A 57,671-nucleotide genomic window follows, 5' to 3' on the forward strand; every position below is an offset into this window, starting at 1 on the left:
GGAACACCTTGTCTGGGTAGCTGAGCGTAGTGACCTCGGCGGCGTAGCCTTCCTTGATCTTGGCGATATCCGACTCAAACACATTGGCCATAACCCAGATCTCGTTCATGCTGGAAATGGTGAAGATGTTGGTATCATGGTCTGAGCGGATCTGCATGTCGGCGTTGATGTTTTTCTCCACCACAAACCCCGCCGAGGGGGCTTTCACCACGTATTCTGAACCTTTCCCGATGCTATAGATGCCGTAAATCTGCTTCAGGCGCTGAACCTCCGCATCCGCGTTCTTTTTCTCCTGTTGTGCGGCCAGCAGTTCCTTTTCAGAAATAAGCCCGGCGGCGAGCATGTCCTTGGCCACGTCCAGGTTTTTCTGCGCCACCTGTTGCCCCGATTGCGCGGCAATACGCTGCTGCTCAAACTCCGCGATTTCACCACTCCGGATCACCGCCAGGGTCTGGCCTTTCTGCACGTAATCGCCCAGTTCCACCTTTACGGCTTGCACGTGCCCGCCCACCAGGGGAAACACCTGAAACACTTTCTTCTCATCCAGGGCAATTCTGCCAGCCAGTTGTAATTGGTTTGTCACTTTCTGCAGCCGAGCAGTGTCCATTTTGACCAGATTGGAGAGCGTATCGGTCAGGCATAGTTCATGGGGGGCGAGGGGAGAGGCGGCAAAGGGTTTCTTTTCTTCAGAGCAGGAAGTGAAGAGGGCTGCTCCACTAAAAACGGCCAGAAGCGGAAGTACTGCTATTCTTTTCATATGAGTTCAAGTAATGGCGAGAGGATAGGTTAATAAGAGATGACCGGTTTGCCCACCGTGAAATTAATTTCCTCCAGGGTGCGCAGGCGGTTGGTGCTGAGTTCCAGCAGTTGGGTGATGCTGTCGGTGTAGGTTTCGTAGTAATCCAGGAACTCGATGAGGCTGATGTTGCGGCGCACAAAGCTGGAGGTGACGCCTTCCAGGAGACGGTCGAAGTCTTGCCGAAAGTTGGGATCAAAGGAGGCGTAGAACTTCTGGGCTTCCTGCGCCTTTAGGTAGGCCTGCATCACTTCGTTTTCCACCACCCGTTGCTGCTGGGTTAAGAGTTGCTGGCTGCGTTCCACCTCGTGCTGGGCCATTTTGATGTTGCCTTGGTTGCGGTTCCAGAGTGGGAGCGGCACGGAGAGGTTCAACCCCACATAATCCCGGATGAAATTGCTTTGCCGGTCATAATTCGCCCCAACGGTAAGATCAGGTACTGCCAGCGCTTTCTGTAACTTCAGGTTGGCTTGCTGCAACTGCACGTCCGTCTCCGCCGATTTCAGGTCGAAGCGGTTTTCCTGGGCGGTTTCCAGTAACTGGGTAAAATTGAGTTGGTTTCCGGTGATGGGCTGCAGGGCAGTTTCCTCCACCAGCGGGACAAGGGTGGTGGTGGCAGGCGTACCGGTAAGCAGCCGAAGTTCCGCTTGTTCTTCCTGGATCTCGTTCAGCAAACTCAGCTGCTGGTTGCCTAACTGGAAGAGGAGCGCTTTTAGCCGGGTGATTTCCTTTAAAGGGATGTTTCCTTTCTTGTACTGCTGGTCTAAGGCGGTGACCAGCCGTTGCACCGCCTGGGTTCTTTCCTGCAGCACCTGGTAGCCTTGCATTTTGTAGTGCAGTTCTATAAAGCTGGTGCGCAGGGCAAACCGCAGGGTGCGCAGCAAATCAAAGTAGGCCTGCTCAGTGAGTTGGGTGTTCAGTTGCTCTACTTGTACCCGTTTGTTGCGTTTCCCGGCCAGGTAAAAAAGCTGGTCTACCTGCACGTACGTCTGCCCTTGTTTGGAAAGGTCAAAGTAGCGGCTGTTGGTGGGGTTATAGACGCCCTGGTCTACACTGAGTACAGGGTTCTCGAATAATCTGGCTTGGATGACAGCTGCCCGCGAGGCTTCAATGGCGGTTTTCTGGGCCAGCAACGGAAGATTCCGCTCCTGAAAGAGCTGTTCGGCCTCTAAAAGGGTGACCCGAAGCGAGTCTGAAGGCGCTGGAACGAAAGGAGAAGAAGTGGCGGTAAACTGTGCTAAAACCGGCTGAAGGGTAAAGACCAGCAGGAAATGCAGAAAGATCAATCTGGGTTTCAACATGGGCATTCTGTTTGAGAATGTCCAAAAGTAGAGTACCCGTATTATAGGCTGATTAGAGCCAGATTAGAAAGTGATGAGAGCCGGTGCAAAGGGCGGGAAGACGCGCTAAAGTACTGTTTTCCCGAAATAAAAAGGCGCACCTGCGGAAATTTTAGCCTTGCAGCGCTTGATACCGGAAAGCCATTGCATCGTTTTCCCGAAATCGAAATCACTTGGGCAGTCTGAAAGTGAAACCCGCGCTCAGGAAATAATCGGGGGCATCTTTGGTGAGCCCGATGCCGGAAGACACGTCCAGCTGAAGGTTGTTGCGGGGCGAGAAGGTGAAGCCTCCGTCGGCGGAATGGTGCCAATGTCCTTTCTCCGGCTTGTCACCAAACACCTCCAAATAGGTTCCCCAGTGATGCGGGAGAGCTGCCCCCACAGATAAGGTGTAAATACCCGTTCCTTCCGGTGAGTCGCCGTCCCATTCATAGCCCACGTTATAGCCCAGGTCAAACGTATTGGAAAGGGTATGGGAAAGCGCTAACCGAACCTCAGGAGCAACATGGGCGGGCCGAAATGCGGAAGAACCGGAGGGGATCACCAGATTTCCGAGGAAGGCAATCTCGGGGAGTAGCCCTTTCTCCTCGGTCACGTTGATTTTTGTTCCGATGGTGAAGGCATCCAAGCCTTTCGTCTGGTGCGGACCGCTTTCGTCTTTTAGCTCGTTTTTGTGAAATTCGTCCTGAAAACGCAGTTCCATTCGCTCCAGAATCCCCAGCCGGATGAGGGTGATGGGGTAGAAGACATCCATCGTTCTAACGCCGTCTATCCGATCTACCTGCCTGAACCAGCCGCTCTCCACCTGTAACGTGCCAAAGGGAACCACACTGGAGGCCTCCGTCTGGTTGGGGCGGTCGGTGTTGATGGGCGTTTGGGATAAGGAATCCCGTTGGGCCTGGGCATGACATACCAAAGGCAGGGAAGCCAGCAAGTAGAGTAACCACTGTTTCATAGGAACCTGAACGAACACGAATGCTCCTCTTACAGGCAAAGCAAACGGGAAGTTTAGGTGGAGCTGCAATTTTGTGCATCGCTGCTCCATTCTCCTTTTGTTTGCTTCTTACTTATCCGCTTGTTCTCCCTACCAACACCTTCTTTAGGCTAGGGTTAGCAGCGCAGGGAATACCCCCCGGCGCTGACGATTTTGGAACCGTTTTGCGGAAATCGGCAGAAAAACGCAAAAATAGTATGCATGCAAACTATTTTTTAATCATCTTCGTAATCTAAACCCATCATCTTGTTGTAGGCCTGCTGCAACTCAGAGAAGGCGTGGAGTTGGCCCGACTGCCGGGCGACCTGCATGCCTTTCTGGTACGCCTGTTTGGCGAGTTCCGGCTCCTCTAGCTGCAGATAGAGGCTGGCGGCGTGATAGTAAGTGCCTACGTACTCGGGATGTTCGGCTAATAATTTTTCATAGAAAAAGCGGGCCTTCTGGGCATCATTGGGGCGGTATTCCATCGCGATTGCATAGAGTGTGAACGGATCGTTCGGATCTTCCTCGTAGAAGCCCAGGAGTTGCGTCAATCTGCTGTTAGTCGTTTCCATTTGATGAATTATTCTTTAAATTGCCCACAAAATTAACTTAATTAAGCTAACCCTAAGTTAAATGAAGATCTTAGTTTGCATTAGCAACGTGCCTGATACCACCACCAAAATAACCTTTTCCGCTGACGGTAAAGCGTTTAACACGGCTGGTGTACAGTTTGTCATTAACCCTTACGATGAATATGCCTTGACCCGTGCCATTGAGCTGAAAGAAGCCCAGGGCGGATCGGTGACGGTATTGAACGTGGGCGAGGCTGATACGGAACCTAACATCCGGAAAGCGCTGGCCATTGGGGCGGATGACGCCATCAGAGTTAATTTGAAACCCACCGATGCTTTCCTGGTGTCCCAGCAGATTGCCCACTACGCCCAAGAAGGCGGCTATGACCTCATCCTGATGGGCCGTGAGTCTATTGACTACAACGGTTTCCAGGTGCACGGCATGGTAGGCGAGCTGTTAGGCATCCCTACCATCGCGCCCGCCATTAAACTGGACGTGAACGGCTCTACCGCTACCCTGGAGCGCGAGATTGAAGGCGGAAAAGAGATCATTGAGGCGTCGCTTCCGTTGGTGGTAAGTGCCCAGCAGCCCATGGCCGAGCCCCGTATCCCCAACATGCGCGGCATCATGACGGCCCGCACCAAGCCCCTGAAAGTAGTGGAGCCCGTAGGTCAGGAAGCAAAGACCAGCGTCCAGAACTATGAGTTGCCGCCTGCCAAGTCTGGCGTGAAGATGATTCCCGCCGAGAGCGCCGGTGACTTGATTAAATTATTACGCAACGAAGCTAAAGTTCTATAAGCATGTCAGTATTAGTAGTGATTGAATGCGCGAACGGCGAAGTGAAGAAGTCTTCCCTGGAAGCAGCTTCGTACGGGAGCAAAGTAGCCGCCTCGCTGGGTACCTCGGCCACCGCCGTAGCCATCGGTGATGTGCAGGCCGATGCCTTGACCCGTTTAGGCGAGCAGGGTATTTCCAAAGTATTGTTAGACAATGACAGCCGCCTGCATGATTTCGTGGCCGCCGCGTACGTGAAAGTGATTGCCAAAGCCGCCGAGTCTGAGAACTCCACGGTGATTGTGCTTTCCAACTCCAACATAGGCGCTGCCATCGGGTCGCGCCTGGCGGTGAAACTGGGTGCTTCTCTGGCGACCAACGTAGTGTCTCTGCCCCAGATCAACGGTTCTTCGTTCACGGTGCGCCGCGGAGTTTTCTCCGGAAAGGCGTTTTCAGACGTGGAATTGTCTTCTGATAAAAAAATAATTGCCGTTAAGAAAAATGCGGTTGACATTGAAACTACCGATGGCGGAACTGCCACGGTAGAGAATTTCTCCGCAGATTTGTCTGACGCAGACTTCGCCACGGCTCCCAAAGAAACCATCCGCCAGTCCGGCGATATCCTGTTGACCGAGGCGGATCTGGTGGTTTCGGGCGGTAGAGGCTTGAAAGGGCCGGAAAACTGGCATTTGATTGAGGACCTGGCTAAAACGCTGGGTGCGGCTACTGCCTGTTCCAAGCCCGTGGCCGACGTGGGTTGGAGACCGCATCATGAGCACGTGGGCCAGACCGGGATCACCGTCAGCCCTAATTTGTACATAGCTGTGGGTATCTCCGGAGCCATCCAACACCTGGCAGGGGTTAACTCTTCTAAAGTAATTGTCGTTATCAATAAAGATCCGGAGGCACCCTTCTTCAAAGCCGCAGATTACGGCATTGTGGGAGACGCGACGGAGATTGTTCCAAAATTGATAGAAGCCGCCAAAGCTTTAGACAAATAGAAGAGATACTGTGAAGAAAATTGAGCTAGAGATTCTTGGTTTGTCCTCAAGCCAGTCGCAATCTGGATCATTCGCCCTGGTTTTGGGCGAAAAGGAAGGAAGCCGCCGTTTGCCTATCATCATAGGCATGTTTGAGGCGCAGTCCATTGCCATCCAGATTGAAAAGATTAACCCTACGCGCCCGCTGACCCATGACTTGTTTAAGTCGTTTGCCCAGCAAATGGAGGTGAGCGTACAGGAGATTATGATTTCGGATTTAAAGGAAGGGGTTTTCTTCTCCAAAATCGTCTGCACAGACGGGGAGAAGGAGTTTGAATTGGATGCCCGTCCGTCAGACGCCATCGCCATTGGCCTGCGGTTTGGGGTTCCTATTTACACGGTAGAGTCTGTCTTGTCAGAAGCCGGTATCATCTTAAGTGATATGGAAGAAGACGAGGACGAAGAGGAAACCGACGAAATCCCGACCACCACCTCGGCCAGTTCCACCGGCTCGGGCAGCGGTAGCAAAGGCAACCTCAAGGAAGTGTCTGTAGAGGAGCTGAACACCATGCTGAACGATGCCCTGGAGAAAGAAGACTACGAACGGGCCGCCAAAATCCGCGACGAATTGAACAAACGGAATTAAGCTTTTTCACACCCAGAAGCAGAAAGTCTTAGGCCACGCCTAAGACTTTTTCTTTTTCATCAGAATTTGGTTTAATTTTGATGATATTTCTCTTCTATGTTATCTGTGTTCCAGGGCCTCATCGGCTATTTCATCCTTATAGGAATTGCGATTCTCTTCTCTACTAACCGAAAAGCCATTAGCTGGAAATTGGTAGGAGTAGGGGTACTTCTTCAGATTATCTTCGGGGTGCTGGTGACGGAGATTGAGGTGGTGAAAAGAGGCTTTGAGGTGGTGAGTGAGGGATTTGTGAAGTTGCTGAGCTTCGCCGATGCCGGAGCCGAGTTTCTTTTTGGCGAGTTGGCCAAGCCTAATTCGCCCGCCGGAACAGGTTACATCTTTGCTTTCAAAGTGTTACCTACCATCATCTTCTTCTCTACTGTAACGGCTGGTTTGTATTACCTGGGGGTTCTGCAAAAAATAGTGTACGGCATTGCCTGGATTATGTCTAAAGGAATGCGTTTATCTGGTGCTGAAAGTCTTTCAGCGGCGGGTAATATCTTCCTGGGGCAGACCGAGGCCCCGCTGTTGGTGCGGCCTTTCATCCAGAACATGACCCGCTCTGAGTTGATGTGTTTGATGACGGGCGGGATGGCTACTTTGGCGGGCGGAGTACTGGCTGCCTACGTGGCCTTCTTAGGAGGCGACGATCCAGCGCAACAGGCCGTATTTGCGGCCCACCTGCTCACGGCCTCTATCATGAACGCGCCAGCGGGTATTGTAATGGCCAAGATTCTGGTTCCCGAAACGGAGGGCGACAAAATCAATACCACTCTGGAGGTAAGTAAAGAATCTCTGGGGGTGAACGTGATTGACGCCATGTCTACCGGGGCCGCCGATGGTTTAAAATTAGCGTTGAACGTAGGCGGGATGCTTTTGGCCTTCATTGCGGTGATCGCCTTGTTGAACTCCATCCTGTTATGGCTGGGTTCTTTCTCCGGTTTGAACGACATCATCGTGAGCAATACAGGTGGCCGCTTTGAAGGGCTCAATTTCCAGTACATCCTGGGGCAGATTTTCAGGGTGTTTGCCTTCTTGATGGGAAGCCCTTGGCAAGATACGCTGCAGGTAGGTAGCCTTTTAGGCCAGAAAACCGCCGTAAACGAGTTTGTGGCCTACATGGACTTGGCAAAAATGAAGGAAGCTGGTACGTTGTCGCAGAAATCAATTATTCTGGCGACGTATGCGCTGTGCGGGTTCTCCAACTTCAGTTCCATCGCCATCCAGATTGGCGGCATTGGCGGGATGGCTCCTGGCCAGCAAGGAAATCTGTCTAAGCTTGGTTTACGCGCGTTATTAGGGGCTTCTATTGCCTGCATGATGACTGCCACTATTGCCGGTATTCTGTTTGAGCTGTAGTAAATAACGAATCAGAAAGCCCGTGTTTTAGGCCTGTTTTAAAGAAAACAGGCCTAAAACACGGGCTTTTTCTTTGGTCCTACTCAAGTATAGAATTCATTAGCCTAAAGGGTAGTCAAACTGAAGGTCAACGCATACAAATCCTTTGGGTAAGCGCCTGAAACCTCAAACCCGTTTTGGGCCTTCTTTTGAAGAAGTACTCCCAAAACGGGTTTTATGATAGGGAGATGATAGAACCAGGAGACGTTGGACTACCGGTCGCTGCGGTTTTGTTCTTCTTCGTGGCGTTCTTCCTCTTGTCTTTCCTCTTCCTCAATCTGCTCCACTTTCTTGGCATCGCGCATCAAGCGGTTCGAGAAGATGAAGTCATTCAGTTCTTTCACGTTGGTATCCATGATGGTGCTGCTGTGCCCTTCCCAAAGCTTTTTGCCTTTGTAGAGGAACATCACATTGTCGCCGTATTCCAGCACCGAGTTCATGTCGTGGGTGACTACAATGGTGGTGATATCATACTCCAAGGTGATTTCCTTGATGAGTTCATCAATGGTGATGGCGGTTAACGGGTCAAGGCCCGAGTTGGGTTCGTCGCAGAACAGGTAGGTGCAGTGCGGGGCAATGGCGCGGGCAATACCCACGCGTTTCTTCATCCCGCCGCTCAACTCAGAGGGCATCTTGTTGCCCGCGTTCTCCAGCCCAACCCGTTTGAGACAGAACTGCACCCGGTCCAGGCGGTCGGTCCGGTTCATGTCAGAAAGCATCCGCAAGGGGAATTCCACGTTCTCACTCACGGTCATGGAGTCAAAAAGCGCGCTGCCCTGGAAAAGCATCCCAATCTTGCGTCTGATTTCCTGTTTAATGTCCAGCTTGTTGTTGGCGAAGATGCGGCCGTCATAGGTGATGCTGCCCAGATCCGGCTTCACCAGTCCCACAATGCACTTCAGCAGAACGCTTTTCCCGGTACCGCTGGCGCCCAGCAGCATGTTCATCTTGCCAGACTCAAAGTTTCCGCTGATGCCGTCCAGTACCTTGGTGCCGTTGAACGTTTTATGGATGTTATGGATTTCTATCATGCAAATTCAACCATTTCTGGCTGCCGATAATCAATAAGAATTTAGAGCAACAACTGCGCGCAAACAAAGTCTGCAATCAGAATGGCAATTACGCTGTTGGTAACGGCTTTGGTACTGGCTCGTCCTACTTCTAAAGCACCGCCTTCGGTGAAATAACCCTGGTAAGAAGAAATGGCCGCTACCAGAAAGGCGAACACCAGCGATTTGATCAAAGCGAAGGTGATGTTCCAGGAAATGAAATCTGAGCGGAGGCCCGTGATGTACTCTTGCCCCGACAAGGCGCCGGACAAACTGCCGGCCAGGTAACCGCCCATGATGGAAAGAAACATGGCCGTGATCACCAGCATGGGGAATACCAAGAAAGCGGCCAAGATCTTAGGCAACACCAGGTAAGAAGCCGAATTGATTCCCATTACTTCCAGGGCATCCACCTGTTCGGTGATGCGCATGGTGCCCAGACCGCCCGCAATGCTGGAGCCTACCTTTCCGGCCAGCACAATGGACGTGATGGTGGGCGCTAATTCCAGAATGGTCATTTCCCGTACCATGAACCCGATGGTGGACCGCGGGATCAAGGCGTTGGTGAGGTTGTAGGAAATCTGCACGCAGGTTACCGCCCCAATGAACGTGGAGACCACCGCCACAATGAAAACAGAGTCAATGCCAATCAGGATGGCTTCATCTATGGTTCGGTTGAATAAGATTCTGGGAGACTCGCCTCGCTTGAGAAGGCTGGACAGAAAAAGTAAAAATGCACCAAAGGTTTTCATGCAATAGGTTGAAAGAGTCTTTTGCGGAGCCGCCGCAATGCGCGGTGTTTACGTCAATCTTGGTTTCAAATGCCTATATTACGTTGAAAAAAGAAAAAACATCATTCCTATGCAAAAATATATAGTGGTGACAGGCGGGACCAAAGGCATTGGGCGGGCTATTATTGACCAATTCGCCGCCGAAGGTTTTCACATCATCACCTGTTCCCGTCACCAGCAGGACCTGCAAGCCCTCAAGCTGGATATTGAGCAGAAATACACCTTCTCCAAGGTCTTCTTCCTGGCCGCCGATGTCAGTCAGGAGGGCGAGGTGCAGCGGTTCGTGGACTACATTCGGTCGTTGAAGGTGAAGGTAGATGTGCTGGTGAACAACGCCGGGTTCTTCATTCCGGGCACCATTCACCAGGAAAGCGAGACCGTGCTGCGCGAGATGATCAACACCAATCTGTACAGTGCCTATGACCTCACCAAAGGGCTGGTGGGCGACATGATCAAGCGCCGTGACGGGCATATCTTCACCATCTGCTCCACGGCCAGTATCACCGCGTACACCAACGGCGGCTCTTACTGCATCGCCAAGCATGCGCTCTACGGCATGACCCGCGTACTGCGCGAGGAGCTGAAAGAATACAACATCCGGGTGACGGCCGTGCTGCCGGGGGCCACCTATACCGCCAGTTGGGAAGGCGTGGACCTGCCCAAGGAACGCTTCATGAAACCCGAGGATGTGGCCAAGGCCCTATGGGGTGCCTACTGCCTCTCTAAACAGACCGTGATTGAAGAACTGCTGCTGCGGCCTCAGTTAGGCGATATTTAAGGACCAAATCAACGCAAGACCATATGGAAACAAACAACAATCAACCGGACTGGGAGGTGTATTTCTGTCACATAGAAGATAAACCAGCCTTCATCGGGCTGGATCTGAACCTCCGGGTGCTTGCTCCCATAGAAAGCCAGTCGAACGTGATAGAAGTCACCATTCCGCTGGCCTCGGCCGGAGAGGACGGTTTTCCCTCCGAGGCAGAATGGGAGCCGCTGGGTGACCTGGAAGAAGCCCTGGGAGATTCGTTGGAAGCGGCGCTGGGCGCGGTCTTCGTGGGCAAAACCCTGAACGCCGGCCTCCGGAAATTCTATTTCTATGCCGAGGAGGTGTTACTTGCAGAGCATTACGTAAGCCAGGCCATGGAGCCCTTCCCCGATTATCGGTTTGAGGTAGACACCTGGGAAGACGCGGCCTGGGAAGTGTATTTCGAATTCCTTTTCCCCGAACCGGTAGATTTGCAGAAAATCCAGAACGTGAAAGTGCTTCGGCACCTGGAGGAAAACGGCGATAAACCAGCCATCTCGCGGCAGATAGACCACTGGATCTATTTCAAGGATGAAGCTTCCCGGAGCAAGTACTGGCAGGAAATAGCGTCCAAAGGATACCAGAAAGTAGAGGAGAGTTTTGAGCCCGAAATTGAGGAAACCCCCTATAAACTGCAGGTGTCCATTACCTCCACCACCCAGGAAGACGCCATTCATGACGTGGTGGTGTACCTCTGGAACCTGGCGCAGGACCACGGCGCCGATTATGACGGCTGGGAAACTTCCATTGAAACTGGGCAAGACGCTACGTTATAAGGCTGTTTTCAGAAAATCGGCCCCAAAACGGTGGATCGGGAAAACCCGACCTGATAGTAGTAATAAGTAAGGCGAAAGGATAGAAGAAAGCGTTTTTACAATTTCTGTCTCCCTGCTGAAATCGGCGGGCGAAAAAAGAACTATTCAGCTACCGTAACTCTCTTTTGATTAAATTTGAGCAAATTCTAAGATATGGAACTAGAAGGAAAAGTAGTTGTGATCACCGGTGCCAGCAGCGGGATTGGTCTGGCTGCCGCCAAACTGTTGCTGGAGCAAGGAGCCACGGTAGTAAGCTGGAGCCGCACGCGGCCCAAAATCTCGCACCCAGATTTCTATTTCTTTGAGTGCGACGTGCGCTTTGAACACTCGGTGCTCACCGCGTATGAGCAGACGGTGGAGCGCCTTCGGCAGAACATTTCCGTGTTGATCAACAACGCCGGGCTGGGCATTCAGGGCGCTATTGACGCTATGAGCCCGCGTGACTGGCAAACCATGATGGACACCAACGTGAACGGTACTTTCTACTGCACGCGTCTGGTGTTGCCGCAGATGAAAAAACAAAAGGAAGGCCATATCATCAACATCGCCTCTATTGCCGGCTTAATGGGCAGCGAGAACCTGACGGGTTACTGCGCCTCTAAGTTTGCCGTGCGAGGTTTGTCAGAGGCCCTGTACAAAGAAGTGCGGAATTTCGGGGTGAAAGTGACGTGCATTTATCCCGGCTCTACAGACACCAGCTTCTTTGACAACTTTGAAGGCATCACCAACAAAGAGAACATGATGCAGCCCGAGGACATTGCCTCTACCATTGTGCACGCCTTGCAGTCGCCGCCCAATTACCACCAGGTGAACATTGAGGTGCGACCCCTCATGCCCAAAGGGCCAATGCCTTCCAAAAAAGCCTAACCCGCACGCATGGGAATTGAAATAAAAGACCTCACCAAACTGTACGGACCTCAGGCCGCCGTGGACCATGTCTCTTTCACGGTGGGCAGCGGCGAGATTGTCGGTTTTCTGGGTCCCAACGGGGCAGGCAAATCCACCACCATGAAAATCGCCACCTGTTACCTGCCGCCCAGCAGCGGTACGGTACTGGTGAACGGCCACGATGTGCTGGAAGAACCCAAGGAGGTGCGTCGCCAGGTAGGATATCTGCCTGAGCACAACCCGTTGTACCTGGACATGTACGTGCGTGAGTACCTGCACTTCGTGGGGAAACTCCACGGCCTGGGTAGCACCCAGGTGAAGGCCCGCACCGAGGAGATGATCAACCTGTGTGGCCTCACCCGCGAACGCCACAAGAAAATAGGCGCTTTGTCTAAGGGCTACCGGCAGCGCGTGGGTTTGGCGCAGGCGCTTATCCATGATCCGCAGGTCTTGATCCTGGACGAGCCCACCACCGGCCTTGACCCTAACCAGATCGTGGAAATCAGGCAGCTGATTAAAGAAGTAGGACAGGCGAAGACAGTTTTGTTCTCCACCCACATTATGCAGGAGGTAAGCGCCCTCTGCGACCGCGTGCTCATCATCAACCAGGGTCAACTGGTGGCAGACAGCCCCGTGGCCGATCTCCGGAACATGGGACGCAAGGAAACCAGGATCCTGGCCGAGTTTGAATCTGAGGTAGACACTGCGCCGCTTTTGTCTTTACCAGGAGTAGAGCGTGTTGAGCCCGCCGGACCATTAAGATACCGCGTCATTGCCGCCTCCAACATTGATCTCCGCTCTTCCATTTTCCGTTTGGCAGGGGAGAGAGGCTGGCCGTTGGTTGGACTTCAGCAGGAAGAAAACTCCCTGGAGAAACTGTTCCAAGACTTGACCAAAAACGGCAAATAGAATTGGCTGTTTTTAGCTTGTTTTTATGAAATGAGGCTGAAAACGGAAAGAGCACTAAGTTGTTGGTGATAACACCAACAACGGAGCCAAATAGGTCAAGCCGTTTAAGGAGTGTTTTTCTAAAAATGTGTTTAAACCAATTTCTCATACTATTGCCTGATAAATTTGAGATTTAAAGACATACAAGCATTTCTTGAAAACCATTCCAGCCTTTTTGGTTTGGTAAGCCTGGCCGAAGAAAGTTGTAGAAAGCTATTAAGTGAAAAAACTAAGAACGGTCATAGCGAATGGTATGAATATGAGTTCAATGATTTAGTTGTAAGATTGATTGAGCAAGAATTAGTCTTTAACCATACTCTAAGGCAGACACCACACATCAGAACAAGAATCGGGATTTACATTGAAGACCCGGATAACATTTATTTCATGGGCTTAGAGCCTTTAGGTTTTTACCAACTCGATACCACTGACAACGGAGAAATCATAGATGATTGGCTTGTCTTTGATAAGCAAACAAAATTGGATTGAATTCTATACTTCAGGTTAATTTATCGTTTATACCAGAACGTTAAACAACAATAACTTCAAATCACATTATATAACTAGATACCGGTGTTTAGGTCCCGATATCTCGCAAAATATGTTCGCAATACTTTCTAAAGAGTTTAACTCCTACCTCAACTCACTCATCGGCTACATAGTCATTGGGGTGTTTTTGGTAGCCACAGGCTTGTTCATGTGGGTCTTTCCAGACAGCAGCGTGCTGGATTACGGCTACGCCGATCTGCAAAGTGTGTTCCTGCTGGCACCCTGGCTGTTCCTGTTCCTGATTCCGGCCATCACCATGCGCGCCTTCGCTGAGGAACGGAAAGGCGGCACCATGGAACTGCTGCTCACCAAACCACTTTCTGACACGCAATTGCTGCTGGGCAAGTACTTTGCCTGCCTGCTGCTGGCGTTGTTCGCGCTGCTGCCTTCGCTGCTCTATTACGTGAGCGTGTACCAGTTGGGCGACCCGGTGGGCAACATTGATTCGGCGGCCGTGGCCGGTTCTTACCTGGGGCTGGTGTTTCTGGCCGCGGTGTTCGTGGCGATGGGGATCTTTGCCTCATCTCTTACTGAGAACCAGATTGTGGCCTTTATTCTGGCGGTGTTCCTGTGTTACCTGGTGTACACCGGCTTTGATCTGCTGGCTTCCATTGATGCCTGGGGCACGGCCTCGTACTACATCGCGCAGCTGGGAATTTCCTATCACTATAACTCCATCAGCAAAGGCTTGATTGACTCGCGCGATGTGCTGTATTTTCTGAGTGTGATCACCATCATGCTTTTGGGGACTAAACTGGTATTGGAGAGCAGGAAATGGTAGAGCAAACAACCCCTGAAACGCAAAAAATAAAGGTGGAAAGCCGCCGGGGCCAGGATTGGACCTTCTTTCTGGTGGCCGTGGGGCTGCTGCTCGTGCTCAACTTCGTGGCCAGCCGCTACTTCTTCCGGATAGACCTCACGGAGGATAAGCGGTACTCCATCTCTGACCAGACCAAAAATCTGCTGGGTGCTCTGAAGGAGCCGGTTCAGGTCACAGTGTACCTGGAGGGCGAGTTTCCGGCGGGCTTCCGGAGACTGCAGAACAGCACCCGCGAGATTCTGGAGGAGTTCCGGTTGTACTCAGACGGCAACGTGCAGTACCAGTTCATCGACCCCAACACCAATACGAATGAGCAGGCGCGTAACCAGTTTTATAGTCAACTGGCGCAGAAAGGCCTGCAGCCCACCAACCTGTTTGCGCAGGAAGGCGACAAGAAAGTAGAGAAGATCGTATTTCCGGGTGCCTTGGTTTCGGCGGGGAACAAAGAAACTGCCGCTATTCTGTTGCGCGGGAGCCAGGCCGCTCCGCCCGAGGAACGCCTGAACCAATCCATTGAAGGGCTGGAGTACGAACTGGCCTCGGCCATCAAGAAAGTGGCTTCCACCAGCGCCGGTCGGGTGGGGGTGTTGCAGGGACACGGCGAATTGTGGCTTCCGCAGGCCGCCGACTTTTTAGGCACACTTTCAGAATATTATACCGTAAACCGCGTGGACCTCACGCAAGTCCCGGACCTGAACAACTTCAATCTGGTGGTGCTCATGAAACCCACCAAGCCGTTCTCTGAGCTGGACAAATACAAACTGGACCAGTTCCTGATCAGGGGCGGAAAGATGCTCTTCATGCTGGATGGCGTGCGGGCTTCGCTGGATAACGTTAGGGAGGAGGGCTTTCTGGCGTTTCCTTATGACCTGAACCTGCAGGATTTACTTTTCCGCTACGGCGTGCGGGTGAACCCAGATCTGGTGCAGGACTTGAACGCCAGCTTCATCCCGATGGTGACGGGCTACATGGGCAATCAACCGCAGACGCAGCTGGTGCCGTGGCGCTACTATCCTTTGATCAGCAACTTCTCCCAACTGCCGCTCACCCGCCACCTGGATGCGGTGCAAACCAAGTTTGTCAGTTCCCTGGACACGGTGAAAGCCCCGGGCATCAAAAAATCGCCACTGCTCTGGACCTCACAGTACTCCCGAAAGCGGGATTCGCCGGTTTCTATTTCCCTGAATGACCCGCGCGTTGACCGTGACCCGAGGCTGTTCAGCCAAAGCGCCATCCCGATCGGGTATTTGCTGGAGGGCAAGTTTCAGTCGGTGTTCAAGAACCGTCCGGTACCGGAAGGCACCAATATTCCGTTTCAGGCCGAAGGGAAAGCGTCTCAGCTGGTGGTGTTCTCAGACGGCGACTTAGCCGCCAACGAAGTAGATCCGCGCTCCGGCCGGCCGCTGGAGTTGGGCTTTGACCGGTTCACCCGTTCCCGCTTTGCCAACAAAGAACTCCTGAAAAATGTAGCCGATTACCTGCTGGATGAAAAAGGCCTGATTGAGCTGCGCGGGAAAGAAATCAAGCTGCGCCCCTTAGACAAAGCGAAGCTACGGGAAGAGCGCACCAAATGGCAAGCCATCAACCTGGGGCTTCCGCTGGCCCTGTTGTTGCTGTTTGGCGTGACGAAGTTCTGGCTCCGGAAACGGAAATATGCCCGGTAACCAGCCGATCAGACAAATCACGGCGGAGCAAACCTGGCCCATTCGGCAGCTGGTGATGTGGCCGGATAAGCCGCTGAAATTTGTTCAGCTTCCCAACGATGGCGAAGGCGTTCACTTCGGGTATTTTGTAGACGAGGAACTGGTTTCGGTACTCTCCTTATTTATAGAGCAGGACCAGGCCCAGTTCCGGAAGTTCGCCACGTTGCCTTCTTTTCAAGGCCAGGGCATTGGACGGAGCCTGTTGGCACATGTATTTACTTATGCGCAAGCGCACCACATCCACCGGATTTGGTGCCATGCCCGCACCTCAGCCACTGGTTTTTACCGGAAGTCCGGAATGCAGGAGCAAGGGGAAATCTTCGAGAAAGATGGATTGGCCTACGTGAAAATGGAAAAGCGCGTCAGTCCCTAAATCGATCTTCCTTCTTGAGGGAACAATCCTTTTGGTTGATGGAAAGATCTAGACGGTGAACCGGTTTAGTAAAGCCAACCTGAACTAGCATCGCTCTTGCTGCGTGTTTTCACCAGGAAGCGTAAAGACGCATACGACATGATGGCTAGCCCTTGGGAACACCAAGGGCAGCTGTATTATCAATTTTGCTACTTTACTAAACAGCATCAATTATATTATATGAGAACTCCTGGTTTTGGGCCTGTTTTCAGAAAACAGGCCCAAAACCAGGAGTTCTTTGTTCGTGAGCTTTCGTAAAGACAGTTATGACTGCGGTTTTCTAACGGAAGATTCTCTTACAATCAGCACGGGTTCCAGTACAATCTTCTTGGGGGCTTCCAAAATATCGACATCCGTAGAGCCGGCGGATTTCTGGGCCATCGCTTCCAAAAACAGGGTGAAAGCTTCTTCTCCCATCCGTGCGGGCTGCTGGTCAATGGTGGAGAGGCTAGGCGTCACATAAGGGCTGAACGACTCATTCCCGAATCCGATCATCCCAATCTGCTCCGGCATTTTTATCCCCGCTTCTTTCAGGTACTGCAAGGCACCCAGCGCCGTGAAATCTACCGCCGCGAAGATAGCATCCATGTCTTTGTTGCGGGCCAGCAGGCGCTCGGCACTCTGACGGCCAGATTCAATGGAGTTGCGGCCGTACTGAATCAAGTCATCGTCAACGGGCAGGTTGTTGGCTTTCAGGGCATCCACGTAGCCGCACAAACGGTCATTGAAGATCTTGACGTGCTGCGGTCCCGAGATGTGGGCAATACGCGAGTAACCTTGTTGGATCAGGTGCTCAGTGGCCATGTACGCACCTTTGTAGTCATCAATCACCACCGAAGGGGAGTTCAGTTCCTCTTTCACCCGGTCAAACAGAATCAAAGGCACCTTCCGCTTCTTAACGTCATAGAAGTGGTCCAGATTGGGGCTGTCTTTGGCAATGGAGACAATGATCCCGTCTACGCTGGTTTGCAGGAGCGTCTCAATTCCTTCCACTTCATACTCGCCGGTCTCGTGCGACTGGAACAGAAGCATGTTATAGCCATTGCTGCGGGCGAGCTTCTCAATGCCGTGCACCACCCCTCCAAAGAAACCGATATCGGAGCTCGGGATTACGATTCCAATAATATTCGTTCTCCCCGACCTAAGCGAAGAAGCCAGACGATTCTGCCGATAATTCAGATTCTGCGCTGCAGTCCTGATCAATTCTTTGGTGGCGGCACTGATGGAAGGGTGATCGTTGAGGGCTTTGGAGACAGTGGAAGGGCTGGTATTCAGTTCCTTGGCAATGTCATGTATGGTCGTTCTGCTCATAGAGTGCTATCGATTTCGTAATAAGGTGGAGGAAGCTTATGCTGATATACCCTGGTGATAAACCTGCGTCTACTGCAAAGCTAATTAAACATCTGTTAAAATGTCGCTGATAAAAATCTATATTTTAAATAAAGCTTCCTGAATTGTTCGTAATTTTGGCAAAACGTTAAAAAAATAAATTTTTTTGAAGCCCAAAAAGTTTGAAATGCCGTAAATAGTTGCTAAATCGGTAAGGAAATCGATTTCCAAACTCTTAAAATTTTCTTAATTTATTGAAAAGCAGGAAAGTACGATTTATTCATCTTTTTCTAATTGTTCCACAAACTACTTCATTTACCCTTAATCCTTCACATATGACAAACTTATCACCCAAAAAACAGTTGGCCTTTCAAAGCTGGCAAAGCCCATGGCAGAAAGGGAAGGTTTCTTCCTGGATTCTGCTGTTGGTGGCGTTCCTGTCTTTGAACATAGGACAAGCCGCCGCTCAGCAAAGAACCATTTCCGGTACGGTCACCGGAGACGGCACCGCTCCGCTTATCGGGGTGTCAGTTGTTCTGAAAGGCACCACTACGGCCACCGCCACTGATGTGAATGGCAAGTTCTCGCTTCCGGTGACCGGCAACACCGGCACGTTGGTGTTCTCTTACATCGGATATGTTTCCCAGGAAATTCCGGTAGGAGCCTCCTCTACGTATAATGTAAACCTTTTGACTGATGCTAGAGCGTTGGACGAGGTGGTCATAGTAGGATATGGTACCCAGAGAAAAACGGACTTAACCGGTTCTGTGGCGGCTGTTTCTGAAAGAGATTTTAACCCAGGCCAAAACACTACTCCAGATCAGCTGATTCAGGGAAAAGTGGCCGGGGTGCAAATTACCTCCAACGGTGGTGCTCCAGGTTCCGGATCTACTATCCGGATTAGAGGGGGCGCTTCTTTGAATGCGAACAATGATCCCTTGATCGTGATTGATGGCGTACCGGTAGATAACCAAGCGGTGTCTGGTGCTCCCAACCCATTGAGCTTGATCAACCCCAATGACATTGAGTCTTTCAACATTCTGAAAGATGCTTCGGCGACTGCCATTTACGGTTCCCGGGCTTCCAACGGGGTAATTATCATTACCACTAAAAAAGGAGCAAGCGGAGAGGCGTTCAGACTCAGCTTCAACACGGTAAACTCTTTGTCAAAGGTGAAGAACACCGTTGACGTGTTATCCGCTGATGAGTTCAGAGCTGCGGTAACAGAAGGTAGAGGTACCAATGGAGCAGCGGGTAACGCTAATTTGCTGGGAAGTAGCAATACCAACTGGCAGGATCAAATTTTCCAGGATGCTTTCACCACGGATAACAACCTGAGTGCTTCAGGATCTTATAAGAAACTTCCTTACCGCGTTTCTGTGGGTTACTTAGATCAGGAAGGGATTTTGAAGACCTCCAGCTTGAAAAGAACCTCCGTTGCCTTGAACTTGAATCCTTCATTCTTGGATGACCACTTAAAGGTAAACTTCAATGTCAAAGGTTCCATGACTAAAAGCAGATATGCTGATGAAGGAGCCATTGGTGCGGCAATTGCCTTTGATCCTACTCAGCCCGTGTACATGGACAATCAGCAATTTGGAGGATATTACGAATGGTTAGATGCGAGCGGAAAACCAAACACCTTAGCGCCAAGAAACCCGCTCAGCTTACTTGAGCAGCGCAAGGACAATGGGGAGGCGAAGAGAAGTATTGGAAATTTACAGTTAGACTACAAGTTCCACTTCCTGCCTGAGTTAAGAGCGAACTTGAATGTGGGGTATGATATCTCTAAAGGACAGGGCACGGTGTTCCGTCCAATTACCATGGCCTCTGTTTTCAACCAGGGTGGTAGCCGTTCAGAGTATGAGCAAACTAAAACTAATAAGTTAGCTGACTTCTACCTGAACTATGCGAAAGAGCTGACTGCTATTGACAGCCGGTTTGATGTGACAGCGGGTTATTCTTACCAGAACTTCCTGATCAAAACACCGGCTTTCCCTGTGCTTACTGAGGCAGGAACTGTGTTCGCTCAAGCAGGTATCCCGGGGCAGAATGAGAATACATTGATTGGTTTCTTTGGTAGAATCAACTATGCCTTGAAAGACAAGTATTTATTGACTGCCAATATCCGGAGAGACGGATCTTCAAGATTTGCAGAAGGAAACAAGTGGGGTACTTTCCCATCGTTGGCCTTGGCCTGGAGAATTAGTGAAGAATCTTTCCTGAAGAACTCTTCCCTGGTGAATGACTTGAAATTGCGTTTTGGATACGGGATTACCGGTCAGCAGGACATATCAAACGATTACTATCCTTTTCTGGCCCGCTATAGTTTCAGCGAAGGCACTGCCCTTTACCCATTCGGCGATCAGTATTATTCTACCCTACGTCCTGCCGGATATGACGTGAACATCAAGTGGGAAGAAACAACCCAGTACAATGCAGGTTTAGATTTTGGTTTCTTTGAAGGAAGAATATCAGGTACCATTGATGTTTACAAAAAGAAAACAAAAGATCTACTAGCCTATATCTTTCCAGCGGCGGGTACGAACTTAACTAATGGGTTAACTACTAACGTAGGTAGCCTTGAGTCAAAAGGTTTTGAAGCTGCTTTGAACTTCAGCGCGATCTCAAAAGAAAACCTTACTTGGGACTTTGGATTTAATGGTACAATCCAGGACGTTAAAATCTTAAGCCTCAGCAAAGTAAATGATCCTAATTCTCCTGGTACATTAGTAGGAGGAGTTTCAGGCGGAACAGGTACAACCGTTCAGATCAACTCTATTGGTTATACTCCTTATTCCTTCTACTTGTATAAACAAGTATATGATGAGAATGGATCTCCTTTAGAAGGTGTGTACGAAGATCTGAACCATGATGGTCAGATTAACGAGAAAGACCTGTACCGCTACAAGGCTCCCCAGCCAAAAGTATATTTAGGCTTTAACTCAAATCTAACCTACAAGCAGTGGAATTTGGCTTTAGTGATGAGAGCTAATCTAGGGAACTATGTTTACAATAATATCTATTCAAACATGGGAACCTACTCTAACATCTCAAACGCTACTTACCTGGTGAATATGTCATCCAATGTGCTTCAGACAAACTTCGTAAATCCGCGGTATGTATCTGACTACTATGTAGAAAATGCTTCCTTCCTGCGGATGGACAACATCACATTAGGTTACAACTTCGGCAAAGTGTACAGAGATAAAGTAAATCTGCGTCTTACTGCTAATGCCCAAAACGTGTTTGTCATTACAAACTACTCTGGCTTAGACCCAGAGGTGTCAAGTGGTATTGACAATAACTTCTATCCAAGACCGCGTGTGTTCGCTTTAGGCGCAAATCTTGAATTTTAATCATTCATCCAAGACAAAATGAATCGTAAAATAATAAGAAATATAATGGCGGCAGGCATCGTGGGGATATCCTTCACTACGGCCTGTACCGATGATTTGGATCTGACGCCAAAAAATGAATTAACGTCTGCCGATGCTTATAAAGACTTTGCCAACTATAAATCTGTATTGGCGAAGTTATATGCTGGCTTTGCTTTAACAGGCCAAACTGGTCCGTCTGGAAACGCCGATGTGGGAGGTTTCGATGAAGGAAAATCAAACTATATCCGGGCGTACTGGCAGTTGCAGGAACTCACTACTGATGAAGCGGTGATCTCCTGGAATGACGGAACCATCTTTGATTTACACGAGATGGACTGGTCCTCCAGCAATGAATACATCCGGATGATGTACGACCGCATTTTCTATGAAATTGCTCTTTGTAACGAGTTTATCCGGGAGACTACAGATGCTAAGTTAAGCGAGCGGGGGGTTACTGGTGCCAACTTAGAGGAAGCCAAGAAATTCAGAGCAGAGGCGCGCTTCCTGCGGGCTATGAGCTATTGGCATGCCCTGGATCTTTTTGGCAGTGTACCTTTCGTGACCGAAGAAGATGCCGTAGGGTTCTTCTTGCCAGAGCAGATCAGCAAAGCTGACTTGTTTAAGTATATAGAAGCCGAGTTGCTTGCTATTGAGCCAGAGTTAGTAGGAGCCAGACAAAATGAATATGCCCGTGCTGACAAAGCCGCGGCTTGGATGGTTTTATCTAAGTTGTATCTGAATGCTGAAGTGTACATTGGTCAGCAGAAGTATACAGAGGCGGTTACCTACAGCAAAAAAATCATTGATGCTGGTTTCTCTTTGGCACCAGAGTACCAGAGCTTGTTCCTGGCTGACAACCACAAAGTGCGAAGTGAAATAATTTTCCCGGTAGCCTATGATGGACAAAGAACCAAAACTTGGGGTGGAACTACCTTCCTGGTTCATGCACCAATAGGCGGTACAATGAGCGCGGCGGCTTTCGGGGTAAACGGAGGCTGGGCTGGACTCAGAACCACCAAGGAAATCATTGGTCTATTCAATAGCGCCGATGACCGTGCCCTGTACAACTCCGCTGGTCAAAAACTGGAGATTGATCAGATAGGCGTGTTCACAGACGGATATCCGTTGACAAAGTATAAGAACGTAACAACAGACGGAAAACCAGGTTCTGACCCAGCCGGTGACCATCCGGATACTGACTACCCCATGTTCCGGTTAGCTGATGCTTATTTGATCTATGCTGAAGCAGTTCTGAGAGGTGGATCCGGAGGGGACAGAGCGACGGCACTGAGCTATGTCAACCAATTAAGAACGAGAGCCTTTGGAGATAACTCAGGAAATATCACCGCTTCTGACTTGACCTTAGATTTTATTCTGGCCGAGAGAGCTCGTGAATTACACTGGGAAGGACATCGCCGGACAGATTTGATTCGCTTTGGAAGGTTTGCTTCTGACAGTTATGTATGGGCTTGGAAAGGTGGAGTGAAAACCGGTAGAGGAGTGGCTGATTTCCGCAGACTGTTCCCGATACCAACCTCTGATCTGTCCGCTAACCCTAATCTGGTGCAGAATCCGGGATATTAAGCATTCTTTTGAGACAAAGGCAGACTTGGTTTTGCCTTTGTCTCAATAAATAAAGTCAGGCTTTAAAAAACTCCATTTATGAAATTCTTATACTTAAAACAGTTGCTTGTGTTTGTCTTTTGCCTGGGCTTATTGTCCTGTGAAAAAGATGAAGACATGGTGGTGATCCAGCCGGGCACCAAATCTCTGCTCTCCGCCACTCAGTCGGCGCTGGTGTTGACGGATCAGGATGCAAACAAAGACGCCATTACTTTCAGCTGGACGGCTCCTGATTTTGGATATAGCGCGGCCGTGAATTACTCCCTGGAGTTTGGTGTCAAAGGGACAGATTTTGCCAATGCCGTTGTGAAAGACTATGGCACCAGCCTGGTGAAAACCCTCAAAGTTTCTGAACTCAACGCCATCGCCAATGAATTAAAAATGACTGGCTTCCAAAAAGGAGATATGGAAGTAAGAGTGAAAGCAGGAGTAGGTGGTAATTATGCTCCTACCTATTCTGATGTCACTGCGCTTCAGATAACTCCCTACCTATCTGAACCACCTTATGCTACTCTTTACCTGGTAGGAGCCGCTACAGAAGGTGCCTGGAATGAGAATGCCGCCACTCCTATGTTCAGAAGTGCCACAGATCCTTTTGTGTTTACTTACACGGGCTATTTAAAGGCCGATGATTTCAAACTCTTAGGGCAATTAGGCCAGTGGGCACCTTCCTGGGGAAGTGGCGAAACAGCCAATGGCGTGACCAAACTTGTTTTCCGTAGCTCTACGTCAGAAGCAGATGTCAATAACTTCAAATCTTTGATAAAAGAGGCAGGATACCATACGGTTACCGTTAATCTGCGGGACATGACCATTACAGTGGAACCCTATGACGCAACCGGAAAACCTACCTTCAATTCAATTGGTTTGGTTGGTGAATTTAACGGCTGGGCTGCTCCTGATGTGAAGTTAACCAAGACCACTGTGAACCCTCATATCTGGAGTGGATCAATCACATTGGCCAAAGCCTCAGAGTTGAAGTTCCGTGTGAATGAAGCCTGGGATACCAACTGGGGTTCCTCAACCGATGTTACTAAGCTTTATGGTAAAGGAGGAGCAGGTGCTTCCAATATTAAAATGGCCGCTGGCACTTATAAAGTGTTCTTCAATGACCTAACAGAGAACTATCTGTTTATTAAACAATAGGCAGCACTCTGGTTTTGTAGAAAGAGGTTATCTCACTTGTCACAAAGGAGATAACCTCTTCTCTTTTAAAGCGAGTATTACAACCTTCAATCCAAAAACAGCCGGTAAGGCACCATCCTGTTTTAAGCGTCTTTTTACAGAATAGCATCAAAAGCGCTAACAGAATTCACCCGTAAGCTTGACTCGCTTTTTATAGATGCTTCAGGAGTGTTTTCCAAAATTCACCCTTAAAACGGAATACCTAGTAGTGCTCCTTTGGTGCACTACTGGGTATAAAACAGATCACATTTTGATTACTAATTCCTGCTTACTTATGAAAAAACGGACCCTTTCCCAACTGACCGCCGCCGCTTTGAGCCTTTTTACTGCTTTTGGACCGGTGCAGGAAGTGCACGCGCAGCAAAGCAAAGCCAGCCAGTGGCCTCGGGGCATTACCTATGAGATCTTCGTGCAGTCTTTCGCTGATTCAAACGGCGACGGCATCGGTGACATCAAAGGAATGACTTCCAAGTTGGACTACCTGAAAGACCTGGGCGTGGAGGCCGTGTGGCTCATGCCCATGAACCCTTCGCCGTCTTACCACAAATACGATGTCACCGATTACTACGGCATCCACCCGGATTACGGCACCATGGCCGATTTCAAGGAGTTCATCAGCCAGGCGCACAAGCGCAACATCAAAGTAGTGATGGACATGGTCTTGAACCATTCTTCCAACCAACACCCCTGGTTTGTAGACGCGGTCAAAAACGAGAACAGCCCTTACCGCGATTACTACGTCTGGACCCACAAAAACGACCCGCAGACGCAAAAAGAAGGAAGACCCACCGGCGCCGACTCCGACAACACGCAGCACTGGCATAAGGTAGAAGGCAGTGATTACCTGTACTACGGCTACTTCTATGACGGCATGCCCGACCTGAACTTCGACAGCCCGAAACTGCGCGAGGAGGTCTTCAAGATTGGGCGTTTCTGGTTTACCGAGATCGGGGTGGATGGTTTCCGCCTGGATGCGGCCCGCCACATTTTCCCGGATGAGCGGCCTATAGATAATCATAACTGGTGGGTGTATTTCCGGAACGAGATGCTTAAAGCGAACAAAGACGTGTACCTGGTAGGCGAGGTGTGGGCACCGTCCGACATCGTGGCGCCTTATCTGAAGGGATTGCCCGCCTTGTTTAACTTCGAGATGAGCTGGAACATCCCCAAAGCAGTAAACGAAGGAAGAGGCGATTCACTGGCCATCAAACACGCCAAGATCACCAACTTCTACCAATCCGTAAACCCTGATTTCGTGGACGCCACCATCCTGAGCAACCATGATCAGAACCGGATCATGAGCACCTTGAACAACGATGTGAACAAAGCCAAGATGGCGGCTTCGTTGCTCTTAACCTTGCCGGGTTCTCCGTACCTGTATTACGGCGAGGAGATTGGCATGACCGGGAAGAAACCCGACGAGCAGATCAGGGAGCCTTTCCTTTGGGACACCAAAGCCAAGGACAAGAGCCGCACCAGCTGGATGAAACCCGTGAACACCACCGATGAAACCGTGAAATCTGTGGCGGCGCAGAAGAAAGACAAGAACTCCATCTACCACCACTACAAAACCCTGATCAGCCTCAGGAATGGCAGCAAAGCCCTCACGTACGGCTCCATTGAACCCGTTCAACTGGAAGAGAAAAGCATCAGCGCGTTTGTCAGAACCCAGGGAGACGAGTCGGTGCTGGCCTTGCATAACCTCTCCGCGAAGGAAGTCACCGTTGCGCTTCCGAATAACCTGAGCTCTTATACCAAAGCGCTCTACAAAGGGAAAGGAAGCCAGCAGAAAGGAGCCTCGGTTACCTTGCCGGCCTACACCAGTTTGGTGCTGAAGAAGTAAATCCAGCCAGCACGTTTCTAGCCTGTTTTTCTTAAAACAGCCTTAAAAAGGAAGAGCCCGGGACATTGTCCCGGGCTCTTCCTTTTTAAGTTTAAAGCTGATTACTGTTCATCCACGTCGCGCACCATCAAGGTCATGAAACCGGCCAGGATCATGGAGCAGCCGCCCACCACCAACACGTAAATAGACTCGCCGTGAAAGATGTTCTTGTTGATGAAATCCAGCAAAGAACCCGCCACAATCTGCGGGATCACAATGAAGAAGTTGAACACCCCCATGTAGTAGCCCATCCGTTTAGCCGGCAATGAACCCGCCAGAATGGCGTAAGGCATGGTGAGAATACTGGCCCAGGCAATGCCCACGCCAATCATGGACACCAACAGCATATTGGGGTTGCTGATGAAGAAGATAGAAATCAACCCCAGCCCGCCAATAAGCAGGCAGATGAGGTGCGTCACGCGGCGGTTGGTCTTTTTGGCGATAACGGGCAACACAAACGCGAAAATAGCCGAGATACCGTTGTACACCGCAAAGCAAATGCCCACCCAGTCGGCGCCTTCGTTGTAGAGTTTTGAGGTGGTGTCAGACGTGCCGTACACGTGGCTGGTAACGGCAGGAGTGGTGAAAATCCACATCGCGAAGAGGGCAAACCAGGTGAAGAACTGCACAAACGCCAGCTGCAGCATGGTCTTCGGCATTTTGAAGATGCCCAGGAAGGTCTCAGAAACGCCTTGCCAGAAGGTAGTTTCGCTGTTCTCGCGTTTGAACTCGTCTAAATCCTCCGGCGGATATTCTTTCGTTTTGATCACCGTCCAGAGCACCGCCAAGAAGAACACCACGCCGCCGCTGTAAAAAGCCCACTTCACCGACGGGGGAATCTCACCGGCCGGAGCTGTGTTCGGCAACCCGATCCAGTTGTTGAAGATCCAGGGCAGGGAAGAGGCGACCACCGCTCCCACGCCAATGAAGAAGGTCTGGGCCGCAAACCCCGAGGTCCGCTGATCAGAGGGGAGCAAATCGCCCACCAGCGCCCGGAACGGTTCCATGGAAATGTTGATGGAGGTATCCAGAATCCAGAGCATGCCTACCGCCATCCAGAGCACCGAGGCGTTGGGCATGATGAGCAACGACAACGAGGCCAAAATGGCTCCCACCAGGAAGAAAGGCTTGCGCCGTCCGAAGATCGGATTCCAGGTGCGGTCACTCAGGTACCCGATCACCGGCTGCACCAGTAACCCGGTCACCGGAGCGGCAAGCCAGTATAGGGCGATCTCCGTTCCGCCCAATGTCTCAAAAATCCGGCTCACGTTGGCGTTCTGCAACGCGAACCCAAATTGAATTCCCATAAACCCGAAACTCATGTTCCAGATCTGCCAGAAACTTAGGCGGGGCTTGGCTTGCGCCGGTAGTACTTGTGCCATGTTGGTGTAGTTGGGGTTCGTTCTTCTGTTGTAAAGTGCCGTTTTATATCTCTGTTTCTGCTATCTATTTCTTTCAAATCTTTGCTGACTAATTCAGCTGGCGCGAGACTACCGTCTCGTGACCTCAGATGCCGGGAGTCTCCAGACTCCCAACTATTGCAATTCAGCTCATGGTTTCCGGCGAGTCTGGAGACTCGCCTCATCCATCGGCACGAGACTGGAGTCTCGCGCCAGGTGGTTTTCTGCTTTGGGCCTGTTTATAGGAAAACAGGCCCAAAACAGAGAGTAGTAAGTCGTGTTTCCTCAGCCGAGGGTGATATGCTTTTAAACAGTCGCAATATCGGCCAGTCTCAATTCATTTAGACGCCTTGGGTGAACATCCACAGGTCAAACGCGATTTCCTCCTTCTTTACCTTTACAGATGTCTTGCAAAGGTTCTGAATTTTCACCGGCATTCTATTTACCATTCTCCGTTTTAAGGCCGATTTTCTGAAACGTTGCAAAAAGCCCGCCTCATGAAATTCCCTGTTCCCGATTACTTTTTCTGCAGCAGGAAAACATGTGCGCTCATGGGAGCCAGGGTGATGCTGGTTTTCACGGTCGGTTGGAAGAACAACGGCGGGGTGTCTGTCAATAAATCCTGAAGCAGAAATGTGCCTTTGTTGTCCAGGCCTAAGGCAGTCAAGGCGTTGGCAGGTAAGGTCAGGGCGTAATCAGCGTTCTGGCGGCTGAAGTTCACCAGCACCAGAATACGTTCCTCCGCCGTGTGGCGCAGATAGGCGTAGACGCCAGCGGGGGCGGTGCCTTCCTGAGCTGTCAGGGCGTAGAATTTTCCCTTCCGGATGGCTTCGCGGCCGGTGCTCAGGTTGAGCAGCTTGGTGTAGAATTCGCGGAGGCGTTGCTGATCTTGAGTGAGTTTTCCGCCGTCAAATTTGCCACCGTTCATCCAGGCTTGGTGCGCCGGAACGCCCCAGTAGTCAAAGATGGTGGTGCGGCCGTCCTCACCCTGGAAGCCTTCGTGGCCTTTGCCGGGCTCGCCTACTTCCTGCCCGAAATACACCAGCACTGGTCCGCTGCCCAGGGTGGCGCTCACGGTCATGGCCGGAATACCTGCCAAGGGAGTCCCCGCAAAATCAGGGGAGGCGATCCGCTGCTCATCGTGGTTTTCCAGGAAACGAAGCATGTGGCTGGAGATGCCGCGGCTTTCTTCCTGCCACACCTTTGTGATATCAGCGGTATTGCCCTGGCCTTTGTTCTCCATCAGGCGGCGCAAACCATCGTACAAACCTACTTTGTCATAGAGGTAGTCAAACTTGCCGGTACTGATGTAGTTGCGGTATTCTTTGGGATTGTAAATCTCCGCGATGAACGTAATACCGGGGTGTTGGGCTTTCACCTGCGGGATCACCCAGGCCCAGAATTCAACGGGCACCATCTCGGCCATGTCACAGCGGAAACCATCTACGCCTTTGCCGGCCCAGAAAAGCAGGATGTCGCGCATCTTGGTCCAGGTGTCCGGAATGGGGGCGAAGTGCTTCGTGCGGTTGTTCTGGTAATCAACACCATAGTTCAGTTTCACGGTTTCAAACCAGTCGTCTACCTTGGGCGATGCGCTGAACACGTCGTTGCCCGAGGCTTTGGCGGGGTTTTCCGCAAACTTGCCATTTTCCAGCGGTCCTTTCAGCGCCGGGCCCAACGGATTGTTGGACTCGGGAACTTGCAGAGCCTGCCCCGGAATGTAGTAGAAGTTGTTGTTGGGTTTGAAGGCCACGGTGTTGTCGTCCTTCGCCCCGAAATCTTCCACGCCAGCAGGTTTGGCATCTGACCGATACGTACGGGCTACGTGGTTGGGCACAAAGTCAATCAAGACCTTCAGGTTGTTGGCGTGCGTACGTTGCACCAGGGCTTCAAACTCCGTCATCCGTTTCCGGACATCCACGGCCAGATCGGGGTTCACGTCATAGTAATCCTTGATGGCGTACGGCGAGCCCGCGCGGCCTTTCACCACATCGGCATCGTCCAGCGGAATCCCGAACTTGGTGTAATCGGTCATGAAGGCATGCTCCAGCACGCCGGTGTACCACACGTGGGTAGCACCCAGTTGCTTGATCTCCTGCAGCGCTTTGTCTGAGATGTCATTGAACTTGCCCACGCCATTCTCCTGAGCCGTGCCGTAGGTTTTATTCACGGTTTTCTTGTTCCCGAACAGGCGCGTCATCATCTGGTAAATGACCAACTTATTGTCCGTCACCTCTTCCTCGGTGGTGTTCGGGTCTGTAGCTGGGGGAGGGGCTGGCATGGTACTGGCCTGTTCTTTGGTTTCAGAAGTGCTGGTTTGGGTAGGGGCCGTGGAAGTACAGGCTCCCGCCAGCGCCGCCATCAGCACATAGGAAATAAAAGGACGTTTGGTGTGTTTTTGTAGCATGTGGCACGTTTGATCGTGAAACAAGAATTTTGATAACTTGCGCGAGTCTCCAGACTCGTGACCTGGGGTGATGGTAGTCTCCAGACTCCCGGGTTCCGGCTGGTGGTTCCCGGTTCGTGGTTCCCGGCGAGTCTAGAGACTCGCTTCATCCTTTGTCACGAGACTTCAGTCTCGCGCCAGTTTTTTATATTTGGTTTTGAGCCTACTTTCAAGAAAATAGGCTCAAAACGCATTAGCGCAGCAGTTAGCTCCGGGCTGAATCCAGCAAGCCGGAATCTGATTACGCCAGTTGGTGCGCAATTTCTGCTTTGGCATTCGCCTTGATTTCAACGGCTTGCTCAAACACCTGCAGCGTGATGGCCTTCTCGCTTTGGTTTTCCAGCAAAACGCTTTCTTTGGTCACTTTGATGTTGAGCAAGTGGCCGCGGAACCGGATCTTGAAGGAATATGAAGTCCAGCCGGAGGGGATGAATGGGTTGAAATGCAGTTGATTATCGCGCACGCGCATGCCCCCGAAACCCTGTACCACGCTCATCCAGGTGCCGGCCATGGAGGTGATGTGGCAACCGTCTTCGGTGTCGTTGTTGTAGTCGTCCAGGTCCAGGCGGGCGGTACGGAGGTAGAACTCATAGGCGCGTTCCTCGTCGCCTAACTTGGCGGCCAGAATGGAGTGCACGCACGGCGAGAGTGACGATTCATGCACGGTACGCGGCTCGTAGAAGTCAAAGTTCCTCCGGATGGTATCCAGGTCATAACGGTCCTCGAAGAGGTAAATGCCTTGTAGTACATCGGCCTGTTTGATGAACACCGAGCGCAGAATGCGGTCCCAGGACCATTTCTGGTTCAACGGACGGTCAGCTGGATCAAGGTCTTTCACCAGCGTCTGCTCTTTGTCCAGGAAGCCGTCCTGCTGCAGGAACACGCCCAGGTCTTTGTCCTCGGCGTAGTACATGTGGTCAATCACGTGTTGCCACTTCTCGGTTTCCTGAGCCACGTCCAGGTTCATCTTCTGCACCAGTTCCGCGTAGCGGGTTGCGTCTGCGTTCTGCACCTGCTGCAGGGCCTTGAGGGTGTACTCCAGGGTCCAGGTGGCGATGGTGCTGGTGTACCAGTTGTTGTTGACGTTGTTCTCGTACTCGTTCGGGCCGGTCACGCCCAGCATCACGTACTGGTTTTTGGCGGTAGACCAGTTCACGCGCTGCGCCCAGAAGCGGGAAATGCCTACCAAAACTTCCAGACCATATTCAGCTAGGTAGCTCTCATCGCCGGTGTAGCGGATGTAGTCATGGATGGCGTGCGCGATGGCGCCGTTCCGGTGGATTTCCTCAAAGGTGATTTCCCACTCGTTGTGGCACTCCTCGCCGTTCATGGTCACCATGGGGTACAGGGCCGCACCGCCGGTGAAACCCAGTTTTTGGGCGTTCTCAATGGCTTTCTCCAGGTGCTTGTAGCGGTACACCAACAGGTTGCGGGCGATGTGCGGATCAGCGGTGGCCAGGTAGAAGGGCAGGCAGTACGCCTCGGTGTCCCAGTAGGTGGTTCCGCCGTATTTCTCGCCGGTAAAGCCTTTCGGGCCGATGTTCAGGCGCTCGTCTTCGCCGGTGTAGGTTTGGTTCAGCTGGAAGATGTTGAACCGGATGCCTTGTTGCGCGGTGGCATCGCCCTCAATCATGATGTCGCTTTCTTCCCACTTGGCCGCCCAGGCCGCGGCTTGTTCCTGCAGCATCTGCTCAAAGCCTTTGCCCACAGCAGCGGCTAATACCTTTTTGGTGTTTTCCAGCAGGGCTTCTTTGGGGTGATTCTCAGAGGAGAGGTTGGCCGCGTATTTAAAGAAAACGGTTTCCTGACCTTCCTGCACCGCCACGTCAAAGGTAGAGGCAATGTATTTAGAACGCTCTACCGGCGTAGCCTTCACTTCAAGTTCCTGGCCGTTCTGGGTCACGAGGAACCGTTGGCCGGTGCACACGTGGAAGAACGTTTTCTTGGTTTCGGCAATTACGTAGCCTTCGGTGGGCTGGGCATCCTGCAGTACCTCGTTCCAGAATTTCTCGTCATAGTTAGAGTCCGCGTTCTTGATGTCGGCGTCTACGTACGGGGTAAGGGTGAGCGTACCGCTGAAGTTCACCGGCGTGATGCTGTACCGGATAGCCCCTACCTCATCGTCCACAATGCTGGTGAAGCGTTTGGCATCCACGCGCACCTGCTTACCGCTGGGCAGCTGGGCGGTGAACGTACGCTGCAGCCAACCTTCGCGCATGTTCAGTTCGCGGCGGAATTCCAGTACCTCGCATTGGTGCAGGTCCAGGGTTTCGCCGTCTAGTTTTACGTCAAGGCCAATCCAGTTGGCGGCATTCAGCACCTTGGCGAAGTATTCTGGGTAGCCGTTCTTCCACCAGCCCACGCGCGTTTTGTCTGGGTAATATACGCCGGCTACGTAATTGCCCTGCAAGGTTTCGCCGGTGAAGGCCTCCTCAAAGTTGGCGCGCTGGCCCATGCGGCCGTTGCCCAGGCTGAAGACGCTCTCGGATATCTGGTTATAGTGCGGGTGAAAACCTTCTTCGATTATCGACCACTCGTCAACGGTAAGATATTGTTTCATATATAGTTCGTATCAAGTATCAAGACACACGTATCAGGACTTTTTTCTGGTTGTTAGTTTTTCTGTTTTCGGGCTGTTTTCTGAAAAACAGCCCGAAAGCTTCAGTATTTATTTTTCTCTTTATCAGCTCTCTGGGAGAGCCAGGATGATTGCTCACGCCGGTCAGGCATTCTGAGAATCATTTCTCTTTCTTGTTTTCTACTGCGCAGATTAGAGTCAGGGCAATCCCTTGTGGTTGCCCTTATGCGGCTGCATCTGTGTTAGGGCAACCACAAGGGATTGCCCCTACTATCCAACGTTTATTCTGCAGTCAACCTCCTCAACAAATGGGATTGTTAACTGCCAATTGTCCAATCTGTTTTAAGCCTAGTTTGCGATAAACTGCCCCACATCTCCGGGCTTCTGCCCCAGTTCGCGCAGGCGGACAATGGACATTTCGGTGAGATCTTTCACCACGATGTCCGCCTGGGTGAGGACCTCGGGTTGGCCCACGCCTACGCAGAGCATGTGTCCGTTTTTGGCGGCTTCTACACCGGCCACGGCATCTTCAAAGACCACACATTCCTGGGGCAGCACGCCTAAGGCTTCGGCTCCTTTCAGGAATACCTCGGGGTCTGGTTTGCCGTGGATTACGTGACGGCCGTCAATGATGGCGTCAAAGTAGGGGAGCAGCTCCGTGCGTTCCAGAATGAGTTGGGCGTTTTTACTCGCCGACCCCAGGGCGATTTTGATGCCTTCGGCTTTGAGCGCTTTCAAGAAATCCACCACGCCGGGGAGAATCTCGTCTGGGGTCATTTTGGCGACATCCTGCAGGTACTCGGTGTTTTTCTGCTCGCAGAGAGCCAGCATCCTTTCCTGTTCCATGGTTTGGCCGCCAATTTCCAGGATGATCTCCAGCGACCGTACCCGGCTCACGCCCTTGAGGCGCTCGTTGTCGTGCTCGGTGAAATCAATCCCGAGGGTTTGGGCCAGTTGGCGCCAGGCTTTGAAATGGTACACGGCGGTATCTACCAGTACTCCGTCTAAATCAAAAAGGCAAGCGTTTATCGTGCGCATACGTGTAGGTTGTTTTGGGCCTGTTTTGGGAAAATCAGGTGATAAATAGGTTATTTCTGAAGCTCCAGCACCAAGGCGGTTTTAGCCGGAATCTTCATATCGATCAGGTTGGGCAAGTTCTCGTCACTCAGGACATTCTTCGCTTTGGTGAAACCGTTCAGGCGCTCCGCGAACCGATCAGTTTTCATAGTGGCTTCTTTGTCAGTGGAATTAGTGGCGACCATGATGGTTTTGCTTTCATCATACCGGAAGTACACATACAGGCCATCCTGCGGCACAAACTGCATGAGTTTGCCCGAGTGCAGGGCGGGGATGTTCTTGCGGTACGTGGCCAGTTTCTTCACGAAGTTGAAGGCTTCGTTCTCGCGCTCATTGCGGCCAGCGGAGGTGAATTTATTTTCCTTGTCTCCCGCGAAACCGCCCGGAAAATCACGACGGACTTCGGCGTCTGACGGGTCTTTGAAGTTCTTCATCAGGATCTCGGTGCCGTAGTAGAGAGAGGGGATGCCGCGGGTGGTGAGCAGCCAGGTCAGGCCCATCTTATACTTGTTCAGGTCTTCGCCAATTACCGAGAAGTAGCGGTTCATGTCATGGTTGTCCAGGAAGGTGACCAGTTTCATAGGGTCCTGGTACACGGCATCCAGGGCCAGCACCTGGTGTACTTTGCTCACGCCTTCATCCCAACCGAAACTCTGGTTCAGGGCGTCGTTCATGGCGTTAAACAGAACAAAGTCTAGGGTGCCGGGTTGGTTGCTTTGGTTGGGAAAGTTGATGTTGCTGCGCGTGAAGCGGGACTGCGCCACCACGTTGTTCACCCAGGCTTCGCCGAAGATATGGAGGTTGGGATACTCATCCAGCAGGGCTTGGTTGCAGCGGTTCATGAACGGATCATCGTTGTACATGTAGGTGTCAATGCGCCAGGCATCCACCCCGAAGTGCTCCACCGTCCAGAGGGCGTGTTGAATCAGGTAATTGGCCACGAAGGGGTTGTTCTGGTTCAAATCGGGCATGAAGGGGGTGAACCATCCGTTCATCATCACGGTCCAGTCGGCCTGCGCCGCGTGCGGGTCAATGATGGGCTGAAACTTGTGCGAAGTGTTGGTGTACGTGGCGAACTGGTGCACCCAGTCTTTAGACGGCATGTCTTTGATAAACCAGTGGTTGATGCCCACGTGGTTGTACACGGCATCCTGCACAATTTTCATTCCTTTTGCGTGGGCCGCCTGGATGAGTTTTTTGTACGCTTCATTGCCACCCAGCCGCTTGTCTACCTGGTAATGATCGGTGAAGGCGTAGCCGTGGTAGGCGCTGCGCATCTGGCCGCCTTCGTCGGTGAGGGGTTGGTTGTTCTCAATGATGGGGTTCAGCCACAGCGCAGTCACGCCCAGTTCCTCAAAGTAATTCAGGTGGTTCTGGATGCCCTTTATATCCCCCCCGTGCCGCAGAAATGGGTTTTTTCGGTCAGCTTGGGTATCGGCCATGTCCTTGAATTTGTCATTCTTGGGATCGCCGTTGGCGAAGCGATCGGGCAGGACCAGGTATATGAAATCAGCGGAGGTCACGCCCTGGGCTTTGGGCTCCTGGGTGCGGGCCTTCAGTTCGTATTGGCGGGTCAGTTTGTCTTTGCCTTTTCGGCCAGTAATGGTGAAGGAGCCGGGTTTGGTAGAAGCGGCAATGCTGAGGTCCAGGAAGGCGTAATTGGGGTTCTCTACCTGATGGGTTTTGAGTAGCTGCACGCCGGGGTACTCTATTGTATACGTGTACGTGCCGGCGTTGGGGCCGTACACCAGCAACTGCAGGTTCTGGTTTTTCATGCCCACCCACCAGAAAGTGGGGTCAATGCGGGTGATCCCGGCTTTCTTCTGGGCTTGGCTCGTAAAGGAAAGCAGTAGAATGCCCAGGAACGCGAGTCCTTTGGCAAACACCGGAGAAACAACTGGGTACTTCATGTTTTGTCAGTTCAGGTTAAGTGAGCCGCCCGCAGGCCGACCACACGCACTTAAGATGTTCATCCACTCGGGCGAGGCCTTAGTAAAAGCCTCAGTTTTTATGTTTTCGCCCTGTTTTATAAAAATCGGCCCGAAAACGATTTTTTATCTCTTGAAACTGCTTTAAAGCACTTGGCTCGCCGCTTTCAGGTTCTTATAACTTGCTTTACAGACCACCCAAGCTACCAAAAAGCTCCTAAGCCGGGGAAATTCAGTTAAATAAGTCTCGAATTTCAGCGGGGCAGAGGAGTTTCTAGCGTGTTTAAAGAGATAGTATTGTTAATATTGTAAAATCATGAAGGTAAATCTACACTTTTTTAATTAAGAAATCGATTTCCTGGATTAAAAAATGCCATATTATGAAAGTAGGTGTTAAGGTATTCGGCTTATTGGGGTTGCTGCTGCTGGAAGCGCTATCTGCTGAGGCTCAGGTGACTATAGAAATCAGGAAGCTGCCCGAGTGCACGCCAGCCCAGGACACGCTTTTTCTGGCAGGAAACCTGAACAACTGGAACCCACGCGCCACCAACTTCGCGTTCACGAAAGCGGCGAACCACCGGTACTACCTCGCCCTTCCGGCCGGTTCGGGGAAACTGGAATTTAAAATCACGCGTGGCAGTTGGGAGACCGGTGAAACACTGGCCAGCGGAGCCGGACGGGAAAACCGGGTGTATACACCTGGACCTGGAAAAGACACCCTCCGGCTGGAAGTGGAGAACTGGCAGGACAATTTCGCTCCGGTGGCCAAGGTGCATACGGCAGCGGCCAATGTGCAGGTGTTGGACAATGCCTTCTGGATGCCCCAGCTGAACAAATCGCGCCGCATCTGGTTGTACCTGCCCCCTGATTACGAAACCTCGGGGAAGAAATATCCGGTGCTCTACATGCACGACGGGCAGAACCTGTTTGATGCCTTCTATAGCTACAGCGGTGAATGGAGCATAGATGAATCTCTGAACCAGCTGTTCAATACCGAAGGCCGTGAGGTCATTGTGGTGGGCATTGACAACGGCGGCGAAGAGCGGATGAACGAATACACGCCCTGGCGCAACACTAAATACGGCGGCGGAAAAGGCGATGCGTACGTTGATTTCCTGGCCCAAACCCTGAAGCCCTACGTGGATGCGCATTACCGCACGCTGCCGGGGCAAACGCACACTGGCATTGCGGGCAGCTCCATGGGCGGTTTAATCTCTCTGTACGCGGCCTTGAAATACCCCAAGGTGTTTGGCAAGGTTGGCGTGTTCTCTCCGGCCTTCTGGGTGTCGCCGGAATTGTATGACTACGTAGCCAAAACCAAGCCCTCTAAAAAGCTGAAATTGTATCTGGTGGCCGGGGCGAAGGAAAGCGAAGAAATGGTTCCCGACATGGCCCGCATGCGGGATCTGCTCATCAAGCGGGGACTGAAGCCCTCTGCCCTCAAATACCAGGTTGATGCGGACGGCGAGCACAAAGAAAGCTACTGGCAGCGAGAGTTTCCGGGTGTTTTCAAGTGGCTGTTTTCCAAGTGAGAAGCTCCTTATGGGCAAAGTTGCGCTTTAGGCCAGTTTTTTAGAAATCAAGCCTAAAGCGCACCTTTGCAGGTAGTTATTTGGAAAAGAGAAACTTCCGAGAGAGCCTCGGCAGTCCGGTGTCCTTATTGATCTGTGCTGCCGGTGGTGGTAGTGGTGGTGTCCTCCAGGTCTAGGGAATCCAGTCCTCCGTCTGCGCCTTCCACCATGTCTTCGGTGTTGGTGTTTCCGGTTTTCTCCGCCGCGGGGCGGTCACCGCCGCACGAAGCGCAGAGGCTGGCTACCAGCGCCAGGGCAAATAGGTTGGTCGTGATCAGCTTTTTCATAGTCGTAGGTTTTCTCTCAGATTAAAGGTAGACGTTGGTCGTCCGGTTCTTTTCTCTTTACGCGAAACAAAAAAATTAGTAAAAAGACAGGCCAATGGATGGCGTCAATTGCGGTAAATGACCTGGAAAACTCGGCCTCCCGGGTGTCTGCAGCACTGGCTCTCAGATGAAAGATAACGAGTCGCTGGTCAAGGAGCTTTGGGGGTGAAAACCGAAATGTACCGCAAAAACGGAGTGGGCGAACCTTTGCAGAGTTTAGGAGTTAGTTTAGGTATGGCAAAACGTCCCGGCATCTTCCCCACCTTCTTTATCTCTGGATTTGAGTGTTCTACGTTTCTCTGGAAAGACAAGAAACGCCGCAACCTCATCCAGGAAACCCAGCACGACCGCTTTGCGGAAAAGGATTACGAGCTCCTGCGCAAGTTGGGGATAGCCGTCTCCCGGGAGGGAATTCCGTGGCCCATGATAGACACCGCGGGCGAGTATGATTTCTCGTCCATCGATCCCATGATAGAGTCCATGCAGAAGCAGAAGATCCTGTCCATCTGGGACCTTTGCCACTACGGGTACCCCGATGATCTGGATCCTTTCACCGATGCATTCACGCAGCGTTTTGCTGATTACTGCCGCGCCGCCGCCGCGTACGTCACCACCCGGCTGCCCGGACCTTATTTCTTCACGCCCATCAACGAGATCACGTTCTTTTCCTTCTGCGCCGGGGAATGGGGCTGGGTTGCTCCTTATAAGAAAACGAAGGAAGAACGTTTCAAACTGCGGTTGGCTCTCTGCAAAGCTGCCATCGCGGGCGTGAAAGCCATTCGGGAAGTGGTGCCCGAGGCCCGCATGGTACACATTGATCCGCTGGTACAGGTGGTGGCGCCCAAAGATCGCCCTGATTTAGCCGAAGCCGCCCACCATGAAACCTACGTGGATACATTTTTGGCCTGGGACATCATTGCGGGGAAAGAGCACCCGGAGTTTGGCGGCTCGCCCGAGATCCTGGACATTGTGGGCGCCAACAACTATTCTTTCGGGCAGATGGAGTACCGGGAGCAAGGACCGCATGCCGCCCTTCCTCCGGACGATGGCCGCATCAAACCGCTCTGCGACCTGATGCACCTGGTCTGGGACCGGTACCAGCGCCCGATGATCATTGGCGAAACCAGCGGCATGAAAGACGGGCGCGAAGACTGGCTGCGCGATGTCATGGATGAATCTCTGGCGGCGGTAGAAGCAGGAATAGACTTGCACGGCGTCTGCCTTTTCCCCGCCGTTGACATGCCTGACTGGCACACCGGCGAATGGCTGCACAACGGCCTCTGTGATCTGGAACCGGAAAACGGCTTGCTGAAACGGGTGGAATGTGAACCGTACATCGCGGAGCTGCGCCGCTGGCAGAAAGAACTGAACCGCGTGACCTCCCTGGATGAAGATCCCTTCAACGATCCCGTGGAATTACAGGACGTAGTAGATGCCGCCCACCGGTTAAAGAAGCAACCAGACAAGAACTGGCACTGACCCGCTTAAGCGCCGTTTTCTGAAAAGAGGCCATAAACCGATGATCGTTATGCAAGCGAATAGCTCCGCTTGGATAACGATCATCAGGTGACCCGTAAAAGCAAAAGCCCGAAGGGGAGACCTCCGGGCTTTTACAAAAAGGATATCGCGTAAAATTATGCCACAGGCGTACGCTCTAATTCTTTCCAGGCAAGAGCAGCAGCTCCCATCACGGCAGTATTGTTCAAGCCAAGGCCAGAAGGTAAAATCTTCACTTTGCCTTTGAAAACGCTCAACAGATTTTTCTCCATGTGGTAACGAACCGGATCAAACAGGAACTCCTCGGCGCGGGTCAAACCCCCGAACAGGAAGATCGCCTCGGGGCTCAGGTGAGCTACAGTGTCGGCTAGTTTCATACCCAGCACTTTGCCGGTGTACTCAAAGCAGTCAATCGCGATTTTGTCGCCGCGTTTGGCGGCCTGGGTGATCATCTCGGCGTTCAGGTCGTTGAAGCTCACGCCGCGCAGTTCGCTGTAGTCGGTATAATCGGCCAGGAACTTGTACACGGTGCGCTTGATGCCGGTAGCCGAAACGTACGTCTCCAGACAGCCTCTTCTGCCGCAACCGCACACACGGCCGCTGCCTTTCACGTTCACCAACGTGTGGCCCAGCTCACCGGCGTTGCCATCATGGCCGTACACCAACTCACCGTTCGCCACAATCCCGCTTCCCAGACCAGTACCCAACGTCACCACCACAAAGTTCTTCATGTTTTTGGCACCGCCGTAGATCATCTCCCCAATAGCGGCCGCGTTGGCGTCGTTGGTCAGATACACCGGAAGTTTGAAGTAGGAGTGCAGCAATTCCACCAACGGAACAGAACCGTGCCATTTCAGGTTAGGGGCGTTCTCAATAGTGCCGGTATAGAAGTTCCCGTTGGGCGCGCCTACCCCTACACCAATGACTTTCGCTTCGTCTTCAATTTTCTTGAATTTCGCCTGCACCTCGCTGTAGAGAATGCGCAGGAAATCATGAACGGTTTCCCCTTCGGTAGTGAGGAGCTCGCCCTGGGTTAAGATGATGCCATCGCGGTCAATGAATCCAAACTTGGTGTTCGTGCCACCGATGTCAATGCCTAAAATTACGTCCTTCATGAGAGTTAGTAGAGATTGGTGCGGGTAAAGGGCACGAGGTCCACCTGGAAGTCGTGCGGTTCATTCTTTAATAGGACCGAAACTTAAGAAGAAACCTCCATTTTGCCAAATATTAGGAATATCAGCCCCATTTTGGTCCTTTTCAGAACGACAAGGTCTAAAATATCGGCGGTATCACCGTATAAATACGCTGCTAGCCTACTACATCCTGATTTTCGATAAACGAGACCTTCATCAAAATCCCAGTCGATTCCCGCTCAGAACTGTCTCTGCCGCGCTCCTGTTTTCTGCCTGTTTTGGTGAAAACAGGCAGAAAACAGGTCTGGTAAATTCTTGCCCAGATAGGAGGTGAAGAGCGCATGGCCACAGAAAAACGGGAGCTGGTTTGTGTTACGAGAACGTGTCTTTCCTTTGTTAGCTGAGAACTAGGTCCCTTCACTTCGTCTCCGAGGCGATTCTGGGGTGTTTTCCGGAAAGTGGCTCATTTTTAGAAACGATGTATAGAACGATGTTGCCGCTTTTTTTGCCGGTTATCTGTTGGTAGAGGTGGGGCGAAGGCAACGCAATGTAGGCAAGGCAGCGGCGTTATAGGGGTGTTTTCTTCAAAATGCCGCTAAAACACCTAAGAAGTCCCTTTTCATCACCCGCCAAGCTGGGGGGCAGGATAGTGGATTCTGGGGTTTTCAGAGGCGGCAGAAATAATTAAAGTAGCGCTATATTTAAGGGAGAAGAAGCTGGCAAAACCGGATAAAATTTGGTATTTTTGCATGTTAATAATCCACCGAAAACTCAATGAGTGACATCGAACAAAACAACATGACCGCCTATTCCGCAGACAGTATCCAGGTGCTTGAAGGCTTGGAGGCGGTGCGTAAACGGCCCGCCATGTACATCGGCGATATCGGCATCAAAGGTCTTCACCACCTGGTTTGGGAGGTAGTAGACAACTCCATAGACGAAGCCCTGGCCGGGCACTGTGACGAGATCAGCGTCACCATCCACACAGACAATTCCGTTTCAGTTTCCGACAATGGCCGCGGTATTCCGGTTGATTTTCACCAGAAGGAAGGCCGCTCGGCCCTGGAAGTGGTGATGACCGTGCTGCACGCCGGCGGTAAGTTTGACAAAGACTCCTACAAAGTGTCGGGCGGTCTGCACGGGGTAGGGGTTTCCTGCGTGAACGCCCTCTCCACCGACCTGCACGTGACGGTGCACCGCAACGGAAAACTCTACGAGCAGCATTATAACATTGGCGTGCCCGCTTACCCGGTGCGCGAGATCGGTACTACTGATAAGACGGGCACCACGGTTCATTTCCAGCCAGATGCCAGCATCTTTACGGTAACCGAATACAAATACGAGACAGTAGCCAGCCGTTTGCGCGAACTGGCGTTCCTGAACAAGGGCATCAGAATCAACCTCACCGACCTACGCGAGGAAACCTCGCCGGGCGAGTTCCTGAGCGAGTCGTTCTACTCTGAAGGCGGTCTGCGCGAGTTTGTGGCGTACATTGAGGAAACCCGGGTGAACCTGATTCCCGAGCCCATTTACGTGGAGAGCGAGAAAGGCGGGATTCCCGTTGAGATTGCCCTGAACTACAACACGTCCTACACCGAGAATATTTTCTCCTACGTTAACAACATCAATACCCACGAGGGCGGTACGCACGTGGCCGGTTTCCGGCGGGCGCTTACCCGTACCCTCAAGGCGTACGCCGAGCGCTCTGGCATGCTGGAGAAAGCCAAGGTGGAAATCCAGGGCGATGACTTCCGCGAGGGCCTCACGGCGGTGATATCCGTGAAAGTGCAGGAGCCGCAGTTTGAGGGCCAGACCAAAACCAAGCTGGGTAACTCAGACGTGATGGGCGCCGTGGACACGGTAGTGGGCGAGATTCTGAACCGTTTCCTGGAAGAGAACCCCAAAGAAGCGAAGATCATCATCCAGAAAGTGATTCTGGCGGCGCAGGCGCGTCTGGCGGCCCGTAAGGCCCGCGAGATGGTGCAGCGGAAAAACGTGATGGGCGGCTCCGGCCTGCCCGGTAAACTCGCCGACTGTTCTGACAACGATCCCGTGAACTGCGAGCTGTACCTGGTGGAGGGTGACTCCGCGGGCGGGTCGGCGAAGCAGGGCCGTGACCGGAAGTTCCAGGCCATTCTGCCGCTTAGAGGTAAAATCCTGAACGTGGAGAAAGCCCAGGAGCACCGCATCTACGAAAACGAAGAGATCAAGAACATGATCACCGCCCTGGGCGTGAGCTTCGGGACCCCGGAAGACGACAAGGCGCTGAACATGGTGAAACTCCGCTACCACAAAGTCATCATCATGACGGATGCGGACGTGGACGGTTCCCACATCAGAACCCTGATCCTGACGTTCTTCTTCCGCTACATGCGCGACCTGATTGACAACGGTTACGTGTACATCGCGCTGCCGCCGTTGTACCTGGTGAAGAAAGGCAAGGAAGAGCGCTACTGCTGGACCGAGCAAGACCGTCTGGAAGCCATTGCCGAACTGGGCAAGGGGAGAGAAGACAGCGTGGGCGTGCAGCGCTACAAAGGTCTTGGGGAGATGAACCCCGAGCAACTCTGGGAAACCACCATGCGCCCCGATACCCGCAGCTTAAAGCAAGTATCCGTTGAGTCTGCCGCCGAGGCCGACCACCTCTTCTCCATGCTCATGGGCGATGAAGTGGCTCCCCGCCGTGATTTCATAGAACGAAACGCCAAATACGCGAAAGTAGACGTGTAAACGGTATGGAATTTGCAACAGAAAAGCCTGCTACATGCAGGCTTTTCTGTTGCGCTTGGCGGTTGAAAGCCGTTACTTTAGAAAGTGAAAACTCTGTACGTACAGAAAGCAACCTGCGTATAAACAAGAACCGATCAGTAGAAGTTGACCACCTGCTATGAACTCAATCAAGGCATCGGAGCAAATCCGGAGAAGTAACTACATCAGCCGTGACCTTAGTTGGTTGCGTTTCAACTACCGGGTGCTGGATCTGGCAAGGAACCCCAACACGCCGCTTTTTGATAGAATGAAGTTTCTGGCCATTACCTCCTCCAACCTGGATGAGTTCTTCATGATTAGGGTGGGCAGCTTGTACAACTACATTGATTTCGGGAAAGAGCGGGTAGACTACTCCGGCCTGCGGGAACAGACCTTCAGGAAGAAACTGCTGGATCTGGCGCATCGGTTTGTCAACGACCAATGCCAGTCCTATGAAGAGCTGAAACAGGACTTTGACAAGCACGGCTTCAACATCTGCAAAGTAGAGGACCTGACGGAGTCTGAGCAGACCAAGGCGGCTTCTTACTTCAAGAACACCATCTTCCCGCTGCTCACGCCTATGGTGTATGACAACTACCATGGCTTCCCGCTCATGATGAACCAGCTGCTCATTTTTGCGGTGGTGACGCATACCTCTGAGGAAGAGAAGCAGCACAGCCGCACCACGTTTGTGCAGGTGCCGGGCAATTTGACCCGTTTTTTCGAAATATCCCGCAAAAACAAGGTCATCTTCGTGCCCATTGAGGAGATCATCCGCTGGAACATGGACAAACTGTTCCGCAACGTGGAGATTGAATCGGTGAACCTGTTCCGGATCACGCGTAACGGCGATTTCACGCTGGAGGAAAGCGATGACATGGACCAGGACTTCATCCAGGAGGTGAAGCAGAAGCTGAAGAACCGCAAGAAAGGCCGCGTGGTACGTCTGGAGGTGGAGAGAACCCCTGCGCCGGGCGTGATGAAAATGCTGAAGGAGCGCTGGAACATTGACAACGGCAACATCTTTTCCATTGACCGCCTCATTGACCTGAAGTCTTTGTGGCAGATCATCAAACACCCGCACTTCGCCAATAAAATCCAGCGGCCTCCCGCACCGGTTCCCGCGCCCAGCTTACCGCCCGGGGCCATGGACAATATCTTTGAGTACCTCAAGGAGCATGATGTGCTGCTGCACCACCCGTACAACAGCATTGAACCTGTGGTGACCCTGCTGGAGAAAGCTGCCGAAGACCCGTATGTGCTGGGAATCAAGCAGACCATTTACCGCCTGGCGGATAACTCCCGCGTGACCGCCGCTTTGCTGAAAGCCGCCGAAAACGGAAAACACGTCTCGGCGCTGCTGGAGGTGAAAGCCCGTTTTGACGAGGAACGCAACCTCAAGGAAGGCGAGAAGCTGGAGAAAGCCGGTTGCTTTGTAATCTACGGCATCAGCAAGTACAAGACGCACACCAAGATGCTCATGATCATCCGGAAGGAGGGGGAGAAGGTGACGCGTTACGTGCACATTGGCAGCGGAAACTACAATGAAGCCACCAGCCGCGCCTACACAGACATCAGCCTGCTCACCACCGATGACGTGTACGGCCATGACGTGTCTGAATTCTTCAACGTGATCACCGGCCACTCCTACCCAGAGAACTACGAGTACCTGATCACCGCGCCCAAAGACATGCGCCAGCAGCTCATTGAACTCATCCGGCAGGAGACGCGAAACGCGGAGTTGGGTTTACCGGCGGGCATCGTGATTAAGATCAACTCGCTGGAAGACAAAGAGGTGATAGACGAGTTCTACGCCGCCTCGCAGGCCGGGGTGCAGATCAGGCTCATTGTGCGCGGAATCTGCTGCCTGCGGCCCGGACGGGAAGGATTGAGCGAGAACATCCAGGTGAGTTCCATTGTGGGCGAGTACCTGGAGCACGCGCGCATTTTCTATTTCCACAACAACGGCAACCCGCAGGTGCTGGGCGGCTCCGCCGATATCATGGTGCGCAGTTTTGAGCGTCGGATTGAAGCGCTTTTCTACATTGTGCACGAAGACCTCAAGCGCCAGGCCACTAACATTCTGCGCTGCAACCTCATGGACAACCAGAACTCGTACATCATGCGCGAAGACGGTTCCTACATCAAGCGGCAACCCGCCGAGGGCGAACCGGAGTTCAACATGCACCGCGAGTTCTACCGCATCTCCACGGATGTAGAGGTGGCAACGTGTCTGTTCTAGATTCCTAATGTATATCAAAACGAAGGGCTGCCATTCTCAAAATGGCAGCCCTTCGTTTTAAGGCCGTTTTTTAGAAATCAAGCTTAAAGTGGTGCTGGGTAGCGCCCAGATGACGCTCGTAGAGCGACTGCAGGATTCCGTCTTTCAGGCCCACCTGCGGCACCAGCATGTTGTCAATGTTGGCCCAGGTCATGGCAGAAAGGTAAATCTCGGCGGCGGGGACAATCACATCGGCGCGGTCGGCGTTGAGCAGCAACACTTTCACGCGTTCTTCCATAGAGTAGCTGGAGATGCGTTGCACCACTTCCTCAATCTGATCGCGGTAGATGGGTTTGCCCGCCATCTTACCGGCCATCTCGTAAATCTTGTTGATGTTGCCGCCCGTGCCAATGGCGTGCGAGACGTTGTGCATGCGGGCCTTCTCTATGACCCAGTCTTTCATGAACTGCCACATTTCCATGGATTCCTCTCCCTGCATGTGCCGGATGGAGCCCTGCTCAAACGACTGCGAGGCTACTTTCATGCGGTTCACGTAAATGTTGAACTCCGTGCTGCCGCCGCCTACGTCTATGTGCAGGTAATTCTGGTTGTCCAGCTGCTGCCGGATGACCAGGTTGATGAGGTCGGCCTCGGTGGTGCCGTCAATGACCTGGATGTGCAGCCCCAGCTTCTCCTGGATTTCTTCAATGAGCTCGGGGGCGTTTGTCGCGGAGCGCATGGCCGAGGTGGCACAGATCATGTAGTCGTGCACCTCGTGCACCTGCATGATGAGGGAAAGGCCGTGCAGGAGTTTGATGAACTTCTCCGCCTTGGGCCGGGAGATCACCCCGGAGGCAAACACGTCCTCGCCCAGCCGCATGGGGTACCGGATGTACTCCACCCGCTTGAAGAGGGTATGGTCCTCAAATCTGAACACGTTGGATATCTGGCATCTAACCGCGTTAGACCCTATGTCTATGGCGGCAAGCTTTAGGAATGGTTCGGTGGCTTCTGACATACGATTGTAAAAATATAACCAAAAACCAATATTTGTTACCAAGACATCAGTTTTTAGCTTGTTTTCTGAAAATAAAGGTAAAAAGCAGATCGCTCTTTTCTCCTTAATTAATTGGGTTAACAGGTGTCTCTGCCCTTGTACTGTTGCGCAAAATAATAGTTATGATGCGTGTAGTTTAGAAAAAATGTAATACCTTAGCATAAGAACGGTCTCCAGACAGGAAGGCCGTTCTTCTTTTTTAATCATTGTACTAACCCATTACTAATATGGCAACAGTATCTTACTACACCCCAGAAGGATTGCATAAGCTCAAGGAAGAGTTACATGAACTGAAGACAAAAGGCCGTGCCGAAGTGGCCCGTCAGTTGGCGGAAGCCCGTGATAAAGGGGACTTGAGTGAGAACGCTGAGTATGACGCAGCCAAAGACGCCCAAGGCCACCTGGAGCTGAAGATATCCAAACTGGAGGAAGTGTTAGGAAACGCCCGTCTCATTGACGAGTCTAACCTGGACCTGACCAAGGCGCTGATTCTTTCCAAAGTGAAACTCAAGAACCTGAACAACAACATGGAGATGCTCTACACGCTGGTAGCCGAAGAAGAGGCCAACCTGGCCGCCGGCAAAATCTCCGTGAAGTCACCCATTGGCAAAGGCTTGCTGGGTAAATCAGTGGGGGAGATCGCGGAGATCACCGTACCCGCCGGAAAGCTTCGGTTCGAGATTCTGGAAATTTCAAGATAAGCACGCCCATGGCCACCATCTTCTCTAAAATCATCAGCGGCGAAGTGCCCGCCTACAAAGTACTGGAAGACGAGCGTTTCCTGGCTTTTCTGGACGTTTTCCCCTTGGTGAAAGGCCATGTGCTGGTCATCCCCAAAGAACCAGTAGACTATATCTTTGATTTGGATCCTCAGACCTTGGCTGATCTGCATACCTTTGCCCAGAAAGTGGCGGTGGGGTTGAAGAAAGCCGTGCCGTGTACCAAGGTAGGGGTGGCTGTCATCGGGTTGGAGGTGCCGCATGCCCACGTGCATTTGGTGCCCATGAACCAGATCTCTGACATGAACTTCAGCAATCCCAAACTTAAATTGGAGGCCGATGAGATGGAGGAAGTGGCCGGTAAAATTAGGCAGGCCCTTAAAACCGAGGCCGGAAGTTAAGGCGTACTGGTCTCAAATGTTTCAGCCGTTTCGGGGCTCTTTTCTCAGAAAGAGCCCCGAAACGGCTGAAACACGTTTATAGGGTGGAGGTTTTCTGCGGAGGTTAAACCAAGGTGGGCAGCTACTTAGACAAGCGGTCTGGGTTCTCGGTGAGGAAGGCTTTCCAGGACTTTCCGCCAGCTTTCTGGTTACTGCCCTGCGTGTAGTGGTGGCAGAGCGCCACGGCCAGGGCATCGGTGGCATCCAGGAACTTGGGCGCTTCCTTGATTTTGAGGATCTGCAGCAGCATGGCCGCCACCTGTTCTTTGGAGGCGTTCCCGTTGCCGGTCACCGATTGTTTTATTTTCTTTGGTGCGTATTCCACGTACGGAATGTCCCTTGAGAGCGCCGCCGCGATGGCAACGCCCTGGGCGCGGCCCAACTTTAACATGGACTGTACGTTTGTCCCGAAAAACGGGGCTTCAATGGCCATCTCATCGGGGAGGTACTCGGTGATCAGGCGCAGGGTACTGTCGTAGATTTTTTTCAGCTTTACGGCGTGGTTCGCGTAGCTTTTGAGTTGGAGCACCCCGTACTGGAGCACCGTTATTTTGGAGCCGTTCACCTCAATGAGGCCGTAGCCCATTACGTTGGTGCCCGGGTCTACACCTAAGATTAATTTATTATTGGGAAGAACTGCGGTAGGATGAATCATGAAGCGCAAAATTACAAACAATCCGGCAAAGTGCTGGTATCGCGGCGGCTTTTGGTGGGGCTGGGAAAGCTCCTGGTTTTCGGCCTGACGTTATATTACCTGAGACAAGCAATTCTGGAAGCCAGTTCGCACAGCACGTTTTCTTTTGCCACCTTTCTGAAAATATGGGCCCAAAACGGCTGGGCCTTGTGTCTGGCGGCGGCGCTGTTGCCAGTGAACTGGGGTGTGGAAGCCTCAAAATGGCAGTTCCTGTCCAGGAAGTTCGAGAAAATCACGTTTCTGGAGGCTTACCGCGCGGTGCTGGTGGGGCTTACCCTGGGCTTCGTGACGCCTAACCGGATGGGAGATTACGCCGGCCGCATCCTGACCTTGCACCGTAAAGATCGCGCCGACGCCATCGGGGCCATCCTCTTGGGCCGCCTGTGTCAGTTGTTTGCCACGGTGCTGATGGGTTCTGCCGCTCTCGCCTATTTCGTGTACAAGTATTACGTGCCGCTGGCCTCACCGGTGGGCATCTCGCTGGGTTTGGCTTTCCTGCTGGTGAATGGCTGGGCGTTGGCTTTTCTGTTCAGTTTCCAGTGGGCCATTGGTTTGCTGGAGCGGGTGCCGTTCCTGCACCGTTGGCTACATTATTTCGCCGTCATCGGGACGTATTCCTCCGGGGAGCTGAGACAAACTCTGTTTATTTCCGGGGCGAGGTACCTGGTGTTTGTGGGGCAGTTCATCGCCTTGCTGTGGGCCTTCGGGGTGCATCTGTCGCCAGAGGAATATGTCTGGGGAGTGGCCGGTACGTTCCTGATTAAATCCGTGGTGCCTTCCATCAATGCCCTGGCCGATATTGGCATGCGCGAATTGTCTGCCATGCACTTTTTCGGGCTGATGGGCCAGGACCCCCTGCTGGTGCTGGGCGCCAGCCTTACTCTATGGACCCTGAACATCGCCCTTCCCAGCGCCTTGGGGCTGATCTTTGTATTACCCCTCAAACTTTCTACTCCGCGTTGATGCTGTTTTTGTTGCTGCTGGTAGGGGTATACGCCATGGTGTTGGTGCGCAGCTGGATCGCCTGGCGTAAACTCAAGAGTCCGTCCCTCACAGCAGAGACGCCGCCGGTGTTTTTCTCCGTTATTCTTCCGGTCCGGAACGAAGCCCGAAATATCCTATCGCTTTTGCAGGACCTGGAATGGCAGCAGTACCCCTCGTCTCAGTACGAAGTGATTGTGGTGGATGATCATTCTGAGGATGGCACGCCTGAGCTGGTAAGGCAGTTTCAGCAGCAAAGCAACATGAACTTGAGCCTGCTGTTTTTAAGCCATTTTCCGGGAAAGAGGCAGAAAAAGGCCGCCGTTGAGACAGGCATCCGGCACGCGAAAGGGGAGTGGATCGCCTGCACCGACGGCGATTGTCACGTCTCCCCGCAGTGGTTGGCAGCCTTGAACCAGGTCCGGCACGAGCAGCAGCCCCAACTCATCAGCGGACCCGTTTCCTTTGCACCGGTAGCTACCGTTTGGCAGCAACTACAGGCCCTGGAGTTCTCGGCGCTGATTGCCATGGGAGCCGCCTCCATTGCCGTACGGAAACCCACCATGTGCAACGGCGCCAACATCGCCTACAGCAAATCGGCTTTTCTGGACGTGAACGGTTTTCAGGGAAACGAGCAGGTTCCGTCCGGCGATGATGAATTCCTGCTCCATAAGATACACCGGCGTTACCCCGGCCAGATCGCCTTCGCGAAAGGCAAAGAAGCCCTGGTGGAAACCCCGGCGTCGGATTCTATCAGGCATTTTCTGCACCAGCGCATCCGGTGGGCGAGCAAATGGCGGCACTATGACAGCTATTTTTCGCAGGTTCTGGCGTTGATAGTAATGGGAGGGAACCTGGCGGTACTTTCTGCGTTGATCGCGGCGCTGGCGGGCTGGTGGCCGTGGTGGTTTCTGGGCATCGTATTAACCACAAAAATGGGCGCAGATACGCTACTTTTATGGGAGATTTTAGGCTTATTCGGTAAAAAGCGGTTACTTTCGCTGCTGTGGTTACTACAACTAGTGTATGTACCGTATATGCTCTTCACTGCCATTTTAGGGCTGCGCGGGCAATACCACTGGAAGGGCCGACAACTCAAGACAGCATGACAGATCAGGAATTTGATATTTTAGATGAGCTTTATTTTGTGACCTCTTTTGAGGAGCTGCAGAAGGAGCTGGGCTTGCCAGAAGAGGAGCTACGGGAAGCGCTGCGAGGCTTGATCAGTATGAACTACATCAAATGCCTGTTCCCCGATCAGGACACCGAGGTGCCGTTTGATCCTGATCACTTTGCGCGCGAAGGACACCAGTACTTTTTCCTGGCTACCAAAGAAGGGCTTCTCACCCATAACTCAAAATAGAAAACAAACTCCGTTTAGGGCTGTTTTCCTGAAATCATGCCTGAAACGGGAATTAGATTCTTGCCATTGAACCGTGCGGGCCAGAACTGATGTAGTAGAAGTAAGCGGTTAGGTAGAGGTTGCTCTGCTTCACACGGCCGGTTTCCGAAACGCTCCACTTAGGTGAGGGAAGGGGAGACCAGCAAATGAATCGTAACTTGTCAAAACGAATGTCTGATTTAAAGTTTCCTACAGTAGAGCAGGAATTGAACCTGAAGAAGTTGGAATTGGCTGCGCTGTTGGAAATTACCAAAGCCATCAACAACAACCTTCCGGAAGAAGCGCTCTACAAGATATACCACTTCACGCTGCTGGCCCAGTTGAACATCCGGCGGCTCTCGCTTTTTCTCATTGACGAGGAGTGGGAGTGTAAAGTAAGTTTCGGGACGCAGCACAATTTCCGGGAAATGGAGCTTCCGGCGGAGATCACCGAGCTGCGCGAAATCACCTCGCTTTCTGATCTGGACATTGACCGTCGGTGGCATGATTTCGAGATTGTCATTCCCATCACGCACAACAACCGCATTCTGGCCTTCGTGATGATCGGGAACGTGAACGCCTATTACACCACTCTTGGCGCCCTCAGTTTTGTGCAGACGCTCAGCAACATCATTCTGGTGGCCATGGAGAACCGCCGGCTGGAGCGCCACCGGTTAACCCAGGAGGCCATGCGCAAGGAGATTGAGATTGCCCGCGAGGTGCAAAACATGCTCTTCCCCAAGTCGCTGCCCAACAACCAGGATGTCGCCATTCACGCCACCTACATCCCGCACTCTTCCATTGGCGGCGATTACTATGATTACGTGCCCATTGACAAAGATCAGTTCCTGTTCTGCGTAGCCGATGTGTCTGGCAAAGGGGTGCCGGCGTCACTGCTGATGTCCAATTTCCAGGCGGGCCTGAGAACCATTCTGCGGCAGACGACGAACCTCAGCACCATCGTGAGCGAACTGAATGACCTAATCTACCGTAACGCGATCGCGGAGAAGTTCATTACCTGTTTTCTGGCTATTTACAACCGAAAGACCCGCGAGCTGAGTTACGTAAATGCCGGTCATAATGCCTCCATTCTGCTGTATGAAGACAACACCTGCCGTTTGCTGGAAGAAGGCTGCACCATGTTAGGGATTTTCGATGAGCTTCCTTTCCTGCCGGTGACCACCGTACATGTACCGCACAACTCCCTGGTGCTCTGCTACACCGATGGCCTGACCGAGGTGTTCAACCAGGACGAGGACGAGTTCGGGATAGAAAACACCATAAGGGTGCTGCAGAAATGCCGGTACGTGAGTTCCAAAAATCTGCACCGGCAGCTGTTGCAGGAAGTGAATTCCTACAATGTGGGTACTTCCTTCAGTGATGACATTACCCTGCTTTCCTGCCGGTTCAAGTAAAAGCGACCCGTCCGTTTCAGGGCTGTTTTTCGTAAAACTGCCCTGAAACGGATGTTTCTAATAAGCTCTTGGCTGTCCTAAGCAGAAGGCGGCTCTCCGCGGTTATTCAGTCATTAGTTGCTCCTTTAAACCTGAATTGTTGGCGATGCGCTTCCACAAAACCCCACCCGTGTTACCCTGGCTGTTCCGGAAGGCCTGGTGGAAGCGGCCGGTCTCTGATAAAATCCTTTTCCTGACGTTTGATGACGGGCCCATTCCGGAGGTCACGCCTTTTGTGCTGGAGCAACTGGCCCAGTATAACGCCAAAGCGACGTTTTTCTGCGTGGGGGAAAACCTGGAACGATACCCAGATCTGGCCCGCGAGGCCAAAGCCCAGGGACACCAACTGGCGAACCACACCCACCAACACGTGAAAGCCTGGAAAGTATCCCCTGCTGAGTACCGGCAACAGGTGGAGCGATGCCAGGCAGCCCTGGAGAAAGTGGGTTCAGGGGCAGACGGTCCTAAATTTTTCCGGCCTCCGCATGGTCAACTGACGTGGCGGCATCTGCGTATGTTGGAGCCAGAGTACCAGGTGGTCATGTGGAGCACGCTCACGTATGATTTCGATGCGAGTTTATACCCGGAGGAATGTCTGGCCAAAGCCATTGCCGTGACCAAACCCGGATCTGTGGTGGTGCTGCACGATAGCCTGAAAGCCGAGCGGAACCTACGCTATGTCCTGCCCAGGCTGCTGCGCCACTTCTCTGATTTGGGATACGTTTTCAAAACCCTCTAGCGGATGCTTTTCTCCCTCGGTTTCCTGATCCTCTATTTTTCGCTTTTCCTGGGGCTGTTATGGCTTTGGTGGAACAGAAAACCCCCGGTCCTGCCGCCGCTCACCAGCTACCCCAAGGTCAGTATCCTTATTGCCGCCCGAAACGAAGAACAGCACATCATCACCTGCCTGGAGGCCATCGACCGCCTGCACTACCCCAAAGACCGGCTGGAAGTGCTGGTGGGAGATGACCGCTCCTCAGATAAAACCCGGCAACTGGTGGAAGCCTATAAGCAAACGCATCCATACGTTTCCTGCCACGGCATCCTCTTTGATGTGCAGGGAACCAAAGGCAAAGCCAATGTGCTGGCGCAGTTAGCCCAACTAGCCACCTCTGATTTTTTCTTCATCACTGACGCTGATATTGAAGTACCCCGGCGGTGGGTAGAGACTATGCTGCAACACCTCACTCCCGGTACCGGACTGGTCACCGGCATTACCACCACCAAAGGCTCCCGGATCTTTGACCGGCTGCAAGCCCTGGATTGGCTTTATAACCTGGGTCTTATGCAGGTGGTCGCTGACAGAAACCTGCCCGTCTCCACCATGGGCAACAACCTGCTGGTCACCCGCGAGGCGTATAGAAAGGTAGGAGGGTTTGAGAATATCCCGTTCTCGGTGACAGAAGACGTGCAGCTGTTCAAGCAGGTGCTTGCCAAAGGCTACAAAACCAAGAACATCTATGCTCCCGAGGTCCTGGCCCTGTCTTTACCGGCCCCCAATGTGCTGACGCTGCTAGACCAACGCAGGCGCTGGATGCGTGGATCCATGCATCTGCCCTGGTACATGATTCTTTTGTTCGTGATCCATTCGGCTTACTACCCGGTGTGGCTTCCTTTTTTCCTGCATACTTCCTGGGGAGTATGGCTGGCGGTTCTGGTTGGGAAACTTTTGTTACAGAGCCTATTCCTGCGGAAATGCCTCACCTACAGCAAACAAACCAGCAACTGGCGCGACATCCTCTTGCTGGAAGTGTACCTGGTGCTCACATCGGTGGTATTGCTCGTCTATTTCTTTCTGCCATTTAAGATCCGGTGGAAAGGCCGGCTGTATTAAATCAAGCGCAGGATTTACGTACCTTTGCCGTTTTCTGCCTGTTTTCTTTAAACCAGGCTTAAAACGAAACCGCCCTTTCTTCCTCATGACCTACATAGATTCCCACGCCCACGTTTTCTCCCCTGAGTTTGCCCAGGACCGCGAAGAGATGCTGCTACGTGCCCAGGAGGCCCACGTGGCCGAGGTGTACATGCCCAATATAGATTTAGCTTCCATTGACACCATGCTCCAGATTGAGCAGCAGCACCCGTGGTGTCACGCCCTGATGGGCTTACACCCGTGCCATGTGTTCCAGGATTACCGGCAGGTGCTGGAAGAGATGGAGCAATGGTTAGAGAAACGACCGTTCAAGGGAGTAGGAGAGGCGGGCCTTGACTACTACTGGGATAAAACCTTTGTGCAGGAGCAGAAAGAAGCCTTGCGCATTCAGTGCGGTTGGGCGAAGAAGTACCAGATTCCCATTATCCTGCACACCCGTGACGCGTTTCTGGACACGCTGGAGATTATCCGGGAGCAGCAGGAGGGAAGCCTCAGAGGTATTTTCCATTGTTTCTCCGGCACGGTAGAAGAAGCCCAGGCCGCCGTGGATCAGAACTTCCTGCTGGGCATTGGCGGAGTAAGTACGTTTAAAAACGGAGGCCTTGAACCGGTTTTAGGGGCAATTGATCTAAAACACATAGTATTGGAAACCGATAGTCCGTATCTTGCGCCCGTGCCCAAACGTGGCAAAAGGAATGAACCCTCCTATCTTCCTTACGTGGCCCAACGAATAGCAGAAATCAAGTCAGTTACTCTAGATGAGGTGGCCGCCGTCACAACCGACAACGCCAAACGCCTCTTTTCCTAATACTATGAAATTTCTAAAGGTAAATATCAATACGGCTGCCCCCAGTGACCCGGAGGCAGCCATTTTGCTTATTTACACCGGTGGTACCATTGGCATGGTCTCTGACAAGGAAGACAACCATTTGGTCCCTTTTGATTTTAGCGAAGTGATTCACCGCGTGCCCGAGATGCGGCAGTTCAGAGTGATGCTGACGGTGCTGAGCTTAGACCCACCCATTGATTCCTCCAACATTGGAGTAGAGCACTGGATCAAACTGGCTCAGCTGATACAGGTGAATTATCAGGAGTACGATGGATTTGTGATCCTGCACGGCACCGACACCATGGCCTACAGCGCCTCGGCTTTGAGCTTCTTATTGGAAAACCTGGGCAAACCCGTCATTTTCACCGGTGCCCAGGTGCCCATCGGCCGTATGCGCACCGATGCGCGCCGTAACCTGATCACGGCCATGGAGATTGCCTCGGCTTACCGAACCGGCAAACCCTTGGTACCCGAGGTTTCCATTTTCTTCAACACGGTGCTGCTGCGCGGAAATAGGTCTACCAAGGTGGAAAGCCGGCACTTCAACGCCTTCCACTCGGGCAAGTATCCGCAGTTGGCCAAAGCAGGGATTGACATTGAATATAATCCCTCGGTTATTCTGCCAGCTCCAGCCCAGCCCCTGAGGGTATATCAGGAGCTGGAAAGCCAGGTTGCGGTCTTGAAGTTGTTCCCGGGCATCAGCCCTTCCCTGATTGAGGCGATCTTGAGCGCCAAGGGACTGAAAGGTCTGGTGCTGGAAACCTTTGGCGCCGGAAACGCCCCTACGTATCCCTGGTTTTTGAAGCTCCTGCGGGAAGCTGTAGACCGGGGCATCACGATCCTGAACGTGTCCCAGTGTGAGGAAGGAGAGGTGCACCAGGGGCAATACGAGACCAGTTTCTACCTGAAAGAAATGGGGGTGTTAGGCGGTTCAGATATCAGCACCGAGGCCGCCGTCACCAAGCTGATGTTTGTATTGGCGCAGAAACTAACCTCGCAGGAAAAAGCCTCAATTTTAGAGCAAGATCTTCGCGGCGAGATGACCCGCAGGATTTAAATGAAAAAATGAAGGGTCTGGTGTTGCAAATTCCGGAGCTTCTAGCTTTCTTTGCATTCCGAAAAACGGAGACCACGGAGAGGTGTCAGAGTGGTCGAACGAGCACGCCTGGAAAGTGTGTATACTGGTAACGGTATCGAGGGTTCGAATCCCTCCCTCTCCGCAGAAAACAAGAAAGCCCTGTAAGTCCAAAGCTTACAGGGCTTCTTGTTTTCTTTAAACCTATAACAGATGTTGATTAACTTCTGGACACGTCTTTAGCTTCATGAGTTATTCTTTGACATAGTTATTCAAGTAGCACAACTATATTGTGGAATATCTATATTGCTTAAATATATCTCCCCGTCTTTCTAAAATTTATTCATCCGTACATTTCACCAATCACCACCGTTATCGGGATGAATGGATAACTCATACTGACGCAATTCCATATACATACTAGACAGCGGCGAATCAAAGAACAAATCGAATCAAAGTACAAATGAAGATCAGTATCGCACAGATCAAGCCCATTAAGGGGGATATCTCAGCAAACATCAACAAGCACAAGCAGATGATCAGCCTTGCCTCATCTTTGAAGGCATCGGCCATCTTTTTCCCGGAACTCTCCGTGACAGGGTATGAACCCCGGCTAGCAGAAGAATTGGCGACAGACGAATACGACCAAAGGTTTGATGACTTTCAGCAAATAAGCGATACCAGTAACATCACGATTGGCCTGGGTGTTCCTACCAACTCGGATACAGGAATACGGATAACCATGGTGATCTTTCAGCCTGGCAGAGCAAGGCAGATGTACTCCAAACAGCAACTGCACGCCGATGAGCTCCCATTCTTTGCCCCTGGTGAAAAGCAGGCTATCATCACCGTTGACCAAACCAAAATTGCCCCTGCCATTTGTTATGAAAGTCTGCAGCCTGCTCATGCAGACGCAGCAGCAAAAATGGGAGCAGAGATATACCTGGCAAGCGTAGCAAAATCCCAGAATGGGGTCAACAAGGCCATGGTACATTACCCCGAAGTAGCTAAGGAACATGCAATGCCGGTATTGATGGCAAACTGCGTGGGGGCCTGTGATGATTTCGTTAGTGTTGGCCAAAGCTCTGTCTGGACAAACCAAGGAGTTCTTCTAGCCCAACTGGACAATGAAAACGAAGGGCTTCTGGTATTTGATACGGAAACGGAAGAGGTCACCTTACAAGCAGTATAGGTAAACAGCCCCTGACAAAACAAGCTGGCAGCCGGTTTAAACGCTTCAGCTAAAGCCATTACAACCTGAGGCGGCTAGCCATCGGCTCTGCCAAGCCAACCAGGATCGCTGGGTGCTGGTTCAGGGCTCCGGCGTTACCCCTCGGCAAACATAAATAATGACACCAATCAAGACGAAAATACAATTGCTTGGGCATGCTACTTTCAAAGTAACAACCCCGGAAAACAAAGTAATTATTGTAGACCCCTGGCTGATAGAGAATCCATACATTCCCCAAGGCCTGGAAGAACAGGACATTATTGATTTGATGCTGGTGACGCATGGGCACGAGGACCATCTTGACATCCACATTAAGGACATCATCAGAAAAACAAATCCTAAGATCATCGCAAATAATATCTGCAGGCGCTTTCTGATTGAGCAGGATATCCCCGAGTCTTCGTTCGAGGCTATGAACTATGGCGGAACGCTTGATCTCCTTGGGGTAAGGGTCTCCATGGTGATGGCCTTCCATAATGCCCATATCTATTTGACGGACGAGACAATTACCTTTCCCCATGCGGCCAATGGATTTATTCTTCGCATGTCTGACAACACCACGATCTATTTTGCGGGGGACACCTGTGTGTTCGGGGACATGAAGCTTATAAGTGAGATATACCAACCGAATATCGCGGTAATCCCGATCGGGGACCGTTCAATGATGGGAGCGTTAGAAGCATCCTTTGCGGTTAAACTTTTGAACGTAAGGCACGTCATCCCTTTTCATTACGGCACATTTCCCGAGCACACCCAAACCCCTGACGAATTTTTAGAACTGACGAAAGACTATACTGACAGTAAAATTCACATCATTCAAGCAGGAGAAATACTAAACTGTAGTGATCTGTTTTAAACTAGCCTAAGCGCCACTACGGCTTGCCGTGGGGCTAAATTACAAAATGTAAGTCCTAGCTATTCTACTTAGACTTCGAATATACTTGTTTGCTTGCCTGATAATTGGAACCTACCTCCTTCCCTATTCGCAAAAAATGCTGTAAGATTTAATCTTACAGCATTTTTTGCGAATAGGGAAGGAGGTAGGCAGCTTTAAAGACACCTTTTGGCGAATACCCCATCCTTTCATTTTATAAAGAGATCCGTTTCGACCTTTGTTGAGTTTTGATTAAGAGATAGAAATGCGTTTTCCCCCTGATCGGGCTGAATCGTAAATGGCCATCAGAATTTTCACGTCCCTTAGGCCCATTTCACCGGGCACGATGGATGGGGTGTTATTTCTGAAACTAGCGGCTTGTCCATCCATTTGCCTTGCCTGTTCGAAAATGTTGGGGTAGTTCATTTTACCCT

49 protein-coding genes and 1 tRNA gene (2 of these 50 only partly in view) are annotated in these 57,671 nt (G+C 51.9%); 33 read left to right on the top strand and 17 right to left on the bottom strand.

Annotated features, from left to right (window positions below):
- The 4 genes from H7U12_RS21435 to H7U12_RS21450 all read right to left on the bottom strand — a co-directional run.
- Positions 1 to 757, bottom strand: the 5' portion of a protein-coding gene (locus H7U12_RS21435; RefSeq protein ID WP_186641971.1) for an efflux RND transporter periplasmic adaptor subunit. The gene continues 353 nt to the left of window position 1, outside the view; 757 of the gene's 1,110 nt are visible here — the first part of the coding sequence; its start codon is at positions 755 to 757; its stop codon lies off the left edge, out of view.
- A gap of 29 nt (positions 758 to 786) precedes the next feature.
- The gene (locus tag H7U12_RS21440) at positions 787 to 2,097 is read right to left on the bottom strand and encodes a TolC family protein (protein WP_186641972.1); all 1,311 of its coding nucleotides are present in this window, start codon (positions 2,095 to 2,097) and stop codon (positions 787 to 789) included.
- 208 nt (positions 2,098 to 2,305) lie between these two features.
- Complete coding sequence (locus H7U12_RS21445) at positions 2,306 to 3,091, bottom strand: transporter (protein WP_186641973.1); 786 nt, start codon at positions 3,089 to 3,091, stop codon at positions 2,306 to 2,308.
- Between the two features lie 254 nt (positions 3,092 to 3,345).
- Positions 3,346 to 3,684, bottom strand: a complete 339-nt coding sequence (locus H7U12_RS21450) for a tetratricopeptide repeat protein (RefSeq protein ID WP_186641974.1) — start codon at positions 3,682 to 3,684, stop codon at positions 3,346 to 3,348.
- A gap of 61 nt (positions 3,685 to 3,745) precedes the next feature.
- Between H7U12_RS21450 and H7U12_RS21455 the strand changes: the two genes are divergently transcribed.
- From H7U12_RS21455 to H7U12_RS21470, 4 genes are all read left to right on the top strand, one after another.
- Positions 3,746 to 4,483 (top strand): electron transfer flavoprotein subunit beta/FixA family protein, encoded by a 738-nt coding sequence (locus H7U12_RS21455; protein WP_186641975.1) that lies wholly within the window; start codon positions 3,746 to 3,748, stop codon positions 4,481 to 4,483.
- 2 nt (positions 4,484 to 4,485) lie between these two features.
- Positions 4,486 to 5,460 carry an electron transfer flavoprotein subunit alpha/FixB family protein gene (locus H7U12_RS21460; RefSeq protein WP_186641976.1) on the top strand — a complete coding sequence of 325 codons (975 nt, stop codon included), beginning with the start codon at positions 4,486 to 4,488 and terminating at the stop codon, positions 5,458 to 5,460.
- A 10-nt stretch (positions 5,461 to 5,470) separates the two neighbouring features.
- Positions 5,471 to 6,085 (top strand): bifunctional nuclease family protein, encoded by a 615-nt coding sequence (locus H7U12_RS21465; protein ID WP_186641977.1) that lies wholly within the window; start codon positions 5,471 to 5,473, stop codon positions 6,083 to 6,085.
- Positions 6,086 to 6,181: 96 nt separating this feature from the next.
- Positions 6,182 to 7,483, top strand: coding sequence for a NupC/NupG family nucleoside CNT transporter (locus H7U12_RS21470; protein ID WP_186641978.1), 1,302 nt, complete (start codon positions 6,182 to 6,184; stop codon positions 7,481 to 7,483).
- A gap of 251 nt (positions 7,484 to 7,734) precedes the next feature.
- Here H7U12_RS21470 and H7U12_RS21475 read toward each other — a convergent pair whose 3' ends face one another.
- Positions 7,735 to 8,553, bottom strand: a complete 819-nt coding sequence (locus H7U12_RS21475; RefSeq protein WP_186641979.1) for an ABC transporter ATP-binding protein — start codon at positions 8,551 to 8,553, stop codon at positions 7,735 to 7,737.
- A 41-nt stretch (positions 8,554 to 8,594) separates the two neighbouring features.
- Complete coding sequence (locus H7U12_RS21480; RefSeq protein ID WP_186641980.1) at positions 8,595 to 9,323, bottom strand: MlaE family ABC transporter permease; 729 nt, start codon at positions 9,321 to 9,323, stop codon at positions 8,595 to 8,597.
- 109 nt (positions 9,324 to 9,432) lie between these two features.
- Between H7U12_RS21480 and H7U12_RS21485 the strand changes: the two genes are divergently transcribed.
- The 8 genes from H7U12_RS21485 (at position 9,433) to H7U12_RS21520 (ending at position 16,266) form a co-directional block, all read left to right on the top strand.
- Positions 9,433 to 10,140, top strand: a complete 708-nt coding sequence (locus H7U12_RS21485) for an SDR family NAD(P)-dependent oxidoreductase (protein WP_186641981.1) — start codon at positions 9,433 to 9,435, stop codon at positions 10,138 to 10,140.
- Positions 10,141 to 10,163: 23 nt separating this feature from the next.
- A complete protein-coding gene (locus H7U12_RS21490) occupies positions 10,164 to 10,946 on the top strand; it encodes a DUF695 domain-containing protein (RefSeq protein ID WP_186641982.1) in 783 nt (260 codons plus the stop codon).
- 192 nt (positions 10,947 to 11,138) lie between these two features.
- Positions 11,139 to 11,852, top strand: coding sequence for an SDR family oxidoreductase (locus H7U12_RS21495; RefSeq protein ID WP_186641983.1), 714 nt, complete (start codon positions 11,139 to 11,141; stop codon positions 11,850 to 11,852).
- Between the two features lie 9 nt (positions 11,853 to 11,861).
- Complete coding sequence (gldA, locus tag H7U12_RS21500) at positions 11,862 to 12,782, top strand: gliding motility-associated ABC transporter ATP-binding subunit GldA (protein WP_186641984.1); 921 nt, start codon at positions 11,862 to 11,864, stop codon at positions 12,780 to 12,782.
- Positions 12,783 to 12,947: 165 nt separating this feature from the next.
- Positions 12,948 to 13,310: a hypothetical protein gene (locus H7U12_RS21505; protein ID WP_186641985.1), complete on the top strand. Its 363-nt coding sequence runs from the start codon at positions 12,948 to 12,950 to the stop codon at positions 13,308 to 13,310.
- A gap of 112 nt (positions 13,311 to 13,422) precedes the next feature.
- Positions 13,423 to 14,151, top strand: coding sequence for a gliding motility-associated ABC transporter permease subunit GldF (gene gldF, locus H7U12_RS21510; RefSeq protein WP_186641986.1), 729 nt, complete (start codon positions 13,423 to 13,425; stop codon positions 14,149 to 14,151).
- Complete coding sequence (gene gldG / locus H7U12_RS21515) at positions 14,145 to 15,854, top strand: gliding motility-associated ABC transporter substrate-binding protein GldG (protein ID WP_186641987.1); 1,710 nt, start codon at positions 14,145 to 14,147, stop codon at positions 15,852 to 15,854. The genes gldF and gldG overlap by 7 nt, the downstream gene beginning before the upstream one ends.
- Positions 15,844 to 16,266, top strand: a complete 423-nt coding sequence (locus H7U12_RS21520; protein WP_186641988.1) for a GNAT family N-acetyltransferase — start codon at positions 15,844 to 15,846, stop codon at positions 16,264 to 16,266. Before gldG ends, H7U12_RS21520 begins: the two co-directional genes overlap by 11 nt.
- A 303-nt stretch (positions 16,267 to 16,569) precedes the next feature.
- On the opposite strand, the gene H7U12_RS21525 is transcribed toward H7U12_RS21520, so the two are convergent.
- The gene (locus H7U12_RS21525) at positions 16,570 to 17,616 is read right to left on the bottom strand and encodes a LacI family DNA-binding transcriptional regulator (RefSeq protein ID WP_186641989.1); all 1,047 of its coding nucleotides are present in this window, start codon (positions 17,614 to 17,616) and stop codon (positions 16,570 to 16,572) included.
- Between the two features lie 353 nt (positions 17,617 to 17,969).
- On the opposite strand from H7U12_RS21525, the gene H7U12_RS21530 reads away from it, so the two are divergent.
- The 4 genes from H7U12_RS21530 (at position 17,970) to H7U12_RS21545 (ending at position 25,665) form a co-directional block, all read left to right on the top strand.
- Positions 17,970 to 20,993 (top strand): SusC/RagA family TonB-linked outer membrane protein, encoded by a 3,024-nt coding sequence (locus tag H7U12_RS21530; RefSeq protein WP_186641990.1) that lies wholly within the window; start codon positions 17,970 to 17,972, stop codon positions 20,991 to 20,993.
- 18 nt (positions 20,994 to 21,011) lie between these two features.
- Positions 21,012 to 22,598: a RagB/SusD family nutrient uptake outer membrane protein gene (locus tag H7U12_RS21535; protein WP_186641991.1), complete on the top strand. Its 1,587-nt coding sequence runs from the start codon at positions 21,012 to 21,014 to the stop codon at positions 22,596 to 22,598.
- A 78-nt stretch (positions 22,599 to 22,676) separates the two neighbouring features.
- On the top strand, positions 22,677 to 23,783 hold the full coding sequence (locus tag H7U12_RS21540) for a SusE domain-containing protein (RefSeq protein ID WP_186641992.1): 1,107 nt from the start codon (positions 22,677 to 22,679) through the stop codon (positions 23,781 to 23,783).
- Between the two features lie 313 nt (positions 23,784 to 24,096).
- Positions 24,097 to 25,665, top strand: coding sequence for an alpha-amylase family glycosyl hydrolase (locus H7U12_RS21545; RefSeq protein ID WP_186641993.1), 1,569 nt, complete (start codon positions 24,097 to 24,099; stop codon positions 25,663 to 25,665).
- Between the two features lie 101 nt (positions 25,666 to 25,766).
- Here H7U12_RS21545 and H7U12_RS21550 read toward each other — a convergent pair whose 3' ends face one another.
- The 5 genes from H7U12_RS21550 to H7U12_RS21570 all read right to left on the bottom strand — a co-directional run bounded on the left by H7U12_RS21550 (position 25,767) and on the right by H7U12_RS21570 (position 35,115).
- Entirely contained in the window at positions 25,767 to 27,086 is a 1,320-nt protein-coding gene (locus tag H7U12_RS21550) for an MFS transporter (RefSeq protein ID WP_241749609.1), read from the bottom strand.
- Positions 27,087 to 27,621: 535 nt separating this feature from the next.
- Positions 27,622 to 29,385 carry an alpha-amylase family glycosyl hydrolase gene (locus H7U12_RS21555; protein WP_186642092.1) on the bottom strand — a complete coding sequence of 588 codons (1,764 nt, stop codon included), beginning with the start codon at positions 29,383 to 29,385 and terminating at the stop codon, positions 27,622 to 27,624.
- A 406-nt stretch (positions 29,386 to 29,791) separates the two neighbouring features.
- Entirely contained in the window at positions 29,792 to 32,110 is a 2,319-nt protein-coding gene (locus tag H7U12_RS21560) for a glycoside hydrolase family 65 protein (RefSeq protein ID WP_186641994.1), read from the bottom strand.
- A 366-nt stretch (positions 32,111 to 32,476) separates the two neighbouring features.
- Positions 32,477 to 33,166, bottom strand: coding sequence for a beta-phosphoglucomutase (gene pgmB / locus H7U12_RS21565; RefSeq protein ID WP_186641995.1), 690 nt, complete (start codon positions 33,164 to 33,166; stop codon positions 32,477 to 32,479).
- A 50-nt stretch (positions 33,167 to 33,216) separates the two neighbouring features.
- Positions 33,217 to 35,115: a glycoside hydrolase family 13 protein gene (locus H7U12_RS21570; RefSeq protein WP_186641996.1), complete on the bottom strand. Its 1,899-nt coding sequence runs from the start codon at positions 35,113 to 35,115 to the stop codon at positions 33,217 to 33,219.
- A gap of 398 nt (positions 35,116 to 35,513) precedes the next feature.
- On the opposite strand from H7U12_RS21570, the gene H7U12_RS21575 reads away from it, so the two are divergent.
- Positions 35,514 to 36,665 (top strand): alpha/beta hydrolase, encoded by a 1,152-nt coding sequence (locus tag H7U12_RS21575; RefSeq protein WP_186641997.1) that lies wholly within the window; start codon positions 35,514 to 35,516, stop codon positions 36,663 to 36,665.
- Positions 36,666 to 36,790: 125 nt separating this feature from the next.
- Here the strand turns inward: H7U12_RS21575 and H7U12_RS21580 are convergent, their stop codons facing one another.
- Positions 36,791 to 36,991 carry a hypothetical protein gene (locus H7U12_RS21580; RefSeq protein ID WP_186641998.1) on the bottom strand — a complete coding sequence of 67 codons (201 nt, stop codon included), beginning with the start codon at positions 36,989 to 36,991 and terminating at the stop codon, positions 36,791 to 36,793.
- Between the two features lie 273 nt (positions 36,992 to 37,264).
- Between H7U12_RS21580 and H7U12_RS21585 the strand changes: the two genes are divergently transcribed.
- Positions 37,265 to 38,509, top strand: coding sequence for a family 1 glycosylhydrolase (locus H7U12_RS21585; RefSeq protein ID WP_186641999.1), 1,245 nt, complete (start codon positions 37,265 to 37,267; stop codon positions 38,507 to 38,509).
- A 155-nt stretch (positions 38,510 to 38,664) separates the two neighbouring features.
- Here H7U12_RS21585 and H7U12_RS21590 read toward each other — a convergent pair whose 3' ends face one another.
- On the bottom strand, positions 38,665 to 39,642 hold the full coding sequence (locus H7U12_RS21590; protein WP_186642000.1) for an ROK family protein: 978 nt from the start codon (positions 39,640 to 39,642) through the stop codon (positions 38,665 to 38,667).
- Between the two features lie 792 nt (positions 39,643 to 40,434).
- Between H7U12_RS21590 and gyrB the strand changes: the two genes are divergently transcribed.
- Entirely contained in the window at positions 40,435 to 42,390 is a 1,956-nt protein-coding gene (gene gyrB, locus H7U12_RS21595; RefSeq protein WP_186642001.1) for a DNA topoisomerase (ATP-hydrolyzing) subunit B, read from the top strand.
- Positions 42,391 to 42,547: 157 nt separating this feature from the next.
- Positions 42,548 to 44,650 (top strand): polyphosphate kinase 1, encoded by a 2,103-nt coding sequence (gene ppk1 / locus H7U12_RS21600; RefSeq protein ID WP_186642002.1) that lies wholly within the window; start codon positions 42,548 to 42,550, stop codon positions 44,648 to 44,650.
- A 70-nt stretch (positions 44,651 to 44,720) separates the two neighbouring features.
- Here the strand turns inward: ppk1 and H7U12_RS21605 are convergent, their stop codons facing one another.
- On the bottom strand, positions 44,721 to 45,647 hold the full coding sequence (locus H7U12_RS21605) for a Ppx/GppA phosphatase family protein (RefSeq protein ID WP_186642003.1): 927 nt from the start codon (positions 45,645 to 45,647) through the stop codon (positions 44,721 to 44,723).
- Between the two features lie 266 nt (positions 45,648 to 45,913).
- Here H7U12_RS21605 and greA point away from each other — a divergent pair, with 266 nt between their 5' ends.
- The gene (gene greA / locus H7U12_RS21610; protein WP_186642004.1) at positions 45,914 to 46,387 is read left to right on the top strand and encodes a transcription elongation factor GreA; all 474 of its coding nucleotides are present in this window, start codon (positions 45,914 to 45,916) and stop codon (positions 46,385 to 46,387) included.
- A gap of 8 nt (positions 46,388 to 46,395) precedes the next feature.
- A complete protein-coding gene (locus tag H7U12_RS21615) occupies positions 46,396 to 46,806 on the top strand; it encodes an HIT family protein (RefSeq protein WP_186642005.1) in 411 nt (136 codons plus the stop codon).
- A gap of 121 nt (positions 46,807 to 46,927) precedes the next feature.
- Here the strand turns inward: H7U12_RS21615 and ruvC are convergent, their stop codons facing one another.
- Positions 46,928 to 47,500, bottom strand: a complete 573-nt coding sequence (ruvC, locus tag H7U12_RS21620) for a crossover junction endodeoxyribonuclease RuvC (RefSeq protein ID WP_186642006.1) — start codon at positions 47,498 to 47,500, stop codon at positions 46,928 to 46,930.
- Between ruvC and H7U12_RS21625 the strand changes: the two genes are divergently transcribed.
- From H7U12_RS21625 to H7U12_RS21675, 11 genes are all read left to right on the top strand, one after another.
- The gene (locus H7U12_RS21625) at positions 47,492 to 48,502 is read left to right on the top strand and encodes a lysylphosphatidylglycerol synthase domain-containing protein (RefSeq protein WP_186642007.1); all 1,011 of its coding nucleotides are present in this window, start codon (positions 47,492 to 47,494) and stop codon (positions 48,500 to 48,502) included. The genes ruvC and H7U12_RS21625 overlap by 9 nt on opposite strands.
- Positions 48,424 to 49,629: a glycosyltransferase gene (locus tag H7U12_RS21630; RefSeq protein WP_186642008.1), complete on the top strand. Its 1,206-nt coding sequence runs from the start codon at positions 48,424 to 48,426 to the stop codon at positions 49,627 to 49,629. Before H7U12_RS21625 ends, H7U12_RS21630 begins: the two co-directional genes overlap by 79 nt.
- Positions 49,626 to 49,883 carry a hypothetical protein gene (locus H7U12_RS21635; RefSeq protein ID WP_186642009.1) on the top strand — a complete coding sequence of 86 codons (258 nt, stop codon included), beginning with the start codon at positions 49,626 to 49,628 and terminating at the stop codon, positions 49,881 to 49,883. The genes H7U12_RS21630 and H7U12_RS21635 overlap by 4 nt, the downstream gene beginning before the upstream one ends.
- Before the next feature lie 209 nt (positions 49,884 to 50,092).
- Positions 50,093 to 51,316, top strand: coding sequence for a PP2C family protein-serine/threonine phosphatase (locus H7U12_RS21640; protein ID WP_186642010.1), 1,224 nt, complete (start codon positions 50,093 to 50,095; stop codon positions 51,314 to 51,316).
- 145 nt (positions 51,317 to 51,461) lie between these two features.
- Entirely contained in the window at positions 51,462 to 52,094 is a 633-nt protein-coding gene (locus H7U12_RS21645; RefSeq protein ID WP_186642011.1) for a polysaccharide deacetylase family protein, read from the top strand.
- A gap of 3 nt (positions 52,095 to 52,097) precedes the next feature.
- Positions 52,098 to 53,189 carry a glycosyltransferase gene (locus H7U12_RS21650; RefSeq protein WP_186642012.1) on the top strand — a complete coding sequence of 364 codons (1,092 nt, stop codon included), beginning with the start codon at positions 52,098 to 52,100 and terminating at the stop codon, positions 53,187 to 53,189.
- An 85-nt stretch (positions 53,190 to 53,274) separates the two neighbouring features.
- Positions 53,275 to 54,036, top strand: a complete 762-nt coding sequence (locus H7U12_RS21655; RefSeq protein ID WP_186642013.1) for a TatD family hydrolase — start codon at positions 53,275 to 53,277, stop codon at positions 54,034 to 54,036.
- 4 nt (positions 54,037 to 54,040) lie between these two features.
- Positions 54,041 to 55,114 carry an asparaginase gene (locus H7U12_RS21660; RefSeq protein ID WP_186642014.1) on the top strand — a complete coding sequence of 358 codons (1,074 nt, stop codon included), beginning with the start codon at positions 54,041 to 54,043 and terminating at the stop codon, positions 55,112 to 55,114.
- A 76-nt stretch (positions 55,115 to 55,190) separates the two neighbouring features.
- A tRNA-Ser gene (locus tag H7U12_RS21665) sits at positions 55,191 to 55,277 on the top strand.
- Between the two features lie 318 nt (positions 55,278 to 55,595).
- The gene (locus H7U12_RS21670; RefSeq protein WP_186642015.1) at positions 55,596 to 56,324 is read left to right on the top strand and encodes a carbon-nitrogen hydrolase family protein; all 729 of its coding nucleotides are present in this window, start codon (positions 55,596 to 55,598) and stop codon (positions 56,322 to 56,324) included.
- Positions 56,325 to 56,481: 157 nt separating this feature from the next.
- On the top strand, positions 56,482 to 57,219 hold the full coding sequence (locus H7U12_RS21675) for a metal-dependent hydrolase (RefSeq protein WP_186642016.1): 738 nt from the start codon (positions 56,482 to 56,484) through the stop codon (positions 57,217 to 57,219).
- Positions 57,220 to 57,489: 270 nt separating this feature from the next.
- Here the strand turns inward: H7U12_RS21675 and H7U12_RS21680 are convergent, their stop codons facing one another.
- Positions 57,490 to 57,671, bottom strand: partial view of a Gfo/Idh/MocA family protein gene (locus tag H7U12_RS21680; protein ID WP_186642017.1) — the 3' portion only. Its footprint extends 970 nt past the window's final position; 182 of the gene's 1,152 nt are visible here — the last part of the coding sequence; its start codon lies off the right edge, out of view; the stop codon is at positions 57,490 to 57,492.

It is taken from the genome of Rufibacter sediminis, from assembly GCF_014269285.1.
GTDB classification, from domain to species: domain Bacteria; phylum Bacteroidota; class Bacteroidia; order Cytophagales; family Hymenobacteraceae; genus Nibribacter; species Nibribacter sediminis.

Coding starts and splice junctions, on each gene's coding strand:
- gldF (WP_186641986.1), top strand. CDS start 13,423: ATGTTCGCAATACTTTCTAAAGAGTTTAACTCCTACCTCAACTCACTC.
- H7U12_RS21520 (WP_186641988.1), top strand. CDS start 15,844: ATGCCCGGTAACCAGCCGATCAGACAAATCACGGCGGAGCAAACCTGG.
- H7U12_RS21660 (WP_186642014.1), top strand. CDS start 54,041: ATGAAATTTCTAAAGGTAAATATCAATACGGCTGCCCCCAGTGACCCG.
- H7U12_RS21525 (WP_186641989.1), bottom strand. CDS start 17,616: ATGAGCAGAACGACCATACATGACATTGCCAAGGAACTGAATACCAGC.
- H7U12_RS21485 (WP_186641981.1), top strand. CDS start 9,433: ATGCAAAAATATATAGTGGTGACAGGCGGGACCAAAGGCATTGGGCGG.
- H7U12_RS21450 (WP_186641974.1), bottom strand. CDS start 3,684: ATGGAAACGACTAACAGCAGATTGACGCAACTCCTGGGCTTCTACGAG.
- H7U12_RS21475 (WP_186641979.1), bottom strand. CDS start 8,553: ATGATAGAAATCCATAACATCCATAAAACGTTCAACGGCACCAAGGTA.
- gldA (WP_186641984.1), top strand. CDS start 11,862: ATGGGAATTGAAATAAAAGACCTCACCAAACTGTACGGACCTCAGGCC.
- H7U12_RS21560 (WP_186641994.1), bottom strand. CDS start 32,110: ATGAAACAATATCTTACCGTTGACGAGTGGTCGATAATCGAAGAAGGT.
- H7U12_RS21580 (WP_186641998.1), bottom strand. CDS start 36,991: ATGAAAAAGCTGATCACGACCAACCTATTTGCCCTGGCGCTGGTAGCC.
- H7U12_RS21640 (WP_186642010.1), top strand. CDS start 50,093: ATGTCTGATTTAAAGTTTCCTACAGTAGAGCAGGAATTGAACCTGAAG.
- H7U12_RS21440 (WP_186641972.1), bottom strand. CDS start 2,097: ATGTTGAAACCCAGATTGATCTTTCTGCATTTCCTGCTGGTCTTTACC.
- H7U12_RS21605 (WP_186642003.1), bottom strand. CDS start 45,647: ATGTCAGAAGCCACCGAACCATTCCTAAAGCTTGCCGCCATAGACATA.
- gldG (WP_186641987.1), top strand. CDS start 14,145: ATGGTAGAGCAAACAACCCCTGAAACGCAAAAAATAAAGGTGGAAAGC.
- ppk1 (WP_186642002.1), top strand. CDS start 42,548: ATGAACTCAATCAAGGCATCGGAGCAAATCCGGAGAAGTAACTACATC.
- H7U12_RS21540 (WP_186641992.1), top strand. CDS start 22,677: ATGAAATTCTTATACTTAAAACAGTTGCTTGTGTTTGTCTTTTGCCTG.
- gyrB (WP_186642001.1), top strand. CDS start 40,435: ATGAGTGACATCGAACAAAACAACATGACCGCCTATTCCGCAGACAGT.
- greA (WP_186642004.1), top strand. CDS start 45,914: ATGGCAACAGTATCTTACTACACCCCAGAAGGATTGCATAAGCTCAAG.
- H7U12_RS21670 (WP_186642015.1), top strand. CDS start 55,596: ATGAAGATCAGTATCGCACAGATCAAGCCCATTAAGGGGGATATCTCA.
- ruvC (WP_186642006.1), bottom strand. CDS start 47,500: ATGATTCATCCTACCGCAGTTCTTCCCAATAATAAATTAATCTTAGGT.
- H7U12_RS21455 (WP_186641975.1), top strand. CDS start 3,746: ATGAAGATCTTAGTTTGCATTAGCAACGTGCCTGATACCACCACCAAA.
- H7U12_RS21650 (WP_186642012.1), top strand. CDS start 52,098: ATGCTTTTCTCCCTCGGTTTCCTGATCCTCTATTTTTCGCTTTTCCTG.
- H7U12_RS21575 (WP_186641997.1), top strand. CDS start 35,514: ATGAAAGTAGGTGTTAAGGTATTCGGCTTATTGGGGTTGCTGCTGCTG.
- H7U12_RS21535 (WP_186641991.1), top strand. CDS start 21,012: ATGAATCGTAAAATAATAAGAAATATAATGGCGGCAGGCATCGTGGGG.
- H7U12_RS21625 (WP_186642007.1), top strand. CDS start 47,492: ATGAATCATGAAGCGCAAAATTACAAACAATCCGGCAAAGTGCTGGTA.
- H7U12_RS21555 (WP_186642092.1), bottom strand. CDS start 29,385: ATGCCAGCCCCTCCCCCAGCTACAGACCCGAACACCACCGAGGAAGAG.
- H7U12_RS21570 (WP_186641996.1), bottom strand. CDS start 35,115: ATGAAGTACCCAGTTGTTTCTCCGGTGTTTGCCAAAGGACTCGCGTTC.
- H7U12_RS21630 (WP_186642008.1), top strand. CDS start 48,424: ATGGACCCTGAACATCGCCCTTCCCAGCGCCTTGGGGCTGATCTTTGT.
- H7U12_RS21645 (WP_186642011.1), top strand. CDS start 51,462: ATGCGCTTCCACAAAACCCCACCCGTGTTACCCTGGCTGTTCCGGAAG.
- H7U12_RS21445 (WP_186641973.1), bottom strand. CDS start 3,091: ATGAAACAGTGGTTACTCTACTTGCTGGCTTCCCTGCCTTTGGTATGT.
- H7U12_RS21635 (WP_186642009.1), top strand. CDS start 49,626: ATGACAGATCAGGAATTTGATATTTTAGATGAGCTTTATTTTGTGACC.
- H7U12_RS21490 (WP_186641982.1), top strand. CDS start 10,164: ATGGAAACAAACAACAATCAACCGGACTGGGAGGTGTATTTCTGTCAC.
- H7U12_RS21545 (WP_186641993.1), top strand. CDS start 24,097: ATGAAAAAACGGACCCTTTCCCAACTGACCGCCGCCGCTTTGAGCCTT.
- H7U12_RS21615 (WP_186642005.1), top strand. CDS start 46,396: ATGGCCACCATCTTCTCTAAAATCATCAGCGGCGAAGTGCCCGCCTAC.
- H7U12_RS21675 (WP_186642016.1), top strand. CDS start 56,482: ATGACACCAATCAAGACGAAAATACAATTGCTTGGGCATGCTACTTTC.
- H7U12_RS21495 (WP_186641983.1), top strand. CDS start 11,139: ATGGAACTAGAAGGAAAAGTAGTTGTGATCACCGGTGCCAGCAGCGGG.
- H7U12_RS21530 (WP_186641990.1), top strand. CDS start 17,970: ATGACAAACTTATCACCCAAAAAACAGTTGGCCTTTCAAAGCTGGCAA.
- H7U12_RS21470 (WP_186641978.1), top strand. CDS start 6,182: ATGTTATCTGTGTTCCAGGGCCTCATCGGCTATTTCATCCTTATAGGA.
- H7U12_RS21550 (WP_241749609.1), bottom strand. CDS start 27,086: ATGGCACAAGTACTACCGGCGCAAGCCAAGCCCCGCCTAAGTTTCTGG.
- H7U12_RS21590 (WP_186642000.1), bottom strand. CDS start 39,642: ATGAAGGACGTAATTTTAGGCATTGACATCGGTGGCACGAACACCAAG.
- H7U12_RS21480 (WP_186641980.1), bottom strand. CDS start 9,323: ATGAAAACCTTTGGTGCATTTTTACTTTTTCTGTCCAGCCTTCTCAAG.
- pgmB (WP_186641995.1), bottom strand. CDS start 33,166: ATGCGCACGATAAACGCTTGCCTTTTTGATTTAGACGGAGTACTGGTA.
- H7U12_RS21585 (WP_186641999.1), top strand. CDS start 37,265: ATGGCAAAACGTCCCGGCATCTTCCCCACCTTCTTTATCTCTGGATTT.
- H7U12_RS21460 (WP_186641976.1), top strand. CDS start 4,486: ATGTCAGTATTAGTAGTGATTGAATGCGCGAACGGCGAAGTGAAGAAG.
- H7U12_RS21655 (WP_186642013.1), top strand. CDS start 53,275: ATGACCTACATAGATTCCCACGCCCACGTTTTCTCCCCTGAGTTTGCC.